Origin of the sequence: Streptomyces sp. NPDC006259 (genome assembly GCF_042870975.1) — a bacterium.
In the GTDB taxonomy this organism is placed as follows: Bacteria; Actinomycetota; Actinomycetes; order Streptomycetales; family Streptomycetaceae; genus Streptomyces.
In genome coordinates, this window is sequence record NZ_JBIAHY010000003.1 from 115,344 (window position 1) to 171,225 (window position 55,882).

The following is a 55,882-nucleotide window of genomic DNA, read 5'->3' on the forward strand; positions in this document are numbered from 1 at the left end:
CGGCGACCAGGCGCTGATCCTCGTCGCGGTGGCGACCGGCGCCCGCGCCACGCCGGGCGCGCACCGGGCGGCCGCCGAGGTGTGCCGCTGGATCGGGCGGGCCGTGGGCCGCAGTCACGTCTGGCTCGCGGAGGACATGAGGGCCGCCCGGAGGGGCGACCTCAAGTCGGGACTGCACCGTCTCACCGACCGTAGTCTCGGCCGGCTCCGCGCCGGCGCCGCCGAACAGGGCCTGGCCCCCGAGGAGTACGCGGCGGACCTGCGCTGCCTGCTGCTGCCCGCCGATCCGGCCTGCCGTGTCCGGGTCTTCTTCGGCGTCGGACCCGGTGGCCTCTTCCGCCTCAGGGACGGTGAGTGGCGGGACATCGAGCCGCCGGTCGGCGAGGTCGCCGGCGAGCCGGTCGTCGGCTTCGGCGCGCTGCCCGCCGAGACCCCCGAGGGCGACCGGCTCACCATGGACTTCGGCATTCCGACCCCGCCGAGCCCGTACGAGCCGGCCCCCGGACCGGCCCGCGCACCCTTCCGGTTCCGGGCCTCCGTCGCCCGCCCGGGTGACACGTTGCTGATGTGCTCCGACGGCCTCGCCGAACCGCTGCGCGGCGAGCCCGACCTCCTCGCCCACCTCTCCCGCCGGTGGTCCGCGCAGCCCCCGCCGGGTCTGGCCGCGTTCCTCGCCGACACCGGCACCAGGGTCAAGGGGTACGCGGACGACCGTACGGCCGCCGCCGTGTGGGAGGCGTGAGACGGTCCGCTGTGAATGGATGGGACCCGGAGGAATCCGAAGGATCAACGGAGACCGAAGGGGCAGATGAGCACCATGGCCAAACAGAACGTCGCCGAGCAGTTCGTCGACATCCTCGTCCGCGCCGGAGTCGAACGCCTCTACGGCGTCGTCGGCGACAGCCTCAACCCGGTGGTCGACGCCGTCCGTCGCAACCCCGCCATCGACTGGGTGCACGTCCGCCACGAGGAGACCGCCGCGTTCGCCGCGGGCGCCGAGGCGCAGGTCACCGGCAAGCTGGCGGCGTGCGCCGGGTCCTGCGGACCGGGCAACCTGCACCTCATCAACGGCTTGTACGACGCCCACCGCTCCATGGCACCGGTCCTCGCCCTCGCCTCCCAGATCCCCTCCAGCGAGATCGGCCTGAGCTACTTCCAGGAGACCCACCCCGACCGCCTCTTCCAGGAGTGCAGCCACTACAGCGAGCTGATCTCCAACCCGAAGCAGATGCCGAGGCTGCTCCAGACGGCCATCCAGCACGCCGTCGGCCGCAGCGGCGTCAGCGTCGTCTCCCTCCCCGGCGACATCGCCGCCGAGCCCGCGCCCGAGAAGGCGGCGGAGACCGCTCTCGTCACCTCCCGGCCCACGGTCCGCCCCGGAGACGCCGAGATCGACGAACTCGTCCGGCTGATCGACGCGGCCGACAAGGTCACCCTGTTCTGCGGCAGCGGCACGGCGGGCGCGCACGCCGAGGTGATGGAGTTCGCGGAGAGGATCAAGTCACCGATCGGCCACGCCCTGCGAGGAAAGGAATGGATCCAGTACGACAACAAGTTCGACGTCGGGATGAGCGGCCTCCTCGGTTACGGCGCCGCCTACGAGGCCACCCACGAGTGCGACCTGCTGATCCTGCTGGGAACGGACTTCCCCTATAACGCCTTCCTGCCCGACGACGTCAAGATCGCCCAGGTCGACGTGCGGCCCGAGCACCTGGGCCGGCGCTCCAAGCTCGACCTCGCCGTGTGGGGCGACGTCCGCGAGACCCTGCGCTGTCTGATCCCGCGGGTGCGGGAGAAGAAGAACCGGCGTTTCCTCGACAAGATGCTGAAGAAGCACGCCGACGCCCTCGAAGGAGTCGTCAAGGCGTACACCCGCAAGGTGGAGAAGCACGTCCCCATCCACCCCGAGTACGTGGCGTCCGTGCTCGACGAACTCGCCGACGAGGACGCCGTCTTCACGGTCGACACCGGCATGTGCAACGTCTGGGCCGCGCGGTACATCACGCCCAACGGCCGTCGCCGCGTGATCGGCTCGTTCTCCCACGGCTCGATGGCGAACGCCCTCCCCATGGCGATCGGCGCGCAGTTCACCGACCGGGAGCGGCAGGTCGTGTCGATGTCCGGGGACGGCGGATTCACCATGCTGATGGGCGACTTCCTCACCCTCGTCCAGTACGACCTACCGGTGAAGGTCGTCCTCTTCAACAACTCCTCGCTCGGCATGGTGGAGTTGGAGATGCTGGTCGCCGGGCTCCCCTCCCACGGCACCACCAACAAGAACCCGGACTTCGCCGCCGTCGCCCGTGCCTGCGGCGCGTACGGCGTGCGCGTGGAGAAACCGAAGGATCTCGCCGGTGCCCTCAAGAGTGCCTTCAAGCACAAGGGCCCGGCGCTCGTCGACATCGTCACCGATCCCAACGCCCTGTCCATCCCGCCGAAGATCAGCGCCGAGATGGTGACCGGGTTCGCCCTGTCCGCCTCGAAGATGGTGCTGGACGGCGGGGTCGGCCGCATGCTCCAGATGGCCCGTTCCAACCTCCGCAACGTCCCGCGTCCCTGACGCTCCTACCGGTAGGGCGTCCACCGGCGCGCGGAGGTGTCGTACACGTAGCGGGGCAGGCCCGCGATGCTCCTGGTGCGGAACGGGCGTCCGTGGTCGTCGACGCGGACCGTGCCGGTGCGGCTCCCTGAGGACCAGTCGAGTTCCAGGTACCAGGAGCAGTCGCAGCCCTCCGTGCGCGCGGTGACCAGGAGTACTTCCGGGTTCTCGGCGGACACCCGGTAGGGCATGCGGACCGCCGGGATCGTGGTGCCGGTGTCGTCGCCGGCGACCGGGCGGGCGATCGGGCGCTCCCGGTCGAGGTCGACGGCGAAGTACCGCGGGGTGATCGAGCCGCCGCATCCCCGGTCCATGGCGTACGCGTTGCCGGGGGTGAGGCCGGCGCGGCCGACGACGCGGACGCGCAGCGCCGTCAGGACGACGGCCGTGGAGCCGCGGCCCTGCACCGAGATCTCCACCTCGGTCTCACGCCCGTGCACGGCGCCCTGGGACGTGGCCCAGGGCGCGGCGTCCTGGGCGGCCGGGGGCGGCGCCACCCTGGCGGGCGGCTCGGCGATGACGTAGTCGTGACCGCAGCCGAGCGCCCAGGCCTGGGAGTCGGCGGTCCAGCTCAGGGGGACCGTCGTGTCCTGGGGCGCGGGGTCGGCGGGGGCCGCGGGGGCGGACCGGGACGGCTCCCGTGGGCCCGGCGCGGACGAGGCGCTGCCGGGCGCGGGGGAGGGGGAGCGGCTCGGGGACGCCCTCGGCGAAGGACGGGGGGCCGCCGGGGCGGTCGTCCGGGCCGGCGCGGAGACGGACGGAGCGGCGGAGGTCGTGGGCGAGGCCGACGGCCGGTCGGCGGGGAGCGCGGACAGGGTGCCGAGCGTCGTGACAAGCGTGCAGGCGACGGCGGCGAGCAGCGCGGTACGCCGACGCCGGTACCAGGGCCGGCGCGGCCCGCCGACCGAATCGGACCCGCCCCCGGTCTCGGTCTCGGTCGACCGGAGGGCCCCGTCGCCCCGGCCGGCGTCCGCCGTCGCGGTCCCCTCCCCGCCACCGGCCGGCTCCGCCTCCGCGAACGGGTCCTGCGCCGGGCCGGCCGCGACGAGCGCCCCCGCCCCAGCGCGCGGCTCGGGCTCCGCCGCCCCGGCTTCGGCCGCCGTCGCCGCCTCACCGGCCGCCGTCGCCGCCTCACCGGTCGGCTCGTGCCGCGCGGCCGCCGGACCCGTCTCCGCCGGACCTGTCTCCGCCGGACCCGTCTCCGGCACGGTCGCCGTCGCGGTCGGCGTCGTCGCTCCCGCCCGAGGTCGTCCCGCCTGGCGTACCGCCACCGTCCGCAGCCACCGGCGGTGCAGTTCGAGTCGTTCCTCCGGTGTCGCCCCGCTGAACTGCGCGAGCCGTTCGACGGGAGCGAAATCCTGCGGGACGGCCTCGCCGGCGCAGTAGCGGTGCAGCGTAGAGGTGTTCATGCCCAGGCGGCGCGCCAGGGAGCCGTAGCTCCGGCCCGTGCGTTCCTTCAGCTCCGTCAGAAGTGCCGCGAACTCCGCGACCTCGCCCGCGCCGTCACCGGTCGACACCGTTCCTCCGCCTTGGTCGTCGTGCTCGAAGTCGTACTCGAAGTCGTGCTCACAGTCGTACTCCCCGTGGCCCGTCCGGACCCGGTGCCATCCCAGGCACTCACATATCCGCACGTCGGACGGGGTGGGATGGTTCCAGGCCCGTCGGCCGGGCGTCGGCGCTTGCCCCGGGCCACGGAGGCCGCCGATGCTTGTGGTGTCGCCGTCGAACGGAGCCGGACCGACCATCCGGATCCCCGGCGGCCGTAGCGCACCACGCCACCATCCGCACCCATCCACGGGGGACACCCATGCCCGACCGCACTCGCACCGGAGCGCTCACCGTACTCGCCGCGGGCCTCGCCCTCGGCACCGTACTCGCCGCACCGGCCGGCGCCGCACCCGGTGCGCCGGGATTCCTCGCCGCGAAGGACCTGCCGCCGCACCCCTCCTCGTCCTGGACGGCCGACCGGGTGAAAGACGGTGTCCCGGACTCGCTGCTCGGCTGTGTGACGGACGCGCTGCCGGGCTACGACGCCCGACACCGGGAGTTCCGCACCGACCTGGACACCGGCGCCGTACAGGTCACGGTCGTCGTCGGCAGCGCGTCGAAGGCGAAGGCGCTGCAGAACCGTCTCAACGACGAGATGCGCACCTGCGCCACGGAGATCGAGCAGAACGACCCCGAGACGGAGGCCGCCGTGAAGGACTACGGCAGCATCGCGGTCGAGGAAGGGGCCCGCGTCCACGGCCTGCACACCGTGACCACCTGGGGCGCCACCGACATCCATCTGCTGTCCGTCGGCCGTGACGGCCGGACCGTGACCCTCGTGCAGTGGGGGCAGATGGGCGACTTCGGGGACGCGCCGGTGAAGGCCTTCAAGAAGACGACGACCACGGCGGTCGACAAGCTCCGCTGATCGTCCGACGGTTCGACGGTCCGACCACTCGACGTTCGGCGGTTCGACGGTTCGACCAAGGTGAAGACACGGAGCCGGGGGCCCTCCCGCCACGGGGGTCGGGAGGGCCCCCGGCCCCGCTTCGACGAGGGCGACGACCGCCGGAAGGAGTGCCGCGTGTGGCACGGGTCCACGGATCCGGCGTGCCGAGTAGAGCTGGTTTCGGCCAACTTCGCGCGCCGGTGCCGGGACCGCGCGGCGCCGTCACCCGCCGGGGGAGCCCTGGGGCCCGCCGGGACATGGCCGAACACCTGGTCGTCGACATTTCGACATGACTGGCCCGCCGCCCACGGGGGCAAGCATCCCGTGAACGTGTTCGAGCAGGAGGGGAACCGACATCGGCACGCGGGCGGGGGTCATGAAGAGGCAGGCACGAGGCAGCGGTTCGACCGTGATCGCGAACACCTCGGCGAGAAGGCGGACAGTGGCGGACTCGGCGGACGGCGGGGGCGAGCGCGGGCACACGTCCCAGCTTCGGCGCAGACTCGGGCGGGCGGACCTGAGGGCCGTGCCCGAGACGCGCCGGGCGCTGCGCGAACTGCTGCGGCACTGGGGCCGGCCCGGACAGTCGGAGACCGCCGAACTGCTCACGAGCGAACTCGTCACCAACGCGCTCGTCCACACCGATCAGGACGCGGTCCTGACGGCGACCGTCGGACCGGACGGTCTGCGGGTGGAGGTACGGGACTTCGTGCCCGGCCGGCCACGGCCGCGCAAGCCGGACGGCGACGAGGGCACGCACGGCCGGGGCCTGGTCCTGGTGCAGGCCTTCGCCGACGCGTGGGGCGTGCGGACGCACGGGATCGGAAAAGTGGTGTGGTTCGAACTGGGCGCCGAAATGGCGTGAGCGGCACACCGGGACGCTCGGACCCTGTGCGGGAGCGCGGATCGGTGGGACGGCGGCGGGGCGCCCGGACGCCGGGACCCTGCGCGGGAACGGCGGGACGACGGGACGGCGGGACAACGGGAAGGGGGCACGACCTCGCCGGTCGCGCCCCCTTCCCGTGACTGCTCGTCAGCCGAACTGCTGCTCCAGGTCCTTGAGCTTGCGCTCCAGGGAGTCCAGGCGCGGCAGGGCCATCGTGTCGTCCTCCGCGGTGAGGTCGACGGTGATCGGGTCAGTGCTCTGTCGGACCGGCTGGAGGGAGGGCCGCGTACGCACGGGCAGCTGTTCCGGCGAGTTCGCCGCTATGGCAGGCTCCGCGGGAACGCGCTCGGTGCCCCGCTCCAGGGAGGCCTGGGCCTCCAGCTGCCGGCCGCCGCGGCCGGGGAATCCACGGTGTCCGCGGCTGATCGCCTTGAGCTGGGCACGCTCGACGCGGTCCTGCTCCCGGCGGCGCAGTCGCGCCGTCTCCTTCTGCCGCTTGTCCTCGCGCACCTCGTCCACGGCCTCGTCCAGACTGCGCACGTTCTCGAGGAGCATCAGCGACCACGCCTTGTAGGTCTCACGAGGGGCCCGCAGCCAGCGCACCACCCGGATCTGCGGCAGCGGACGGGGCACCAGGCCCTGCTCGCGCAGTGCGGCCCGGCGGGTCTGCTTCAGGGCCCGGTCGAACAGGACGGCCGCGGACAGGGACATGCCGGAGAAGAACTGCGGCGCGCCGTCGTGACCGAGACCGCGGGGAGCGTGCACCCAGTTGAACCAGGCCGCGGCGCCCGCGAACGTCCATACGAGTATCCGCGAACCCAGGGCCGCGTCACCGTGGCTGGCCTCGCGCACGGCGAGCACGGAGCAGAACATCGCCGCCCCGTCCAGGCCGAACGGCACGAGGTACTCCCAGCCGCCGGTCAGGTTCAGGTTCTGCCGGCCGAAGCCGACCAGTCCGTGGAAGGAGAGCGCGGCGGCCACCGCCGCGCAGCAGAACAGCAGGACGTAGGAGGCGGTGCCGTACAGGGCCTCCTTGCGCCTGCGGCGCTCTTCGCTGCGCTCCCACGAGTCGTCGCTCGTGTTCTCCCCCGAGGAGCGCTTTCCGCGCGCGAGCACCGCCACCGCCGCCAGCATGCCCAGGAGCAGCACGGCGCCCGGAAGCAGCCAGTTCAGCGATATGTCGGTCAGTCTCATCTGGGGTCCCTTGCATTGGGATAGGGCGTAACGCCCGCCATAGTGGCCCAATCCCGACGTCCCTCAGGGGGTTTCGGGGCAAGAGGCCGCCAAGGAAGTGCAAGGGAATGCCCAGGGCGACGTTCTGCTCGAACTGCCGCTTGAGGGGCGGGAGTTGAGTTCGAATAAGACTACCCGTACGGGTGGTTCCACGGAAAGTTCCCGTGTCGGGTGAGGAAGTTGTGAAGCACCCGTGGGGGCGCGGGGAGTCTCGTTCGGGTGATCTTACGGGACGCGGCGGACCGGACCGGCCTGAGGGTGCATCAACTCGCGGCCGCGGCGGTGAGCTTGCCGACCCGGTCCGTGTCGCAGGTGCGCGGGCAGGTGACGCAGGTGTCCTCGGGGCGCACCGTGTAGAACATGCAGCAGCTCGCCCGGTCCCGGGTGGGCAGCGGCGCCCCGTCCGGCCCGGTCAGTTCCCGGAAGGCCGCCGAGCCGACGTACGGCCGGGTCGCGCCCGGCAGCAGCAGCTCCAGTTCGCGACGGCACCGCTTCTCCTCGCCCTCGCCGAGCAGGCCGGCGACGTACCACAGGCCTTCGACGATCTCGTCCGTGACCATGCCCCACAGGGCGCGCCCGCGTCGCCGTGCGCGCGGGCCGAAGCCGGCCAGCACGGGCTCGTGGTGCTCGGCGACGGCGGCCCGCACCTCGGCGCGCAGGGCCTCCTCGTCCGGGACCACCCGGGCGCCGGGCAGGGCCGCCGCCGGATCGCCCGGCAGACAGGCGAACGAGACCGGCGTGCGGACGGCCATCCGCATCCCGGCGCCGGCGCGGTCGTACGAGACGTGGGTGACCGGGAGGCGGGGGACCCTGCGGTGCAGGAACCAGGGGACGGTGATCAGCAGGCAGGCGGGCCAGGCGTACCGGTGCAGTCCGAAGCTCGCCACGACGTCCGGGCGGGCCCGCCGCCCGTAGTCCCGCATCACTTGGGCCTCGTCCCAGGCCAGGAAGGCGTCCAGGCCCGCGCCGCCCTCGGCGAGCGCGGCCGCCGACACCCAGCCGCCGCCGCGCGGGGCCGGCTCGCCGTGCCCCAGCTCCCTGACGGTCAGGGCCGGACAGACCTCGGTGAGACGGGCGTACGCGTCCGCCACGGCCGACGGGCGTGTGGGCATACCGGGACCACCGTTCCAGCAGTGTGTACGAGGTAAGCCTTACCTTACCCAAACTGGCCGGGATGTGAACTGACGGCCGGTGGGCCTAAGGTGCTTGACTGACGAGTAACAATTAGCCGTAATGACCCCAAGTACCGACACGTCCGGAGGAGGACCCGTGGAGCGGAGCGCGCAGGGCTTTGCCGGCACGGGCATCCCCGGCGCGGGGCGGCGGGTCCCCGCCCAGCCGCGCGCCACCGACCGCGACCGGGGTGCGACGCCCCCCGCCGTCCGCGGCCGGACGCCCGGCCCCGACGGCGGAGCCGGCGCCGTGCGCGGCGAGCACACCCACAGCGAGACGCCCCTCCCGCACCCCCGCCCCCTCGTCCAGCGGTCCTCCGTCCGCGGCCAGATCCTCGACGCCCTGCGCACCGCGCTCGTCGCCGGCGAGCTGACGCCCGGCGAGGTGTACTCGGCACCCGCCCTCGGCGAGCGCTTCGGCGTCTCCGCGACACCGGTCCGCGAGGCGATGCAGCAGCTGGCCCTGGAGGGCGCGGTCGAGGTCGTGCCGAACCGGGGGTTCCGGGTGATCGTGCGCGGCACACGCGAGCTGGCCGAGCTGGCCGAGGTACGGGCGCTGATCGAGATCCCCGTCATGCTGCGGCTGGCCCGCACCGTCCCCGCCGAACGCTGGACGGAGCTGCGCCCCGCCGCCGAGGCGACCGTCCGGGCCGCCTCCTCCGGCTGCCGCGCCACGTACGCCGAGTCCGACCGTGCCTTCCACCGCGCGGTCCTCGCCCTGTGCGGCAACGACCAGTTGGTCTCCATCGCGGACGACCTGCACCGCCGGTCCCAGTGGCCCCTGGTGGGCGGCCCCCTCTCGCGCGGCCGGGCGGACCTGGTGGCCGACGCGGCGGAACACCAGACGCTGCTGGAGGCGCTGGCGGCGGGGGACGTGGACCTGGTGCAGGCGCTGGTGCGGGACCACTTCACAGGACCGCGCTGAAGGGCACCGGAGCCTGCCGCGCCCTCCGCCCCTCACACCGCCTTGCTGCCCCGCGCCGATACCGGGCCGGGGCCACCCTCGCCGTGTTCGCGGGGGTGGCGCCGACCGCCGTGCGCCCCCGCGCGGATACGCCCTCCCGTGTGACCGGGCCGGTCCTCCCTGCCGTGGTCGCGGGTTGCGCCAACTCCCTCACGTCGGCGCCGATACGCCGCTGCCGCATCCGACCGGATCCACTCCGTCGTGGTCGCGGGGTCCCGCCAACTTCCGCACACACGACCCACGCCGATCGCCCTTGCCGTACCCGACCCAGGAGCCCCGCCCCGGCCCACCGGCGGCGCCGACCGGCGTGGCGCCCGCGCCGGTGGCTCCCCGTGGCGGTCCGGCGGGCCGACGGGCCGGTCTCCGGCCGGGTCGGTCCGCTACGCCGTGGCCGCCGGTGGGGTCAACTGGTGTGCCAGCCATGTCGGTACGCCGCCCAGGAGCCGGAACAGGCGCCGTGCCTCCTCGCGGAGCCGGGACGCCTCGGGCTCGGTCTCCGCGTCCGCCAGCGAGACCAGGGCCGGGGCCGTACCGACCAGGTATCCCAACTCCTCCCGGATGCGCAGGGATTCGGCGAACCCGTGGCGGGCCTCGGCCGTGTCGCCGTCGCGCAGGGCGAGGCCCGCGAGATGGCGCCAGGTGAAGGACAGCAGCAGGGCGTCGGAGCGGGCCGCGGCGGCCGCGTGCGCGCGCCGGTAGGCGGCGCGCGCGGACTGCGGGGAGCGGGTCAGGTTCTCCGCGAGCAGTCCGCGCCGGAAGTCCAGCAGGGGCCGCCCCGCCGCGTCCGGAGGGATCAGCGCGGCCGCCCGGCCGAGCGCGGCCCGCGCCTCGTCGGCCCGGTCGCGCACCCCGTGCACCGTCGCCGCGTACGCCAGGTGTCCGCGTTCACAAGCGGCGGCGCCCCGCTCCTCGTCCGTGTGGGCGAGGGCCTCCGCCGTCCGCAGGGCGTCCTCCGCGTCCTGCCAGCCCTGCTCGGTGTAGAGGCAGCGTTCCACGAGGAGAGCGGCCCGCTGGACGGTCCCCGCCGCGCTGTCCGGCGGGAGCAGCGCGGCGGCGTCGGCCCAGCAGGCCCGCGAGCGCAGCCGCCACACCGCGGTCTGGAGGGGATCGTCACCAGCGGTCGTTCCGTTGCCAGACATGGCGGAATGCGCCACGTTGCCCTCCCCGGGGGTCCGGTCCTTCGGATCAGCTCGGGTCGCGGGGCCCGGCACGCGCGTCCGCGGTGTCGTCGTCGGTCCGCGACGCTCCGCGTCGAGGACCTCCTGCGCCGTGCGGCCGCGCGCACCGAGCCCCGTTCACGGCGTGGCAGGGCACCGCCCCTCACTACCGACCTGATCCGAGGGACAGGCCCAGCACACCGTCGAGCTATGAGTGGTGGCCGCATCTCAACATGGATCGCGGGGCCGGGCCAAGGGGCCGGGTGAAGCTTTTCACAAAGTCGGGGGACTCCGGGGCCCCACAGGTTTCAGCTCATCCGCAGTGCCAGGAAGAAGTCCAGCTTGTCCTCGAGGCGCGAGAGGTCACGCCCCGTCAACTGCTCGATGCGGCCGACGCGGTAGCGCAGCGTGTTGACGTGCAGGTGCAGCCGGGACGCGCAGCGGGTCCAGGAGCCGTCGCAGTCCAGGAACGCCTCCAGCGTCGGGATCAGCTCGGCGCGGTGCCGGCGGTCGTAGTCGCGCAGGGGGTCCAGGAGGCGGGCGGTGAAGGCGCGGCGGACGTCGTCGGGAACGAACGGCAGCAGCAGGACGTGCGAGGCCAGCTCCTGGTGGCCCGCCGCGCACACCCGGTCCGGACGGGCCGCCGCCACCCGGCGGGCGTGCCGGGCCTCCTCCAGGGCGCCCCGCAGCCCCTCCGCCGAGTGCACCGCCGCGCTGACGCCCACCGTGACCCGGCCGTCGCCGTCCAGGCCCGCGCCCAGCGGCTCGCGCACGGAGGCCAGGAGGGCGTCGGCGAGGATGCCGGACTCCGATCCGTCGTGCTCGCTGGAGACCGCCGGGAGGGGCACGAGGGCGATGGCCTCCTCCCCGGTGTGGGCGACGGCGATGCGGTCGGAGGGCTCGGGGCCGGTGGCGTGCGGGTCGACCAGGATCTCCTCCAGGAGGGACTGGGTGATCGGGCCGCCCTCGATCGCGGCGCCCTCCCCGGCGTCCCACTCGACGCGCGCCACGACGACCTGCCAGTGCGGTGCGGCCCCCAGTCCGGGCAGCAGCACCGGCGCCGCCACCCGCAGCCGGGCCGCGATCTCGGCGGGCGCCGCGCCCGTCTGGACCAGTTCGAGGACCTCCTGGGCGAGGCGCCTGCGCACCGTGCGCGCCGCGTCCCTACGGTCCCGCTCGACCGAGATGAGCTGGGTGACGCCCTGGAGCAGGTCGAGCCGTTCCTCCGCCCAGTCCCCGGCGTCCGCCTCGACGGCCAGCAGCCAGTCCGACAGCACCGTCTCGCGCACGTCGCGCCCGGCGCGGGCGGCCTGGGGCGCGCGCCCGCTGCTGCGGACGGGGAACAGCGAGTACGTCGCACCGCCGAGGACCACCCGGTGCGGTCCCCGCCGGCCGGTGCGGACGGCGGCCAGGTGTTCGGCGGCCAGCTTCGCGCACACCTCGTCGGGCAGCGCCGGCCCCGCCGCCTTCGGGCCCGCGATGAGCCGGCCCGTGGAGGACAGCACCCAGGCGCGCAGGTCCAGGTCGGACCCGAGCAGGTCCAGGACCACGTCCGGGCCGCCGCCCGCCGGTCCCGAGGTCATCATCCGGCGGTGCCGGTCGACGACCGCCGCGAGGTCCCCGGCGCGCTCCCCGGACACCTGGCGCACGACGTGCTCGGTGATCGTGGCGAACGCCACCGACTCGTGCACCGCGAACAGCGGCAGCCGGTGCCGGGCGCAGGCCAGGACGAGATCGTCGGGCACGTCGCCCAGTTCGGCCTCACCGGCGGCGAGCGCGGCCACCCCGGCCTGCGCCAGGAGCCGGACGAACGGCTCGGAGTCCGCGGCGTCACGGCGCCAGGCCAGGCCCGTGAGGACCAGCTCGCCGCCGGAGAGGTAGCGGCTGGGGTCCCGCAGGTCGGTGGTCATGACACCGCGTACCGTGCGGTCCAGTTCGTCCTGGCCGCCGAGCAGCCGCAGGCCCAGCGCGTCGGTGTCCAGCAGTGCGCGCAGCCGCATTCTCGTCGCCGCCGTTCTTTGTCCGGAAATCTACGATGAAGGGTGAGGGGTCGCGGGGCGAGCGGACCCCGGCGACGGGCTCCCGGCCCCCTGAGCACCCTCATGAGCGGCATTCTCGGATTGCCGGGCTGTTTCCCGCGTTTCCCCGGGAGAACCGGGAGGTTACCGATGACTCCCGTTCATACGAATCTACAAGATGCCCGTCGGGACCAGCCAACTCCTTCATGGTTTCGGTGACTGACCCGGACGGAGCAGGGCGCTGTGTACTGGCCGGGATCAGCGTGAACAGCACATGAACGAGCCGCGACCGCCGCACCCGATCTGGCTCGATCCGAACGACTCACCAGACCAAGAAGAGAGCCGGTCATGGACTTCCTTCGCCCCGCCAGCTGGCAGGAGGCGCTCGCCGCGAAGGCCGAGCACCCCACCGCTGTGCCGATTGCGGGTGGCACCGATGTGATGGTCGAGATCAACTTCGATCACCGGCGGCCCGAGTACCTTCTCGACCTGGGCCGGGTCGGTGATCTGTACGAGTGGGAGACCGGCGAGGACTCCGTGCGGCTCGGTGCCTCCGTCCCCTACACGAAGATCATGGAGAACCTGCGGTCCGAGCTGCCGGGCCTGGCCCTCGCCTCGCACACCGTGGCCTCCCCGCAGATCCGCAACCGCGGCGGCGTCGGCGGCAACCTCGGCACCGCCTCCCCGGCCGGCGACGCCCACCCCGCCCTCCTCGCGGCCGGCGCCGAGGTCGAGGTCGAGTCGGTGCGCGGCTCCCGCCGCATCCCCATCGACGACTTCTACACCGGCGTGAAGCGCAACGCGCTCGCCGCCGACGAGCTGATCCGCGCCGTCCACGTCAAGAAGGCCGACGGCCCCCAGCAGTACTCCAAGGTCGGCACCCGCAACGCCATGGTGATCGCGGTGTGCGCCTTCGGACTGGCCCTGCACCCCGAGACCCGCACGGTCCGGACCGGCATCGGCTCGGCGGCGCCGACCCCCGTCCGGGCGAGGACCGCGGAGGAGTTCCTCGACGCCGCGCTCGAAGAAGGCGGGTTCTGGGACAACGGGAAGATCATCACCCCGTCGGTCGCCAAGCGGTTCGCCGACCTGTGCGCGGCCGCCTGCAACCCGATCGACGACGTCCGGGGCACCGCGAGCTACCGCCGCCACGCGGTCGGCGTCATGGCACGCCGGACCCTGACCTGGACCTGGGAGTCGTACCGCGGCGCCCGCCGCACCACCGAGGGAGCTGCGTGATGCGCGTCAACTTCACCGTCAACGGACGTCCGCAGGAGGCCGACGACGTGTGGGAGGGCGAGTCCCTGCTGTACGTGCTGCGCGAGCGGCTCGGCCTGCCCGGCTCCAAGAACGCCTGCGAGCAGGGCGAGTGCGGCTCCTGCACCGTCCGCCTCGACGGCGTGCCGGTCTGTTCCTGCCTGGTCGCCGCAGGCCAGGTCGAGGGCCGCGAGGTCGTCACCGTCGAAGGGCTCGCGGACTTCGCCGGGCAGCGCTCCCGCGGGAGCGGCGCCTGCGCCGGCCACGCGGACGCCGGCCCGGACAGCGCGCCGGAGGGCGTCTCCCTCGACGAGGCCCAGGCCTGGCGGGCCGGGGGCGCCGACTCCCACACCGGTGAGGGCGGCGAACTCGCCCCCATCCAGCAGGCGTTCATCGACGCCGGCGCCGTCCAGTGCGGCTTCTGCACCCCCGGACTGCTGGTCGCCGCCGACGAGATGCTGGAGCGCAACCCGAACCCGACCGACGCGGACATCCGCGAGGCGCTGTCGGGCAACCTGTGCCGCTGCACCGGTTACGAGAAGATCATGGACGCGGTTCGCCTGGCGGCCGCCCGGCAGGGAGAGGCGGTCTGACCGTGTCGGCACCCTCCAACAGCACGATGTCCTCGCCCAACGGCACCCCCACCAAGATCACCCAGGGCTCGCGGACCAGGGGCGGCGTCGGCGAGTCGACGCTCCGCCCGGACGGCACCCTCAAGGTCACCGGCGAGTTCGCGTACTCGTCCGACATGTGGCACGAGGACATGCTCTGGGGCCAGATCCTGCGCTCCACCGTCGCGCACGCCGAGATCGTCTCCATCGACACCGCCGAGGCCCTCGCGCTGCCGGGCGTGTACGCCGTGATGACGTACGACGACCTGCCGACGGAGGTGCGGAACTACGGCCTGGAGATCCAGGACACCCCCGTCCTCGCCCACGGCAAGGTCCGCCACCACGGCGAGCCCGTCGCGATCGTCGCGGCCGACCACCCCGAGACCGCCCGCCGCGCCGCCGCCAAGATCAAGGTCGAGTACCGGGAACTGCCCGTCATCACCGACGAGGCCTCCGCCACCGCCCCCGACGCGGTCCTCGTCCACGACGACCGCGACGACCACCACATCGGTCACGTCCCGCACCCGAACATCGTGCACCGACAGCCGATCGTCCGCGGCGACGTGGCCGCGGCCGCCCGTAGGGCCGATGTCGTCGTCACGGGCGAGTACTACTTCGGCATGCAGGACCAGGCGTTCCTCGGCCCCGAGTCCGGCCTCGCCGTGCCCGAGGAGGACGGTGGCGTCCACCTCTACATCGCCACCCAGTGGCTCCACTCCGACCTGCGCCAGATCGCGCCCGTGCTCGGACTGCCCGAGGACAAGGTCCGGATGACCCTGGCCGGCGTGGGCGGCGCGTTCGGCGGCCGCGAGGACCTGTCGATGCAGATCCACGCCTGCCTGCTGGCGCTGCGCACCGGGAAACCCGTCAAGATCGTCTACAACCGTTTCGAGTCCTTCTTCGGTCACGTCCACCGCCACCCGGCCCGCCTGTACTACGAGCACGGCGCGACCAAGGACGGCAGACTCACCCACGTGAGGTGCCGCATCGTCCTCGACGGCGGCGCGTACGCCTCCGCCTCCCCGGCCGTCGTCGGCAACGCGGCCTCCCTCGGCGTCGGCCCGTACGTCGTCGACGACGTGGAGGTCGAGGCCATCGCCCTCTACACCAACAACCCGCCCTGCGGCGCGATGCGTGGCTTCGGCGCGGTCCAGGCGTGCTTCGCGTACGAGGCGCAGATGGACAAGGTGGCGCACCGGCTGGGCCTGGACCCGGTGGAGTTCCGGCAGCGCAACGCCATGGAACAGGGCGCGATCATGCCGACCGGCCAGCCCGTCGACTCCCCGGCCCCGGTCGCCGAACTCCTGCGCCGCGTCAAGGCGATGCCGCTGCCGCCAGAGCGCCAGTGGGAGTCCAGCGAGGGCGCGGACGTACGGCAGCTGCCCGGCGGTCTGTCCAACACCACGCACGGCGAGGGCGTGGTCCGCGGGATCGGTTACGCGGTGGGCATCAAGAACGTCGGCTTCTCCGAGGGCTTCGACGACTACTCCACCGCCCGGGTCCGGATGGAGGTGGTCGGCGGCGAACCGGTGGCCACCGTGCACACCGCGATGGCGGAGGTCGGCCAGGGCGGTGTCACCGTGCACGCGCAGATCGCCCGCACCGAACTGGGCGTGGCCCGGGTGACCATCCACCCGGCCAACACGGAGGTGGGCAGCGCCGGCTCCACCTCGGCCTCCCGGCAGACGTACGTCACCGGCGGCGCCGTGAAGAACTCCTGCGAGCTGGTCCGCGACAAGGTGCTGGACATCGGGCGCCGCAGGTTCGGTTCCCACCACCCGGCCTGGGCCACCGCCGAACTCCTGCTGGAGGGCGGCAAGGTCGTCACCGACGGCGGCGAGGTGCTCGCCGACCTGGTGGACGTCCTCGGCGACGAGACCGTGGAGGTCGAGGCGGAGTGGCGGCACCGGCCCACCGAGCCCTTCGACCTGCGCACCGGCCAGGGCTTCGGCCATGTCCAGTACTCCTTCGCCGCGCACCGCGCGGTCGTCGAGGTCGACACCGAGCTGGGCATGGTGAAGGTCGTCGAGCTGGCCTGCGCCCAGGACGTCGGCAAGGCCCTCAACCCGCTGTCCGTCCTCGGCCAGATCCAGGGCGGCACCGTCCAGGGCCTGGGCATCGCGGTGATGGAGGAGATCATCGTCGACCCGAAGACCGCGAAGGTGCGCAACCCCTCCTTCACCGACTACCTGATCCCGACCATCCTCGACACGCCGACCATCCCGGTCGACGTCCTCGAACTCGCCGACGACCACGCCCCGTACGGGCTGCGCGGCATCGGCGAGGCCCCGACCCTGTCCTCGACCCCGGCGGTGCTCGCGGCGATCCGCGACGCCACCGGGCTGGAGCTGAACCGGACCCCGGTCCGCCCCGAACACCTCACCGGGACAGCCCCCTCGGGGGCCTGAACCGGTAGGTACGCCCAGGGGGTGCTCACGCTCCCCCCGGGTACCCAACTGTTCGTCCTGGGCCGTCCCCCGGGTCGTGCACATCCCAAATCCCGCCACCGCCGACGGCAACCGCGGGTGTCCCTGTGAACCTTGGGAGACGGCACCATGACCCAGCAGTCACTGGAGCCCGGGACCATGGCCGAAGACGCGGGCGAAGGAACCCGCGTCCCGGCCGGCAGGTCCTGGCTCGACCGGTACTTTCACATATCCCTCAGAGGATCCACCGTCACGCGTGAAGTGCGCGGCGGCGTCACCACCTTCATGGCGATGGCGTACATCCTCCTCCTCAACCCCCTGATCCTGTCCGGCAAGGACGCGTCGGGGGCCACCCTCGGCCAGCAGGCCCTCATCACCGCGACCGCGTTCGCGGCGGCCCTCAGCACCCTGCTGATGGGCTTCGCCGGCAAGGTGCCCCTCGCGCTCGCCGCCGGCCTCTCCGTCTCCGGGGTCCTCGCCTCCCAGGTCGCCCCGCGGATGACCTGGCCCCAGGCGATGGGCATGTGCGTGATCTACGGCGTGGTCATCATGCTGCTGGTCGTCACCGGCCTACGCGAGATGATCATGAACGCGATCCCGCTCGCCCTCAAGCACGCGATCACCATGGGCATCGGCCTGTTCGTCGCCCTGATCGGCTTCTACAAGGCCGGCTTCGTGCACCGGGGCGAGGCGACCCCCGTCTCCCTCGGCCCGGCCGGCGAACTGGCCGGCTGGCCGGTGCTCCTGTTCGCCGTCACCCTCCTCGCCATCTTCATGCTCCAGGCGCGCGGCGTCCCGGGCGCCATCCTCATCGGCATCGTGGGCGGCACCGTACTCGCCGTCGTCCTCAACGCCCTGGACGTCATCGACCCGAAGCAGTGGGCGAGCGGCGCCCCCGAACTGCACGGCGGCGCCGTCTCGATGCCCGATTTCTCGCTCCTCGGCCACGTCGAGTTCGGCGGCTGGGGCGAGGTCGGCGCGATGACCGTCGGCATGATCGTCTTCACGCTCGTGCTCGCCGGGTTCTTCGACGCGATGGCCACCATCATCGGCGTCGGCACCGAGGCGAAACTCGCGGACGAGAAGGGCCGGATGCCGGGCCTGTCCAAGGCCCTGTTCGTCGACGGAGCGGGCGGCGCGATCGGCGGTGTCGCGGGCGCCTCCGGTCAGACCGTGTTCGTCGAGTCGGCGACCGGTGTCGGCGAGGGCGCCCGGACCGGGCTCTCCTCCGTCGTCACCGGCCTGTTCTTCGCGGCCTGCCTGTTCTTCACACCGCTGACGGCGATCGTGCCGGGGGAGGTCGCCGCCGCGGCCCTGGTGGTCATCGGCGCCATGATGATGATGAACGCCCGTCACGTCGACTGGTCGGACCGGGCCACCGCCGTACCGGTCTTCCTCACGGTCGTCATCATGCCGTTCACCTACTCCATCACCGCGGGGGTCGCGGCCGGCGTCATCTCGTACGCGGCCGTCAAGGCCGCCCAGGGCAGGGCCAGGGAGATCGGCGCCTTCATGTGGGGCCTCACGGTGATCTTCCTGGTGTACTTCGCCCTCAACCCCATCGAGAGCTGGCTCGGCGTCCACTAGCCGCGCCCCGACCGCCCTCCGCACGACCGCAGTTAAGGAGACATAGACATGCTGGACATCGCCGAGGAGCTGAACCGGTGGGTCGAGCAGGGCCGTGACTTCGCCGTCGCCACCGTGGTGGCCGTCGGCGGCAGCGCGCCCCGCCGGCCGGGCGCCGCCCTGGCGGTGGACGCCGACGGCACGGCGGTCGGATCGGTCTCCGGCGGCTGTGTGGAGGGCGCGGTGTACGAGCTGTGCCGACAGGTCCTCGCCGACGGGCAGCCGGTCCTCGAACGGTTCGGCTACAGCGACGACGACGCCTTCGCCGTCGGCCTGACCTGCGGCGGTGTCATCGACATCCTCGTCACCGCGGTACGGTCCGGCGACCCGGTCCGCCCGGTCGTCACGGCCGGCCTGCGGGCCGCGGCGTCGGGTACGGCGGCGGCGCTGGCCCGCGTCGTGAGCGGACCGGCCGAACTCGTCGGCCGTGCCCTGCTCGTGGGCCCCGACGGCGCCTACGACGGTGGCTTCGGCGCCCACCCGGAACTGGACCGCGCGGTCGCCGCCGAGGCCGGTGCCTTCCTCGACGCGGGCCGCACCGGCACTCTGGAGATCGGGGAGCGGGGCTCCCGGTGCGGGGCCCCGCTCACCGTCCTCGTCGAGGCGTCGGTGCCGCCGCCGCGGATGATCGTCTTCGGCGCGATCGACTTCGCCTCGGCGCTGGTGCGGATGGGCAAGTTCCTCGGGCACCACGTCACGGTGTGCGACGCCCGCCCCGTGTTCGCCACCCGCGCCCGCTTCCCCGAGGCCGACGAGATCGTCGTCGACTGGCCCCACCGGTACCTGGAGCGCACGGAGGTGGACGCCCGCACGGTCCTGTGCGTCCTCACCCACGACGCCAAGTTCGACATTCCGCTGCTGCGGCTGGCCCTGCGGCTGCCGGTCGCCTACGTCGGCGCCATGGGCTCGCGCCGCACCCACCTGGACCGCCAGGAGCGGTTGCGCGAGGCCGGCGTCACCGAGCTGGAGCTGGCCCGGCTGCGGTCGCCCATCGGGCTCGACCTGGGTGCCCGTACGCCGGAGGAGACCGCCCTGTCCATCGCCGCGGAGATCGTCGCCGACCGGCGCGGCGGCGGCGGGGTCCCGCTGACCGGAGCGCACACCCCCATCCATCACGACACGGCGTCGGTGCCGGCCGGGAGGATCGGCTCGGTCGCCTGAGCCCGGGCCGTCGCCTGAGCCCGGGCCGTTGTCCGGGCCTCGGCCGTTGTCCGGGCCTCGGCCGTTGTCCGGGCCTCGGCCGTTGTCCGGGCCTCGGCCGTTGTCCGGGCCTCGGCCGTCGTCCGGCGGACCACCGGCTGGTCGGGCCAGGCGAACGCGTAGTGCGGGTCGCCCGACTCGCTCAGCCGGACGAAGCGCAGCAGCTCCCGCACGATCCCCGCGCCGCCCGCCCCCCAGCCGGTGCGCGGCTCCAGGAGGCTCGGGTCGGCGCGGTGCTCGATGTTCGACCAGCGGGCGCCGTCGGCGTCCCGGGTCGCCCGGGTCACCAGGTCGGCGACCAGGACGCGCGCGAACCGCGGCGGGTCGTCCTGCTCCGCGATCCGGTCGCAGGCCAGCGCCAGCACCCCCGCCGTGCCGCAGCAGCGGCCGTTGTTGTCCCAGAACCCGGGGCGCAGCCGGCTCGGCAGACCGGAGTGCGTGACGGTGCGCCAGCAGCGGTCTTCGAGATCCCGCCACACCGGATCGGCCAGCACCTCCCGCAGCAGCCGGAAGACCTGGGCGTCGCCGGTCGGGCCGTGGCACCAGCCGTAGCTGTGGCGCTCGACCAGATCCGGCCGGTGCTGCGGGTCGGAGTGCGGGACCAGGAAGCCGGTTCCGTCCGTCTCGTCGCGGGCCACGACGTCCGCGGCCCCGGCCCGCGCCAGCTCCACCAGGTCCGCGCGGCCGGTCGCTCCGCCGACGGCGGCCAGCCCGTACACGATCCCGAGCGTGCCGTGCGAGATGTGGTGCAGCCGCGCCTCGACGCCGGGTCGGTGCGCCCACCGCACGCCGGCCGGGGTCTCCTCGGCCGTCCGCAGATACGGCTCCAGCGCCCTGACGGCCAGTTCGGCGTCGCCCGCCGCGAGCGCCCCGAGGCCGATGCCCGCGTTGCCGCCCATCAGCTCGAACAGCTCGCCCCAGCGCGTCCCGTCGAACCGTGACCGCACCCGGGCCAGAGCCCGGTCCGCGGCGGCCCCGGCCGCGCGGTCGCCCAGCTCCCGGTGGACGGCGCGCAGGACCAGCGCGATCCCGGTGCGCCCGAAGTACAGCGAGTCGTCCTCGCCCGTCTCGGCGGCCACCGCGAGCGTGCGCGCCGCGCGCAGGGCGGCGTCGCCGTAGACGTCGTCCCCGAAGTGTCGCCGCGCCTCCAGCAGCGTCGGCACGATCCCCGCCGTCCCGGTGTACAGGTCCGTCTCGACCGCCTCGCCGGACGGCACGGCGGGCCACCCGAGCCCACCGCCCGCGGTCCGCCGGGCGACCCCGAGCAGCCACCGCAGCCCGTCCCCCGCCAGTGCCTCGACCTCTTCCACCCGCACGTCCACGCCCGTCATGGGGATCACCCTGCCATGAGCGCGGAGGGCTGCCCAGGGCGCCCCGGAGGCGCGGGCGGCGGCACGGAACGGCCGTTCGCACCTCGCGCGCTCCCCAGCGGGACGGGCGGGCCGGGGGTGGCGCCGGGGGCGGGGCGCGCGGGGTCAGGGCCGGCGCAGCAGGCGGTTGGCCGCGCGGCCGAACACCGTGCGGGCGAGGGGGCGTACCAGCGGATCCAGCGCGGACGGCACGGGGCGCGGCCGCAGTTCCTCGCGCCAGATGACCCGGGTCCGGCCGCCGGGGCCGGGGCGGACCTCGATCTCCGCCCAGCCCCGGACCACCCGGCCGCGCTTCTCCAGCCGGCACAGGCCCGGTTCGCCGTCCTGGGGAGGGCACCAGACGGTGACCTCCATGCGGTCGTCGAAGGCGAACGGCCCGATCCCGGTCCGGGCGACGAACACGGTGCCCTCCCGGTTCGGCCCGGGAGTGAGCACGGTGACGCGGGTCAACGGGACGACGTCACCGTGCCGCGTCCACTCGGTGAGCCGCCGCCAGGCCTCGTCGAGGGGGAGCGGTGCCGTGCGTTCGAACTGGAAGGTGGCCACGTGGTGATCGTAGGGAGTCCCCTCGGCCCGGCGGCGCGTTCGCCGGGGGCTCACACCGTTGGCTCAGTCAGGGACGGGCGTGCGAGCGTGCGCGGGGCCGCTCCCGCGGCGACCGCCGACGGTCATCGGTAGACCTCTCCGGCCTGCGCCCGGCCCGGCGCGAGGAGCTGGGGCACGGTCACGAAGACGTAGCCGCGTTCCTTCAGCGCGTCGATGATGCCGGGGACCGCGGGCACGGTCCCCGCGTAGATGTCGTGCAGCAGGATGATGCCGTCCCGCTCGGTCTGTTCGAGGACGCGGCGCCGGATCAGCGCGGAGTCCTCGGTCGTGTAGTCCTTGGCCGTCACGGTCCACAGCACCTCCGCGAGGCCCAGCTCACGGCAGATCTCGTGCACGGTGGAGTCCGTACGGCCCTGCGGCGGGCGCATCAGGGTGGGTCTGCGTCCCGTGAGGCGCTGTATCTCCCGGTTGGGGCGCTCCAGTTCCTCGTGTATCTCCCGCGGCGTCAGCTTCGTGAGGATCTTGTGGTCCCAGGTGTGGCTGGCCACCTCGTGACCCTCGTCGGCCATGCGCCGGACGAGCCGCGGGTACTTCTCGATGTGGTTCGCGCCGAGCAGGAAGAAGGTCGCCGGGACCTGTCTCTCCTTGAGGATGTCCAGCAGGCGGGCGGAGTTCTCGCTCGGGCCCGCGTCGAAGGTGAGCGCGACGCACCTGACCTCACGGCAGTCGACGGTGCCGAAGCGGACCGCCTGACCGGTGGACGCGGGCGCGGCGCGGACGGCGCTGGGTGCGGTGGGGTCGCCCCCGGCGCAGCCGGTCAGGGTCAGGGCCAGGCAGGCGGCGACAGCGCCGATTCCGGCCGTACGGAACGGGATCCCCGTTTTCTTCGTCTTCTTGGTCGGAGAAGGCATGCCGGGACTATACACAGGGCGTATAGCGGGTGACCTGGCCTTATTTCCTGGTGCGCGCGCCGATGGCGGCTGCCGCACGGACCGCCGCCACCCCTCCCGCTCGGCGCCCCCGAGGAAGACGTGCGCCCGGACGGCGAGGTGCCGTCCGGGCGCTGGCCGGTGGGGACGTGGGGTCAGGACGTGCGCTGCCTCACTGGGTGTAGAACGTCGCGTCCGCGCGGTCCGTCGCCGTGCTCGGCGCCTGTACGTTCAGCAGGTAGTCGTAGTGCCGCAGGTAGCGCCCCGGGTAGTTGTACGACTCGTACGACACTCCCGCCGCGTCGGACAGTCCCGCGCGCCGGTTGAAGGTGGCGTCGGCCGCGAACTGCGCGGTGCCGTCGTTCTTCTCCACCCATGCCTCGAAGTTCTTGTGCCGCAGGTAGTAGCCGGGGAAGTTGGCCGACTCCAGGGACACCGTGCCACTGCCGGCGAGGCCGGGCACGACCCGGAACTGCGAGTCCGCGAGCGGGCTGACGTTCGCCTCGACGCGGGCGCGGTACTCCCAGTGCCGGATGAAGCGGTCGGGGAGGTTGTAGGAGGAGAAGCGCTGCGGGGTGACCCCGTCGGCGACCGGGATGCCGAAGTCGGGGGTGCCGTCGGCCTTCCAGTACAGCTTCTGCACGCGGGTGCGGCGGTTGGGGTCGTTCAGCGGGTCGCCGGTGATGTCCTTGTAGCTGCGGTCGTGGTAGACGAGGACGTCGGACTTGCCGTCCTCGGACACGGTGAAGGAGTTGTGGCCGGGCCCGTACTGCGAGGTGGCGGCGTTGGTTTTGAACACCGGCTGCGAGCCCTTGGACCAGGACGCCGGGTTGGTGAGGTCGGCGGTCGCGGAGGCGGTCAGCAGGCCGAGGCAGTAGTTGGCGTCGGTCGCGCTCGCCGAGTAGCTCATGAAGACCTTGCCGCCGTGCTGGATCACGGCCGGGCCCTCGTTGACCTTGTAGCCGACGGTCTCCCAGGACAGGGTGGGCTGCGAGATCTCCGCCGGGGTGCCGGTGATCGTCCAGGGGTTCGCCATCTTCGCGACGAACAGGCTCGTGTTGTTCTCCTCGGCCGGGTTGCGCTGTGCCCAGGCGAGGTAGCGCACGCCGTTCACGACGAACGTGGTGGCGTCCAGGGAGAAGGTCTCCCAGGTGGTTTTGATCTGCCCCTTCTCGGCCCAGCTCGCGGTGAGCGGGTTGCTGCCGGTGCCCTCCAGCACGTACATGCGGATCGCCCACACGTCGTTGGTGGCGCCGGCCGCGAAGTAGACGTACCACTTGCCGTCGATGAAGTGGATCTCCGGTGCCCAGATGTGGGCGCCCATGCTGCCGCTGGCGTGCTGGGTCCAGATGGTGGTCTCGGGGGCCGTCGACAGGCCCTGGATGGTCGTCGCCCGGCGCAGCACGATGCGGTCGTACTCGGGGACCGTGGCGGTGAAGTAGTAGTAGCCGTCCGTGTGTTTGAAGATGTGCGGATCGGCGCGCTTCTCCACGAGCGGGTTGGTGTAGGTCACGCCGGGGGAGGCGGGCACGGCGGCCTGCGCGGTGCCGGCGGGTCCGGCGAAGCAGGTGGCGGCCAGGGCCACCAGCGCGGCCGTGATCAGGCGTAGGGCGTTGCGTCTCAAGGGGGTTCTCCGGATCGCGGGGGGGAGCGGGGGGAATCAGGTCGTGGGCACGAGCCGCCACTGCTGGCACGTGTTGTTCAGCCAGGTCCACTGCCGTACGTCGGTGCCGTTCGCGGTACCGCAGTCCGCCACGTCGGCGACTTTGCCGCTGTTCTCGTTGACGAGCCGCACGTAGTCGCCGCTCGCGGTGAACACGGCACGGAACCGCTGGCACTTGTTGTTCAGCCACGACCACTGACGCAGGTCGGCGCCGTCCGCGGTGGAGCACCCGGCGGTGTCGAGCACCCCGCCGGTCGCCACGTTGACCAACCGGCTGGTGTCGTCGCCGAGGTCCTCGATCCGCCACTTCTGGTTGGCCCCGCCGGTGCAGGTCCACTGCGCGACGTTCGTGCCGTCGGCGGCCGAACCGCCCGACACGTCGAGGCACTTGCCGCTGTTGCGGTTGACCAGGGTGTACGCGGTCGGGGTGGCCGCCGTCTCGCCGGACGGGCCGGGCAGCGTCGTGCCGAGCGCCACCGGAGTGCCGAGGTCGGGGGTGCCGTCGGCGTTCCAGGTGAACTTCTGCGCCCTGGTCGTGCGGGCGTTGCCGCAGCCGGCGCCGGCCGAGGAGTTGGCGTGGTAGACGATCCAGCTCTCCGTGCCGTCGGGGGAGGTGAAGAAGCCGTTGTGGCCGGGGCCGTAGACGCCGTTGGTGTCACTGCGCTGGAAGACGGGCGTCTGTCTCTTCGTCCAGGACGCCGGATTCAGCGGGTCGGATCCCGTCAGTTCCAGCCGGCCGAGCTTGTAGTCGGCGGTCTGGCAGGAGCTGGCGGAGTACGTGAGGAACGTGCGGCCGTCGTGGTAGAGCGGTTCCGGGCCCTCGTTCACGGGGGAGCCCACCCGTTCCCAGTCCAGGGTCGGGCTGGAGATGACCGTGAAGGCACTGCTGGAGAGCGTGTACGGGTTGCTCATCGGCGCGATGACCAGGCTCTGCGGGCCGCCGTTCACGAAGCCGCTTCCGACGAGGAAGAGTCTGCCGTTCGCCTCCAGCACGCTCGCGTCGATCAGCCAGCCGCCCGGGGTGAGGTTGGAGCCGGTGAGCGAGCCCTTGTAGGTGTAGGGGCCGAGCGGGTCGGTGCCGGCGCTCTCCAGGACGTGGGTGCGCTGGGAGTCGCAGCAGGCGACCCCGCCCTGTCCTGCCGAGTAGTACAGGTACCAGTGGCCGTCGAACTGGTGGATCTCGGGCGCCCAGATGTTGGTGTTGCGGGTCGACGTGGTGTCCGACCACACCTGCACGGTGGGCGCGGTGGTGAGTCCCGCCAGGGTGGGCGCCTTGCGCATGCCCAGGACACCGGTGAACGTCGTGGTGACCAGGTAGTAGTTGCCGTCGTGGTACTGAAGCCACGGGTCGGCGCCCTTCGCCGCCTTCAGCGGGTTGGTGTAGGGGCGGCCCGCCGCCGCGGACACCGGCTGCGTCGCCGCGACCAGGGCGACGAGCGCGACGAGGAGCGTGAGCACACAAGCCGGCAGGGAGCTGCGCGCGGTCAGCCCGCGGACACGCCGACGGAACATCCGAGGCATACAGACCGTCCCTTGTCCGTCATTTCGAACACAGTTCGTAACTTCGGCCAGAAGATAGGCGTCACGCAAGGCCTCGTCAATGGTTTCGGCAAGCGGCCGCCGAAGGGCGGTGGCGGTCGGCCGGCCCGCCGGCGTGCGCGGCGAGCGCGGTCGGCGTGGCGACCCGCGACGGACGGGGGCCGGCACCGCGAGGGCGAGGCGCCGGCGGCGAGCCTGGAGCGGCGCGCCGCGGCCCCATCCGCCGCGGCCCCAACCGCCCCGGCCCCAACCGCCCCGGCCCATTCGCCTCGGCCCGGCAGAACGCCGTCGGCCGGCCCTTGACGCGCGGAACGGCCCGGCTCGCGGGGTGGTCGGGCCCTTCCGTCCGATCCGGAAGGCGAGGGAGGGGCGCCCGCGGTACTCGGGCGGAGGGGCGGGGCGGCGCGACCGATCCCGCCTGCCCGCCCACCGGTCGAGCCTCCTCCTCGACGGGGCGAGCGCCCGTGCCGGCGTCCGGGCCGACGGCCTCGGCGGGCCGATCGTGGCGACGGTGGCCACGCTGCCGGACGCCGAGAGGTCCGAGCTGATCCGGGAAGGGTCTCCCCGGCATGCGTCACCGTTCTGACCGGTGACGGACTCGCGCGGGCCGGGTATCCTCGGTACCGAGTGGGTCGCGAACCGCAGTGCACGTCCGAACCCCGGAGGATGAGATGGCGCACGAAGAGAACGCCCCCGACGTCGCGGAGGCGGCCCGTCGCGCCCGGTTCGGTGCGCTGCCGGAGCGGATCACGCCGGCCGAGATGGTCGAGGAGAAGCCGGCCGGCGTCATCGATCCGGCCAGGAACAACTACAACGACGACGAGTGGCTCGTCCGTATGGGCGCCTTCTGAGACGACCGATGGCGCTCGCCGGGGCGGCCGGGTCCCGGGCGGAGCCGGGTGGAGTCCCGGGACGGCCGGCCCTGAGCGGGGCCGGTGCGGCAGCCGGTGCGGCCTCCAGTGCGGTAGGTCCTCGCGCGCCGCTGCGCCGGGCCCGTCCGAGGGGCCTTCAGCAGGCGGCGGTCGCCGGTGCCGCCTTCTTGCGGGCGCGGTAGGCGGCCGCCTTCACCCGGTTTCCGCACGGCTCCATGCCGCACCACTGACGGCGTGCCCCGCGGGACCGGTCCGGATAGACGCGGGTGCACTCCGGATTGCCGCACTCCTTCAGCAGCGCCGCCTCCGTCCCGCCGAGCAGCTCCACGGCAAGGCGGGCCACCGCGGCCAGCGCCTCGGCGGGCGTCGCCTCCGTCCACCGCCCGGAGGCGGTGAGCTGCGGCGAGGCGGAGGGCCTGGCGGCCGCGCCGTTCACGACGGCCAGCGCCTCGTCGTCGTACCGCTCGCCGCGCAGCCGGGCCGTGACCAGGGCGTACACGGCCTCCCGCACCCGGACCGCCTGCTCGACGTCGGTCTCGCGGCAGCCCGGCGACAGGCCGTCCACGATCCCCGCCCCGAGGTACCAGGCGTCCAGCCGCTCCGGCGACACGAGCGTCTCGCACCGCAGGGTGCGCCGGGCGCGGAGGGTGGCGGCGAGGTCGAGCGCGGGGTTGCCGCACACGAAGGCGTGGTCGGGACTCATCGTCACCATCCTGACGGGTGATGCCGAGGCCCGCAACGCGCTGCGAGAGCGTTCCCGCTCCCGGACCGTTCACCCGTACCCGCGATTCTTCGGCTGAACGTTCATATGCGGCAATCTTCCCGTTCCGGAAACGGCGGTCACGCTTCTCGCGGATCATGGACGGGCCGGAAGGGACGGGTTCGGCAACGGTTTCCGTCGGCCGCGCCGCCCGCTCCCCGCGACACCTGGAGTCCGCATGACCACACCGCGTATCGACCTCGTCCACCCCGGGGACCTGGCCCCCGCGGACCTCGCGTCCTGGAACGAGCTGCGCGTCACGACCGCGACCGCCGCGAACCCGTTCATGAGCGCGGAGTTCACCCAGGCGGTCGGCCGGGTCCGGCCCGACACCCGGGTGGCGGTCCTGCGCCGCGGCAGGCGGTCCGTCGGCTACTTCCCCCACCAGCGCGGACGTTGGGGCTACGGCCGCGCGGTCGGGCTGGGCGTCTCCGACTGCCAGGGCGCCGTGCTCGAACCCGGCGTCCACCTGGAGGCCCAGTACCTGATGCGGGCCTGCTCCCTCAACGCCTGGGAGTTCAACCACCTCGAAAGCGGACAGGACCTGTTCCTGCCGTACGCCACCGGGCAGTTCGCCTCGCCCGTCGTCGACCTCACCGCCGGCTTCCAGCGGTACGAGCGGCATCTGCGCGAGCACGCGCGCGGCTTCCTGAAGGCGGCCAGGGCACAGGAGCGCCGTATGGTCCGCAACCTCGGCCCGCTCCGCTACGTCCACGACGAACGCGACCCCGCGGCCCTGCGCGCGCTCATCTCCTGGAAGTCCGCCCACTACCGGCGCACCGGCCGCCGCGACCCCTTCGCGCAGCCGTGGATCACCCGGCTCGTCCACCTCCTCGCGGACACCGCCGCACCCGACTGCTCCGGCATCCTCTCGGTGCTCTACGCCGCCGACCGGCCCGTCGCCGCCCACTTCGGCCTGCGCTCCCGCACCGTCTTCTCCTGCTGGTTCCCCTCCTACGACCGCGCCCTCGCCACCTACTCGCCCGGCCGCGTCCTGTGTCTGCGCATGATCGAGGCCGCCGCCGCGTCCGGCATCCACCTGTTCGACTTCGGCCGGGGGGAGGCCGCGTACAAGAACTCCTTCAAGACGGGTGACCTCCTGGTCCACGAGGGGGCGCTGCGCACGTCCGGACCGGGAGCCGCCCTGCACTGGCTCCGCCGCGAACCCGTGGGCGCCGCGCACCGCCTGGTCCGCGACCACCCCGCCCTGAAGCGGGCGGCCCTGCGTGCCCTGAGCGCGGTGGGCACGGCGCGCGGGCGCTGACCTCCGGTCCTCGGTCCCGGTCCTGTTCCCGGAAGCGGGGCGTGGCGTGCCTGGCGGGGCGGCGTCGGCGGTGTTTTGCTGGCCGTCCGCCAGGTGATGTGGAGGCTGACATGACGGTGAGCCGGCTGGGACTCGTCGTGCACGGAGGGCGCCCGGAGGCCGCGGAGGCCGCCCGCGTCGTGCACGCCTGGTGCGCGGAGCACTCCGTGTCGTGCACGGACATCGACGTGTGGCGGGACGGCGGGCGGCACAGCGCGGGGGAGGAGGTCGAGGCCGCCGGGAACCCCGACCTCGTCGTCACCCTCGGCGGCGACGGCACGTTCCTGCGCGGCGCCCGGCTGGCTGCCGAGAACGACGCCCTGGTCCTCGGCGTCGACCTGGGCCGCGTGGGCTTCCTCACCGAGGTGCCCGTCGCCGAGGTGCGTACGGCCCTGGACGCCGTGCGGGAGGAACGGCTCACCGTGGAGAACCGGCTGCTGCTGACGATGCGCGCCTCGCGCCGGCTGGAGGTCCCCGAGGAGATGGAGGCGCTGCTGAAGTACGGCCGCGGACCGCTGCTGCCGCCGCCCCGGGTGCGCGAGGACTGCGAGGTCGACGACGAGTGGGGCATTCCCCTGCATGTGTTCGCGCTGAACGACATCGTGCTGGAGAAGCTGTCGCGGGACCGCCAGGTGTCCGTCGGCGTCTACGTCTCCGGACGGCTCCTGGCGTCCTACTCCGCCGACGCCCTGCTGGTGGCGACACCGACGGGCTCGACCGCCTACAGCTTCGCCGCCGGCGGCCCCGTCGTCTCGCCGCGCGCCGAGGCCCTCGTCTTCACGCCGGTCGCCCCGCACATGGCGTTCGACCGGTCGGTGGTGACGGCGCCGGACGAGCCCGTCGGGCTGCGCGTCCTCGAACGGTCGGGCCGGGCCGCCGTCAGCATCGACGGCCAGTTGCGCGGGGTCCTCGACCCGGGCGACTGGATCGGCGTCTACGCGGCGCCGCGCCGGCTGCGGGCGGTGCGGCTCGGGCCGACGGACTTCTACGGCCGGCTGCGGGAGCGGATGAACCTCACCGACGCCCCGGCCGCCGTCGCCGACGGGAACGCCTCCCGGCTGTGGTCGGTGACGACGCCCCCGCCCGGCGACATGGCCCACCTCGTGCTGCCCACGCCCTCGCTGGAGGCGAAGCCGGAACCGACGCAGGGGTCGGCTCCGGGGTCGGCGCCGGAGCCCACGCGGGGGTCCTAGCGGTTCGTGCGGTCCGGCCGTCGGGACCGGCTGGGAGGGCCCGGCCGCACCGGGTGTCTCGAAGTCGACGATCCTCCGGGACGACGGGAGTTTCCCGGCGGGAGCATTCGGCGGTGTGTGGAACCAGACGTCGTGAATACGCGTTGACGGGACAGTGGTTCGGTTCCCTCGACATTTTTTCTCTCTCGAAGGCCGGCTGAGAGGCGGCCACCCCCTTCCGTAAGCGGAGTTCGGTGGGTACTCCGTTGGTTTATAAGGGGTTTGGGTGGTTTGGGGCCGCCGTTTGGATATTCGGATGAGAGTATGGGGTGCGGGCGTCTTGGAGACGGTCGATGTGAGGGGTGCATGATAAAAATCCTGATCGCCGAGGACATGGTGATGCTCCGTCGGGCGCTCGCCGAACTCTTGGCGTTGGAAGAGGATTTCGAGGTGGTGGCCGAAATCGACCGAGGCGATGAGATCGTCGCGAAGGCGCGCGCACTGAAACCGGATGTGGCCGTACTCGACATCGGTCTCCCCGGCATGGACGGCATCACCGCGGCGGCCGAGCTGAGCGTCGAGGTGCCGGACTGCCGGATTCTCATGCTCACCGGCTTCGGCAATGCCAGTACGCTGCGCCGGGCACTGGCCACCCGCGCCATGGGTTTTCTGCGCAAGGACGCGGACCCCGCTCAACTCGTGAGCGCCATAAGGGCGGTCGCGGCCGGCAAGCGGGTGGTCGACCCCCAGCTGGCGGTCGCGGCGCTCGACGACGTGACCCAGCCGCTGGCTCCGCGCGAACTGGAAGTGCTCCGCCTCGCCGCCGGGGGCGAGGGCACCCCGGCGATCGCCCGCCGCCTGTTCCTCTCCCCGGGCACGGTGCGGAACTACCTCAGCAGCGCCGTGGTCAAGCTCGGTGCCCGCAATCGCATGGACGCGGTGCGGATCGCGCGCGAGAGTGGCTGGATCTGACGGGTACCCGATGGGGCCCGCCGCGGCCGGGCCGTCCGCGGCCGCTCAGGCCACTGTCGCCGAATCGTGCACGTCTGCGTCGGAGGGGTGCGCCGGCTCCCCGGAGGGCCACAGGAGGCGGCGCGCGGACGCCCGGGTCTCGGACGGGAGGGGGACGACCGCCGTCAGCGAGAACCAGTTCGTGTCCCTGATCTCCGTGCTGAGCCGGCCCTCGACCGCCTCGACGCGTGCGCGGAGGTTGTCGAGACCGCTTCCGGGCCGGGCGTTGCCGGGCGGAGAGGCCGGGCGGCCGGTCAGCCCGTCGTTGGCCACGGTCATCCTGACGGTGCCGTCCTCGGCATCGAGGTCGACGACGCAGGTGCCGACCTTGCTGTGGCGCAACATGTTGGTGGCCGCCTCCCGCAGCACCGTCGCCAGAATCGTCTCGATCTCGGGCGGCAGAGGCCCGGTGCCGCCTCGGAACGCGGCCTGGATGCCCATCGCCCTGAGGGTGCGGAAGACGGTGTCGACCTCGGTGGCCAGGGACATGGCGCGGTAGGTCTGCGAGACGGCCCGCACGTCGGCGAACGCCCGCTGGGTGGTGTCGAGGATCTCGGTCAGTTCCTGCTGGAGGCGGGCGTGCTTGGAGGGGGGCAGCCGCCGAGCCAGTTCGCACTTGAACGCGATGGTGGTCAGGCTCATGCCCAGCAGGTCGTGCAGATCGCGGGAGAAGCGCAGCCGTTCGGCCTCCAGCGCCATGCGGGTCAGCTCGGTGCGGGTGTGGTGGGCTTCCTGGACCAGGCGGGTCAGCTCCGAGAGCCCGAACACCACCAGGCCGGTCAGCGTGGTCGCGACCGTCCCGTACCAGAGTGATCCACGGCCCATTCCGCTCCCCAGCACCAGCAGGCTGGACGAGCCCACGATCGCCGCGAACGTCGGCCACGCCCAGCGGGGCGGCAGGACGAGCAGGGCGGAACCGGCGAGGAAGCCCGGTGTGGCGAGCCAGGACTCGGCGAAGGTGAGGAACGGCAGGTAGGTGAGGAGAACCTGGAAACCGAGGGTCCAGTACGGTCGTCGAGCCAGCCGGGGCCACAACCGGGGGAAGGAATGCACCAGTTGGACGGCGTAGACGAGAAGGAGGGTCAGGATGCCCGCGGCGAACCTGACCGGTGAGAGCCGGTCCTCCAGCAGATAGCCCAAGGCGATCCCGAAGAAGGCCACCAGCACGGCGAGGGTGATGGCTGTGGAGGTGCCGAGAGCCAGGTCCCTGCTTCTCGCGCCCTCCCGCTCGACGCGCGCGTGCTGGTGCAGGGCAGAACCTTGCATCTCTTCCTCCCCCGGACGAACCGAACGAATGAGTGAGTCAGGTTGTGCCTCTCCCCACCCTCTCACAGCGAACGAGGAGGATGGGAACGCGTAATCGATTCTAAGCGATGGGTGCCGTTCCGCTACGGCGTTCCGTGAGTGGCGGACATTTCTCATGGCCTCGCCGCGGAAATCCGCTCCTCACCCAAAGGCCGGAACCGGCGGACAGAAAGGGGAATGTTTCATTCCGTCATAGGTGCAGCGGCAGCGGATTGAGCTGAGCGAAATCTTTCGGCCGGGTGAGGCGGCCGAGTGCGACGGGCACGTCGAACAGCCGGCCGGGGCCCCATCCCGCCCAGTGCGGACGCAGACCGGGGATCAGCACCTTGGCGACGGGCAGTTCCACATCGGGTCGGGTCTGGTCGAGGACCATGACGTCGAGGCGGTGCCGGCGCAACAGGGCGACCAGGGACTCGACCTGCGCCGCGGCGTCGGCGGGGGGCCGCAGCGACGCGCGGGGCCGGGTGGACCGGCGGGCGGCCGGCAGGAGGTAGGGCTGGTTGGCCGTGGTGGCGTGCCCGAACCAGCGCAGCGCCTCCGGGTCGGTGCCGGTGTACGCGGAGGCGCCCCCGACCGGTTCGCCCGCCAACGGCGGCAGCATCTGGGTGAGTTCGGTGAGCGCCCGGCGCAGGGCGACGCGCGGATCGAAGTGCGCGCCGAAACCCAGCGCGAGATCCTCGGCGGGCCCGCCCGTCCGCGCCGACACGGCGGCCACCACGGGAATCCCGAGGTCGGACGTCAGATCGAGGGCCCACACCGTCCTGCCCATGTCCCTCAGGACGGCCCGGAGCCGCGTGATCCACGGGTCGCCCGCGTCCAGCGCCACCCCGGGTTGCCGGGTGCGGTTGTACCACCACAGGGCGATCGCGTCGCGCTCCACGAGTTCCAGGCAGCCGTGGACGATCGCGTCCTCCAGGCTCGTCCCGGCGGCGGCTCCGTTGGAGGTGGCCCGGCAGAAGCCGGCGTCCGCGTCCGGGGCGTTGTAGTAGAGCAGACTCGTGGGCGCCAGCCGCTGCCGCCCCTCGGTCAGCGACCAGACGGGGGTCCAGTCGAGCGGGGCGTCCTCGTCGAAGGGTTCGGGCACCTGGTGGAACGGACCGTGCGCGCGGTTCCACGCCTCACGGTCCTCGAACTGCCGCCGGTGGAAGAGCTGGACGCTGTCCGGATGGACGGCGAGGGGGCCCAGTCGCCGGTAGCTGGCGCGCCGGCGCGGCTCGTCGCCCTGGAAGTAGCCGCTGCACCGCTCCAGTGCCTCGGCCAAGGCGCTGACCCTGGCGTGCAGTTCGGTGACGCCCTTGCCGGAGCCCGGGCTCCGCAGCGGGGAGTGGAGTGCGGGTGGCGGCAGGGCCGGGTCCCAGGGCGGCAGCGCGAGCGCGTGGAAGCAGTTGAGGAACTCCGGTCCGCGCGGATCCCGGCGGATCTCGCCGACGAGACCGGTGACGGGGTCCACGAGGTGGTCGTACCGCTCCAGCGTCTCCCGCGGACCGCGCGTCCGGTGCCCGCCGCCGCTCGTGTCCCGGACCGGCTGGGGGGACAGCAGCACCGGGGCCGAGACCCGGTCGCGTACGAGCAGCGGATCGCCGCAGCCGGAGCACTGCGGTCGGCGCCGTACGGGATGGCGGCTGCTCTCCAGGGTGCGGGTGTCCAGTCGCCACAGGCTGTCCTGCGCGGTGTCGCGGTGACCGGCGAGCCACTTCCCCGCCTCCAGCAGGGCCAGTTGGAGGGCCGCGCCGCGCCCGGACGGCAGGTACGCCCGCCGGTGCGCGGCGGGACCGCTGTGCCCCAGCAGGTGCTGCACATACGCCTCGCCGCGCCGGCGCAGCCGGAGCCGGTCCGCCAGGCAACTCCAGCAGGGGCCGTCGCCGGGGGAGAAGAAGGGGCCGATCCACAGATGGGTGCCGTTGGCCCGCACGGGCAGCCAACTACGGCCCGCCGTACGGTGCTCCGCGTCCAGGGCGCTCAACCGCGGGTCGAGATAGTCGTGACACAGGGCCAGGGTCAGGGCGGCGGGCTCGCCCGGCGCCGCGAGGCGCAGCCCCGCCGCGGACACGGCCTCGTGCAGCGGCGCGTCCCCGTCCCCGGTGAGGTCGACCGCCGCCAGGACCCCGTCCCGTCCGTCGGCGGGCCGTACGTCCAGGCCCGTGAGGGACCAGTAGGCCCGCTCGGCGCCGTCGGCCCCGTCCTGCGGATAGGCGCACAGCAGGCCCGCGTCCAGCAGTCGGGTCACGAGCCGTTCGGCGAGTTCGGCCGGCAGCCGGGGCGAGGCGTCGGCGACGATGCCGGGCAGATCGCGGCTGCCGTCGAGCAGCGGGGCCAGCAGGGCGACCTGCTCCCCGCCGAGCGTCGTCACCCGGTCCTCCGTCATCAGGAAGACGGGCTCCCCCGGCCGCGATTCGACCCGCAGATGCGGGGCGAACCCGAGCCGGGGGAGCCCGTCGCCCGGGACCGTACGGTTCATCGAGACGTGGAGCCGCCGACCGTGGCCGACGGGGCGCCGAGCGCGGCAACCCAACAGATGCACATGTGGCTGTCCGCGTGTTCCCCGGGACCGTGGCCGAACTCCGTGATCACGAGATCGTCGGCGAACTCGGCGGCTGCCGTGTCACCTTCCAGGAGGGGCGTGATCCGTGACATATATGCTCCTTGTCGCTGTCGGCCGACTGCTGTGTGTCGCGCCGGCCCCCCCGGGGCCCGTGCACTGCCGCCATCCTTTCGGCCCCGCGGAGTGGTTACCAGTGCGTCCCGCACATGCGGCATATGAGATTTGCATATCTTGCGCATAGGTTCCTCATGTGTCTGTTCGGGTCGATGGCACTGGTTGAGTGCCGAAGCGGCCAGCGAGACTCCCTGGGCAAGGAGCCTTTCACGGTGCTCCGTCGACCACCTGGGGGAGACAAACGTGGACATATGGTTGCTGGGTCCGCTGACGGCCGAAGTGCGGGGCCGGTCGATCGTGCCGACCGCCGCCAAACCCCGGCAGATCCTCGCCCTGCTCGCCATCCACGCCAACCGGGTCCTGCCCGTCGGGACCCTGATGGAGGAGATCTGGGGCACCGAACCGCCCCAGAGCGCACTCGCCACCCTGCACACCTACATCCTTCAACTGCGCCGCCAGCTCACCGCGGCCTACGGTGCCGACGGCGGGGTGTCCGCCAAGGACGTCCTCGTCACCCAGTACGGCGGCTACTGCTGGCAGGCGCCCGTGGACTCCGTGGACGTGCCGCGGTACGAACGGCTGGTCGCCGCCGGGCGGATCGCCACCGCCGAGGACCGGCAGGAGAAGGCCTCGGCCCACTTCCGCGAGGCACTCGCGCTGTGGCGGGGGTCCGCGCTGGTGGACGTGCGGATAGGTCCCGTCCTGAGCATCGAGGTGGCGCGTCTGGAGGAGAGCCGGCTCGGCGTGCTGGAGCGGTGCCTCGAGGCGGATCTGAGGCTGGGACGCCACGCGGAGCTGCTGGCCGAACTGACCGAACTCACGGGGCGCCATCCGCTGCACGAGGGCCTGCACGCCCAGTGCATGACGGCGCTGTACCGGGCCGGCCGCTCCTGGCAGGCGTTGGACGTCTACCAGAGGCTGCGCCGTCGGCTGGCGGAGGAACTGGGGCTCTCGCCGTCGCCGCGTCTCCAGCGTCTGCAGCAGGCGGTGCTCGCCGCGGAGCCCTGGCTGGACGTGCCCGAGTACGGAGGGGACCCCGTGCTCGACCGGATGATCAGCTGACCCTCCCCCGGCCGACCGGCCGGACGGCTCAGCCGTTCTTGGTGACGAACTCGACGATGGACTCCCGCATGTAGTCGGTCATCTCCTCGGTGATGCCCGGGTACACCCCGATCCAGAAGCTCTGCTCCGTGATGATGTCGGAGTTGCGCAGATCCCCGGCCACCCGGTGCGCGGTGCCGAGATACGCCGGATGACGGGTGAGGTTGCCACCGAACAGCCGTCGCGTGCCGATGCGCCGTTCCTCCAGGAAGGCGATCAGGTCGCGGCGGGTGTAGGTGGCGTCCGGCAGCACCGTGATCACGAAACCGAACCAGCTCGGGTCGCTGCCGGGCGTGGCGGAGGGCAGCAGCAGACCGGGAACGTCCGCCAGCCCGTCCCGCAGCCGCTGCCAGTTGCGCCGCCGGGCCGCGCCGAACTCCGGCAGCTTCTTCAACTGGCTGAGTGCCAGGGCTCCTTGGAGATCGGTTGCCTTCATGTTGTAACCGATGTGGGAGAAGATGTACTTGTGGTCGTAGCCCTTGGGGAGGTCGCCCAGCTGGTAGTCGAACCGCTTGAGGCAGGTGTTGTCCTCGCCCGGCTCGCACCAGCAGTCCCGCCCCCAGTCGCGGAACGACTCGACGATACGGGCCAGTTCGAGATTGCGGGTCAGTACGCAGCCGCCCTCGCCCGTCGTGATGTGGTGGGCGGGGTAGAAGCTGACGGTGGCCAGATCGCCGAAGGTGCCCGTCATGCGGCCCTGGTACGTCGAGCCCACGGCGTCGCAGTTGTCCTCGATCAGGAACAGCTCGTGCTCCGTGGCGAGCTGCTGGATCTCCGCCACCTCGTAGGGGTTGCCGAGGGTGTGCGCGATCATGATGGCCCGGGTCCGGTCCGATATCGCCGCCCGGACACGCTCCGCCGTCGTGTTGTAGGTGCCGAGTTCGATGTCCACGAACACGGGCGTCAGACCGTTCTGGAAGATCGGGTTCACCGTGGTGGGGAAACCGCCGGCCACCGTGATCACCTCGTCGCCCGGGCGCAACCGCTGCTCGCCGAGCCGGGGGGAGGTCAGCGCCGAGAGCGCCAGCAGATTCGCCGACGACCCCGAGTTCACCAGGTGGGCCTTGCGCACGCCGATGTGGCGGGCGAACTGGCTCTCGAAGCGCCGGGAGTGGGCCCCGGCCGCGATCCGCAGATCCAGGGCGGCCTCCACCAGGGCGACCCGGTCCTCCCCGTCCAGGACGGCCCCCGAGGAGAGGATGGGCGTCACTCCCGGCTGGAAATTCCCTGGCTGCTGCTGCCGGTGATACTCGCGAACCTGCTCCAGGACCAGAGCCTTGGTGTCCGACGTCATAGCCGTCCCTCCCGTAAGGATTGCCTCGGGACCATGCTGGCGCGGATCGGTCGAGGAGCCGTGGAGTCCCCGCCGAAGCGCCTGCTCCAGCGGGCTTCCAGACGCCTTCGACCTGCCGTGACTAGCGTGTCCGGCGACGTAGCCGACTGGTGAGGTGGCAGATGCCGAAGGACACTCCACGGCCCGTGCTCCGCATGGGCGTTCTGGGCTGTGCCGATATCGCGGTGCGCCGGATCCTGCCCGCGCTCGTGGAGCATCCGTCGGTGCGGCTGGTGGCGCTGGCGAGCCGGGACGGGGCACGCGCCGAACGGCTCGCGGCCCGCTTCGGCTGCGCGGCGGTGACCGGTTACCAGGCGCTGCTGGACCGCGACGACATCAACGCCGTCTATGTGCCGCTGCCGCCCGGCATGCACCACGAATGGGTCACCAAGGCGCTGACGGCGGGCAAGCACGTCCTGGTGGAGAAGCCGCTCAGCACGACGTACGCCCAGAGCGTGGAACTGGTGTCGATGGCCGCCCGGCTCGACCTGGCGCTCACCGAGAACTTCATGTTCCTGCACCACTCGCAGCACGAGGCGGTACGGGCCATGGTCGGCGAGATCGGTGAACTGCGGGTCTTCTCCAGCTCCTTCGGCGTGCCGCCGCCCGACCCCTCGTCCTTCCGGCACGACGCCCGGCTCGGCGGTGGCGCGCTGCTGGACGTCGGTGTCTATCCGCTCCGCGCGGCCCAGCTCCACCTGGCCGGGGAACTCGACGTGCTGGGCGCCTGTCTGCGCGTGGACGAGGCCACGGGGGTCGACGTGGCGGGAAGCGCGCTGCTCTCCACGGCGACGGGGGTGACCGCGCAGCTCGACTTCGGCTTCCAGCACTCCTACCGGTCCGTCTACGCGCTGTGGGGCAGCCGCGGCAGGCTGAGCGTGCCGCGGGCCTTCACCCCGCCGCGTGAGCACCGCCCCGTGGTCCGGCTCGAACAGCAGGACCGGCTCACCGACGTGACGCTGCCCGCCGACCACCAAGTGAGCAACGCGCTCGACGCCTTCGCCTCCGCGGTGTCCTCGGACACCGTACGGGCCTCGCTGGGGGAAGCACTGCTGCGGCAGGCGCTCCTGGTGGAGCAGGTGCGCAAGGCCGCACGGGTGGTGAGCGGCTGATCCGCCGGGGCGACCCGCCGACCGCCCCCGCCCGCACGACGAGAGCCGGCGCCGAAAGGCGCCGGCTCTCGTCGTGTCCGCTCGCCGCCCGGGGTCTTCCCGGAGCGGAGAGGAGGGGAGAGGAGGGGAGAGGAGGGGAGGGGAGCGGCCCGGAACCGCTCAGCCCCGCTCAGACCCGCTCGGCCGGTTCCGGTCGGCGGGCCGAACGGTCGCGGTACCAGTCGACGACCTCGCGCAGACCGTCGTCCAGCGACCGGAGCGGCCGGTAGCCGAGTTCCTCGCGGATCTTCGTGTCGTCCACCGCGTACCGCAGGTCGTGGCCCTTGCGGTCGGGAACCTGACGGACCCTGGACCAGTCCGTGCCGCACAGCGCGAGCAGTTTGGCCGTCATCTCACGGTTGGTCAGGTGCGTACCGCCGCCGATGTTGTAGATCTCGCCGGGCCGGCCGCCGGTCAGCACCGCGTGGACGGCACGGCAGTGGTCGTCCACGTGCAGCCATTCCCTGACGTTGCCGCCGTCGCCGTACAACGGCACCGACCGGCCGGCCAGCAGTTCGGTGACGAACAGCGGGATCAGCTTCTCCGGGTGCTGCCGGGGGCCGTAGTTGTTGGCGCAGCGCGTGGTGCGCACGTCGAGCCCGTGGGTGCGCCAGTAGGACCGCGCGACGAGGTCGCTGCCCGCCTTCGACGCGGCGTAGGGGGAGTTGGGGAGCAGCGGGGCCTCCTCGGTCCAGGTGCCCTCGGCGATCGATCCGTAGACCTCGTCCGTCGAGACGTGCACGAACGTGCCGACGTCGCAGCGCAGGCTCGCCTCCAGCAGCGACTGGGTGCCCAGCACGTTGGTGGTGACGAACTCGGCGGGCTCGGTCAGCGAACGGTCGACGTGGGTCTCGGCCGCGAAGTGCACGACCGCGTCGTGGCCGGGGACCACCGCCAGCAGCGCGTTCAGGTCGCGGATGTCGAGCCGGTGGAAGTCCAGCCGGGGATCGGACAGGGGCAGGTTGCCGGTGCTCCCCGCGTAGGTGAGCAGGTCGACGACCGTGACCCGGCTCGGCCGGGGACCGGGCAGGGTGCCGGCCAGCAGCGAACGGACGTAGTGGGACCCGATGAAACCGGCGCCGCCGGTGATCAGGACACGCATGGCGACGTACCTCCGGGGCGTCGGGGGCCATGGGCGCGGTGCTGGGCGGTCAGCCGTTCCAGTACGGGGACGACCTGCGCCGGGGTCGGTTCCGACTCCGCCTCGGCACGCAGTCGGGCGGCCGCCGAGGTGAACGAGGGGTCCTCCAGGATCCGGACGAGCCTGCCGCGCAGCCCCTCCACCGTCACCTCGTGGGAGGGCAGGTGCAGGCCCGCGCCCAGTGCCTGCTGGCGCTGCGCGCGGTCGATCGCGTCCCAGATCCAGCCCATGGCGATCTGCGGAACACCCTCGACGAGCGCCGTCGACCAGGTTCCGGCGCCGCCGTGGTGGACGATGGCCGCGCAGGTCGGCAGCAGGGCGTGCAGCGCCACGTGGTCCACCAGGCGCACGTTGTCCGGGACATGGGTCAGCAGCGCCCGCTCCTCGGCGTCGAGGGTGGCGACCACCTCGATGTCCAGCCCCTCGATCGCCTTCAGGACGAGGTCGACCGGCACCGCGTTGGGGAACTCCGAGGTGCGGGCCGTCAGGCCCAGGGTGACGCAGACGCGGGGGCGCGTCGGCGGGACGCGCAGCCAGTCGGGCACGACGGCGGGCCCCGGCCCGTTGTAGGGGACGTAGCGCATGCCCACGGTCGGGCCGTCCGAGGGCGGGCGGAAGCTGCGCGGCACCTGGTCCACCGACCACTGTCCCGTCACCGCCTCCTCGTCGAAGGGCACGCCGTAGCGGCCGAGCGTCCACTCCAGCCACTGGCCGAGGGAGTCCTCGGGGTGCGCCGTCCCGCTGCCCCCGGCCCGGTCCGCCGGGGCGGCGCCGATCTGCGCGAGGAAGGCCCGCCGCATGGACATGAACAGGTCGGGGAAGGACAGCAGCCGGGCGTGGGCCGCGCCGGTCACCTTCGCGGCGACCGCGCCGGCGAAGGTGAACGGCTCCCACAGGACGAGGTCCGGTGCCCAGCCCCGGGCGAAGTCGACGAGGTCGTCCACCATCGGATCATCGTTGATCAGGGTGTAGAAGGTGGCGGTCATCATCGTGTCCCAGCCCTTGAGGAAGGCCGGGGTGAGCTGTCCGGGGGCGTCGGCGTCCAGCGACTGGTTGGCGTGGTGGGACAGCACGGAGTCGCCCACGCCCTTGACCATCTCGTCCAGCCGGTGATCCACCCCCACCGGGACGGCGGTCAGGCCGGCCGCCGTGATGCTCCCGGTCAGGGCGGGCTGGCTCGCCACCCGCACCTCGTGCCCGGCGGCCCGCAGCGCCCAGGCCAGCGGCACGGACCCGTTGAAGTGAGCGTCCATCGCGAAGGACGTCAGGAGAACCCGCATGGTCGGTCCTTTCTCTGCGGCTCGGCTTTCCGCGGCTCGGCTTTGCGCGGCTCCGCGGCACCCCGGCCGCGGTGCACCGCGCCCCGGTGTGGCGTCACGCGGAGGTGGTCAGGGGGAACCGCAGGACTCCGCCCAGCACGGGGGAGCGCATCCGCCGCAGGACGCCGTCGGCCTGCGTCAGCCGGGGGTGGCGCTCCCGCAGGGTGCGCACCGCGGTCTCCGCCTGGAGCCGGGCGAACGCCCCGAAGAGCGCGGTGTGCGGGCCCGAGAGCGACAAGTGACCCTGCCCCACGGGCCGTTCGAGGTCGAAGTGGTCCGGCGCCAGGAACGCCTCGGGGTCCCGGTTCGCCGCACCGACGTGGACGACGACCTGGGCACCCGCCGGGACGTCCTGGCCGCCGAGCGTGAGGTCCTCGGCGGCGATACGGCTCTCCAGCCGCACCGGCGGCGCGAAGCGCAGGGTCTCCTCCACGGCGCCGGCCGCCCGCTGCGGGTCGTCGCCGAGCAGCGCCCACTGCACGGGACGGGCGAGCAGCGACTCCAGGGTGTTGTTGATGAGCCCGGCGGTGAACTCGACGCCCACCACGGCGGTGAGCACGCCCACGGCGAGCGCGTCCCGAGCGGGCGAGGCCGCGGCGGAGTCGGCGCGCAGCACGGTGCCGAGCAGGTCGTCGCCCGGATCGGTCCGCCGCGCCTCGACGAGGTCGCCGATCAGGGCGCGGAGGTCCTCGACGGCCTCGTTCAGCCGACGGGTCACGGCGAGCGGCTGGGGGCAGAGCGCGGCGTCGAGGGCGACGCCGGCGGCGAGACACCCCTGGGCGAAGCGGTCGCGCAGCGCACCGGGGACGCCGAGCAGCGCGGCGGCGGCCTCGACGGCCACCGGGCGGGAGTAGTCCGCCATGAGGTCGAAGGCGTCACCCGCGCGGTCGGCGGTCTCCTGGTGCACGCCCTCGGCGTGCTTGCGCCGGCCCTCCAGCGCGGCCCCGCTCAGGACCGGGGCGGCCGACCGCTCCCAGCGGGCGTGGTCGACGCCCGACGCGTGCAGGAAGGCCCGGTCCAGCGGGACGATGTGGCACAGCTGCGGATTGCTCCAGGCGTCGGAGAAGACGTGCCGCTGCGGTCCCGGCAGATCGGCGTGGCGCAGGCCGAGCCGGGGGTCCGACAGGGCCTGGAGGGCGACGCCGTGCCGGCCGGTGACCCAGGCTCCGGTGGCGCTCTGCCACAGCGGTGCGTCCGACTCCCGTATCCGGCGGGCCAGCAGCGTGGGGTCGTCGCTCTCCGCGCGCAGTGTCAGGGCGTACGGGTCGCCGCTGGTGCCGTAGATCCAGTGGAAGCCGCGGGCGGTCAGGAGATGACGGCCCAGTTCGCTGTCGGTCTGCTCGTTCTCCGCGGTGTCGGGCGAGTTCTCTGTCTGCACGGCAGTCTCCTTCGGGAGGTGGTTCAGGTGAGGGACAGACCGCCGTCGACCGCGAGCACCACTCCGGTCGCGTAGGCGGCGCGCGGGTCGGTGAGCTGGACGGCCCACCAGGCGATGTCCTCGGGCCGGCCGACCCGGCCGGCCGGGACGCGGGTGGCGATCTGTGCGAGGAAGTCCGCGTAGGCCTCGGGGGACATCCCGGAGCGTTCGCCGATGCCCGTGTCGATCACGCCCGGGGCCAGGCCGAGGACGCGGATGGAGCGGGGGGCCAGTTCCACGGCCCAGGTGCGGGTGAGGAAGTCGAGCCCGGCCTTGGCGGCGCCGTAGACACCGTTCTCCGGCCAGGCGCGGCGGCCCAGCGCTCCCGCCGAGCCGATGTTCAGCACGGTTCCGCCGCCGTCGGCCGCCAGGGCGTCCAGCGTCTGCCGGGTGAGCAGCAGGGGGGCCAGGAGGTTGCCGTCGAGCTGTTCACGGGCGGCCTCCCGCTTGGTCTGGGCGAGACCGGCGAATCCGCCGGTGGCCGCGTTGTTCACGAGGACGTCGATACGGCCGCACGCCTCGAGCGCCGCGTCGGTGACGGCTCGCGGGCTGTCCGGATCGGTGAGGTCGGCGGTCAGGACACTGATGCCGGGGTGGCCCTCGGCGGTCCCGGCCAGGGTCGCGGGGGTGCGGCCCACGACGAGTACACGGTCGCCGCGGTCGGCGAAGGCGCGGGCCGTGGCCCGCCCGATCCCGGTCCCGCCGCCGGTGACGATCACACCCCGGGGCGTTGTCGGTTCCTTGGTCGCGCTCATGCCCCGGACCGTAGGCCGCGCCGCTCGATTCGCGGTCGAGCCCTGCTCGGCGGAGTCTCAGGGCCGGTCGTCACGGGTCACCACCCTCTCCCGGACGAGGAGCCGGCCGCCCTCGCGGACCAGGACGTCCCGGCAGGTGCACACCAGGTGCAGCCGGGCGGGGCCGCCCTGGGCGACGGCGATGATCGAGACCTGGCTCTCGGCCGTCAGCGAGCCGTCGTCCGCGGGGGTGACGGTGAGCATGCCGACCCAGTGGCGGTGGGTCTCCCGGGCGGCGGCGAGACCGGCCGCGGCCTTGCGGGCGCCCTCGGCGAGCATCGGGCGTCCGCGTACCGGCTCCGGGAGCGAGGGCGGCGCGAAGGAGCCGTCCTCGGTGAAGGTGCCGGCCCAGGTCTCGGCCTCGCCCGTGTCCAGGTACCGCATCTGCCGTGCGTAGAAGTGCTGAACCTCGGCGTAGACGTCCGCCGGGGCCGTCGGGGCCTGTACCGCCATGCCATGTCCCTTCCGCCGTTGTCACGTCGCGGGGCGGTGTTGCGGGGCCCCGGGTGAGGGTCACGACGGTCGCAGCGGTGCCTCCAGGATCGGTCGAGCGCGGGGCGGGCGGACGCGCTGGCGGCTGTTCAGTCAGCCTCCAACGCTTCTCGAGCCGCGCTGGTGAGCATGGGCTGGCTCGCAGGAAACCCATCGCCGGGAGGCGCGTGTGCGCATCATCGACCTGTCCTCACCCGTGGACGCGGCGGGTTTCGAACCTGATCCCGTGGTGCACGACGTTCTCGGCCCGAAAGAGGCCGCCACGCACATGAGCGAGGAGATGCGTGAGCACTTCGGGATCGAGTTCGACCCGGCGGAGCTGCCGGAGGGCGAGTTCCTCTCGCTCGACCGCCTCCAGCTGACGACCCACACCGGAACCCATGTCGACGCGCCCTCGCACTACGGCACGCGCGCCTCGTACCGGGACGGTCCGCCGCGGCACATCGACGAGATGCCGCTCGACTGGTTCTTCCGGCCCGCGGTCGTGCTCGACCTGAGCGACCAGGGCACCGGCGCGGTCGGCGCCGCCGTACTGCGACGGGAGTTCGACCGCATCGGCCACACCCCCGACCCCATGGACATCGTCCTGCTCAGGACCGGCGCCGACGCCTGGGCGGGGACGCCGAAGTACTTCACGGACTTCACGGGGCTCGACGGGTCCGCCGTGCACCTGCTGCTGGACCTGGGCGTGCGCGTGATCGGCACGGACGCGTTCAGCCTGGACGCGCCGTTCGGCGACATCATCACCCGCTACCGGGCCACGGGTGACCGGTCGGTGCTGTGGCCCGCCCACTTCATCGGGCGGGACCGGGAGTACTGCCAGGTCGAACGGCTCGCCGGGCTCGACCGGCTGCCCGCCGTGCGCGGCTTCCGGGTCGCCTGCTTCCCGGTGCGGATCGCCGGCGCGGGCGCCGGCTGGACGAGGGCGGTGGCGCTGATCGACGAGTGAGTGGGGAACGGCGGCCGAACGGACGACGCGCCCACCGGGGCGCCGACGGAGGGAACAGACATGTACGGCCGGGAACTCGCGGACGTGTACGAGGCCATCTACCGCAGCCGGGGCAAGGACTGGGGGGAGGAGGCGGCGGACGTCTCCCGGATCATCGCCGAACGGCGTCCGGGAGCCGACTCGCTGCTCGACGTGGCCTGCGGCACCGGTGCCCATCTCAGCGTGTTCAGCACCCTGTTCGAGGTCGCCGAGGGCCTGGAGATCGCGGAGCCGATGCGGCGGCTCGCCGAGCAGCGGCTGCCCGGCACCACCGTGCACGCCGGCGACATGCGCGACTTCCGGCTGGACCGCACGTACGCGGCGGTGAGCTGCATGTTCTGCGCCATCGGCTATCTGGAGACGGTGGCCGACATGCGGGCCGCCGTCCGGGCGATGGCCGGCCATCTGGAGCCCGGCGGCGTGCTGGTCGTCGAACCCTGGTGGTTCCCCGAGAACTTCATCGAGGGCTATGTCGCCGGCGACCTGGCCCGCGAGGAGCACCGGACCATCGCCCGGATCTCGCACACCACCCGCAAGGGCCGCGCCACCCGCATGGAGGTCCGCTTCACCGTGGGGGACGCCGCCGGCATCCAGCAGTTCACGGAGATCGACGTGCTGACGCTGTTCACCAGGGACGAGTACACCTCCGCGTTCACCGACGCGGGCTGCTCCGTGGAGTTCCTGGAGGACGGCCCCACCGGTCGCGGTCTCTTCGTCGGTGTGCGAGAGAGGTCCTGACGACGCGGACGGTCAGCCCGACACCTCGCGGGCGACCGACATCACGTACCGGCCGTAACCGGACTGCGCCATCTGTTCGCCGAGCCGGTAGCAGCTCTCCGCGTCGATGAACCCCATGCGCAGCGCGACCTCTTCGACGCAGGCGATGCGCACGCCCTGCCGTTCTTCGAGCGTGCGCACGTACTGGGCGGCCTGGAGCAGGGATTCCGGAGTTCCGGCGTCGAGCCAGGCGAAACCGCGGCCGAGGTCGACCAGACGGGCTCGGCCGCGCGCCAGATAATTCCGGTTGACGTCGGTGATCTCCAGTTCCCCGCGTGCCGAGGGGCGGAGGTTCTTCGCGATGTCCACCACTTCGTTGTCGTACAGGTAAAGCCCGGTGATGGCGAGGTCGGAGCGCGGCCGGAGCGGTTTCTCCTCCAGGGAGACGAGGCGTCCCGACGCGTCGGTCTCGCCCACCCCGTAGCGTTCCGGGTCCTCCACGGGATAGCCGAACAGCACACAGCCCTCGACGTTTCGGACATTGCTCTGGAGCAGGTCGTAGAAGTGGTATCCGTGGAAGATGTTGTCTCCCAGGACCAGTGCCACGTCGTCGTCGCCCACGTGTTCGGCGCCGATGATGAAGGCCTCGGCCAGGCCGGCCGGCCGGTTCTGCACCGCGTAGTCGATCCGGACCCCGAGCTGGGAGCCGTCGCCCAGCAGCCTGCGGAACTGCTCCAGGTCGCGCTCGGTGCAGATGAGTAGGATCTCCCTGATGTCCGCCAGCATCAGTACCGAAAGCGGATAGTAGATCATCGGCTTGTCGCCGACCGGAAGCAGCTGTTTCGATACGGAGACGGTTATCGGATGGAGCCTTGTTCCCGAACCGCCGGCGAGAATAATCCCCTTCATGGGTATGCCCCTGTCCTCGATTTCTGCTCATGCTAACGACCCGATTCGGTCGACGGCAAGAAGAGAAAGTCCCGGTCCAGGGAAAATCGAGCGGTAATAAAGGGAATTCAGGGGTTGTGGGTCCGTGCGGGAATGTGATGTGCTGCGAGGGGATGGTGACGCCCTGTGGCACGGCATCAGTAATGGGAGGGAAAAGAATTAATGACGACTCTCGTATGGGACTACCTACAGGAATACGAGAACGAACGCGACGACATCCTGGACGCCGTGGACACGGTCTTCAGGTCGGGTCGGCTCGTCCTCGGTGACAGCGTCCGCGGCTTCGAGGAGGAGTTCGCCGCCTACCACGGCCGCGCCCACTGCGTCGGCGTGGACAACGGCACCAACGCGATCAAGCTGGCCCTCCAGGCGCTCGGCGTCGGCCCCGGGGACGAGGTCGTCACCGTGTCCAACACCGCGGCCCCCACGGTGGTCGCCATCGACTCGGTGGGCGCCACCCCGGTGTTCGTCGACGTACACGCCGACAGCTACCTCATGGACACCGAGCAGGTGGAGGCCGCCCTCACGCCCCGGACCCGATGCCTGCTCCCCGTCCACCTCTACGGGCAGTGCGTCGACCTGGCTCCGCTGGAGCGGCTCGCCGCGGAGCACGACCTGACCCTCGTCGAGGACTGCGCGCAGGCCCACGGGGCCCGCCGCGACGGCCGCCTCGCCGGCACGACGGGCGACGCCGCCGCCTTCTCCTTCTACCCCACGAAGGTGCTCGGCGCGTACGGCGACGGAGGCGCCGTACTCACCTCCCGGGACGACTCCCACCGCGCGCTGCGCCGCCTGCGCTACTACGGCATGGAGGAGCGGTACTACGTCGTCGGCACCCCGGGCCACAACGCCCGGCTCGACGAGGTGCAGGCCGAGATCCTGCGGCGCAAGCTGCGCCGGCTCGACACCTACGTCCAGGGGCGGCAGGCCGTCGCCCGGCGCTACGAGGAAGGACTCGGCGACACCGACCTGGTGCTCCCGCACACCGTCCCCGGCAACGAGCACGTGTACTACGTCTACACGGTCCGCCACCCCCGGCGCGACGACATCATCAAGGCCCTCAAGACGTACGACATCGAGCTGAACATCAGCTACCCCTGGCCGGTGCACACCATGTCCGGCTTCGCCCACCTCGGATACGGCGCGGGTTCGCTGCCCGTCACCGAGGAACTGGCCGGCCAGATCTTCTCGCTCCCGATGTACCCGACGCTCCCGCCGGACGCCCAGGACAAGGTGATCAGCGCGGTCCGTGACGTGCTGGACAGCCTCTGAGCCCGTGCGGCGGGCCACGGGGACGGACGAGAGCCCGGCGGGAGGACACCGCCGGGCTCTCGTCCGTCCCCGTCCCCGTCAGCCGGCGGACCGCGCCGCCTCCAGGCCGCGCAGACACGCCACCAGACTCCGGGCCTGCACGTTGAGGTAGTGGCTGTGCCCGAGCAACCGCGTCAGCTGGTCCATGGACAGCCAGCGGTAGTCGGGGTGGCCGGGGTCCTCGGGAACGTCGCTGTCCACGATCAGATAGCGGTTGCGGGCGTGGAAGAAGCGGCCGCCCTCCTCGGAGAGCACCGCCTCGAACCGGATGCGGTCGGGCCCGGCGGCCAGCACCTCGTCGAGATGGCGCGGCCGGGCGGCGGCCGGCAGCCACCGGTAGCTCTCCGGGACGCACTGCACGGTCGGCGCCAGTTCGACGACATCCGCGTAGCCCGGCTCGGTGCGGGCGTGCATCAGCACGTGCTCCACCCCGCCGATCCGCCGGACCAGGAAGGCGATGACGCCTGTGCCGTGCGGCTCGATCATCGGCTGACGCCAGCCGCCGACCTCACGCCCGGCGGCCGTGACGGAGACCCCGATGACGTCGAAGAAGCCGCCGCTCTCGTGCGAGTAGCCCATCTCGGTGTGCTCCCACTCGTCCAGCGAGGAGAGCGCGACCCGCTGGGTGCTGACGCCTGCCAGCGAGCGGGCACCGGTGATCCAGCTCAGCACGTCGGTCATCCGGTGCAGCGAACCCTGCGGCCGGGAGGCGTGCGGCAGACACGCCATCACGGTCCGCGCGTCCATGTTGATGATGTCGTCGCGCGCCAGCAGCAGGTACAGCTGCCCGAGCGTGAACCAGCGGAAGCCCTCGAGGACCTCCACCTCGGCGGTCGTCTCCACGACCATGTTGCGGTTGCGCTTGCGGTAGAACCAGGCGCCCTGTTCGGACTGCCGGACGTCCGCGATCACCCGGTGCCGTGAGGTGTCGCGGAAGTAGTCCAGATACGGCACCGGCCTGCCCTTGTGGACACCGGTGTAGTTGCTGCGGGTCGCCTGCACGGTGGGGGAGAGCTGTAGCCCTCCGGGGTTGCCCGGTTCGGCCTTGGCCTGCATCAGGCAGTGCGGCACCCCGTCGAACTCCTTGACCAGGATGCCCAGGATGCCGACCTCGGGCTGGTCGATGATGGGCTGGTCCCACCAGTTCACCGCGCCGGTCGGGTCGTGCACCCGCAGACCGTGGACCGTGAAGAACTTGCCGGTGCGGTGGCGCAGATCCCCGGTCACCGGCGTCTCGTACCACTGGTCCAGGGCGGCCAGCGGTACCCGCTCGGCCGTCGTGTAGATCTTCTGCCCGTACTCGGCGAACCAGTCGTCGAAGCCGGCCAGATCGGTCAGCGGGCTCTCCACAGCCGCGGCCGACCTGGCGATACGGGCCGTGACATCGGCCATCGGAACTCCTCTTCGTGGATGGGGCGTGCGGGCGGTCTCAGCCGGCGGGTTCCTCCCAGGTCGCCCGCATCGCCTCGGCCAGCGGGATCCGCGGCTTCCAGCCGAGCAGCCGGCCGGCCAGCCGGATGTCGGCCCGGGTCCAGTTGCCGCCCTTGCTGTCGATGGGCCCGTCCTCGATCCGCAGGCTTCCCGGCGGCAGCTCCGCTGCGGCGGCCAGCAGCTCCACCAGCTCGCGCATCGCGGTGGCCTCGCCGCGGCCGATGTTGACGACCCGTCCGGTGGCGGGGGAGGCCACCGCGAGAACCACGGCCTCGGCCAGATCCCGTACGTCGACGAAGTCCCGCCGGGCGTCGGCGACGCGCAGCGTCACCGGGTTCGCCGGGTCGGCGGCCCGCAGTCTGCCGACGACCGCCCCGAGGAAACTGGCCGGGGTGGTGCGGGGCCCGCACACGTTCACGGGGCGGAGCACCAGCCCGTCCACCCGGCCGGAGCGGGTGCTGTCCAGGACCAGCTCGGAGCCGGCCAGCTTGGTCCTGGCGTACATCGTCGTCGGCCGGGGCACGTGGTCCTCGTCGACGGAGAGGGGTTCGGGCACCGGCCCGTACTCGTGGACGGAGCCCAGGTGGACCAGCCGCGGCCGGTCCTCCATCAGCGTCAGGGCCTGGAGCAGCCGGTCGACCAGGGTGATGTGCGCGTACCGCATCTCCTCCTCGGTCGTGCCCCAGCCGCCCGTCGCGTTGACCACGGCCCGTACCCGGTGCCGGGCGAACAGCCGCGCGAGTTCGGCGGGCGGGACCGCCGCCACGTCCAGCCCGGCGAAGACGTGGTCCGCCACCGCGGGCCCGCCGCGCCGGGCGACCGCGAGCACCTCGTGCCCCTCGCGTGTCAGCGCGGCGCTGACACAGCGGCCGACACAGCCGCTCGCCCCCAGCACCGCGATCCGGGGCCCGCCCGCACCGCTCAGGGCCGCCACAGGCCGGCCTCGATCCGACGGCACTTGTCGTACTCCGGCAGGCCGCCCTCCGCCCGCACCTGCGCGAGCCGGGGCGCCGCCCGGTCCCGCACCGACAGCAGGGGCTCCAGGTCCTCGGGGATCGGCAGGCCCAACTCGGGATCCAGCGCGGACAGCGCCAGCTCGTGCTCGGCCTCGTAGCTCCCCGAGAGCATGTACGACATCACCGTGTCGTCCTCCAGGGCGACGAAGGCGTGCCCGACGCCGACCGGGAAGTACATGGCGCTGAACCCCTCGGGGTCCAGCACGGAGGAGTCCCAGCGGCCGAAGGTGGGGGAGCCGACGCGGATGTCCACCACGATGTCGATGGCCCTGCCACGGGCGCAGTACACGTACTTCGCCACGCCCGGCGGCGTGACCGTGTAGTGGATGCCCCGCACGGTGCCGCGCCGTGACCTGCTGTGGTTGGACTGCGCGACGCGGAACAGCGGGTGCCCCAGCGCCGCCACGAAGGCCGGTTCCTGGAACGGCGAGGTGAACAGGCCTCGGTCGTCCTCGAACACGGGCGGGGTGAACACGAACGCGCCGGAGACGGCGAGTTCCCGGAACTGCACGGCGGAATCCATCTACTGCTCCCCTCGGACGGTGCTGCCGGACTCCCGGACACGGCGGTGTTCGGCGGTGAGCTTCTCCAGCAGCGGGACGATGTCGTTGGGGCTCGGCGTGCCCACCATCTCCCGGCGGATCCGCGCGCAGTTCTCCGCGAACGACGGCTCCTCCAGCAGCCGCAGCACCTGGTCGCGCACGTCCTGCGCCGTGTAGTGGTCGACGTCGCGCAGGTACAGCCCCGCCCCGAACCGCTCCAGCTGCTTGGCCTTGTGGATGGTGTCCCACACCATGTCGGGCACGATGAGCTGCGGGACACCGTGGGCCAGCGCGGTCTGGAAGGTGCCCGAGCCGCCGTGGTGGATGACCGCGGAGCAGGTCGGCAGCAGCGCGTTGAGCGGTACGAAGTCGACGGCCCTGACGTTGTCCGGCAGCCGCGGCAGACCGGAGAGCTGCTTGGCGTTGAGCGTCGCGACCACCTCGACGTCCAGTTCCGCCAGTGCCTCCACCAGTTCACCGACGGACGCGCGGTCGCCGTCCAGCACCTCGCGGTGGGCCACCCCGAGGGTCAGGCAGACCCGGCGCTTCTTCGGCGGCTCGTGCAGCCAGTCCGGGATGACGGCCTGCCCGTTGTACGGGATGTAGCGCAGCGGGACGAACGGCTGCGCCACCGGGAACCGCATCGACGGGGGCACCGGGTCGATGGTCCACTGACCGACCGCGACCTCCTCCTCGAACTCCGCGCCGTAGCGGCCCAGCGTCCAGGTCAGCCACTCGCGCAGCGGGTCGTCCCGCAGCTCCGGCAGCCGTTCCGCCTGGAGGTCGAGGAAGGTCTCGCGCATCCGCCCCAGCAGATCGAGCCCGAACAGCAGCCGGGCGTGGGCGGCGCCGGTGACCTGCGCGGCCACCGGACCCGCGAACGACAGCGTGTCCCAGACGACCAGGTCGGGCTGCCACTCGCGGCTGAACGCGACCAGGTCGTCGATCATGCGTTCCGGGCAGGAGTTCTGGAACGCCATCGCGGTCATCGAGGTGAAGACCCCCAGGACGTGGTCCCAGGTCAGCATCTCGGGACGGGTCTCGGTCATGTCCATCCCGGCTTCCGCCTGGCTCTCCATGATCTCGGCGTCGTCGCCCAGGCCCTCGTTGACCCGCTGCATCTGCGCTTCCAGCTCCAGCGGCTCACCCACACAGACGGCGGTCAGACCGGTACGGGTGATGTCCTCCGCCAGATCCGGCTGGCTGGCGATCCGGACCTCGTGGCCGGCGGTCTGCAGGGCCCAGGCCAGCGGGACCTGGGCGTGCATATGGGACTTGGCGGCGAACGTGGTGAACAGAACCTTCATCGATCTCCCTTTTCGCGAGTGGTGATGCCGCGGCCCGCGCGGACCGGGCCGTTCCCCTGGAGCCGGCCCGGTCCGCGCGGCGGGCTCAACTGCCGTCGTGGCCGACGTACCGGTGGCGCACCAGCCAGCCGTCCCCGTCGGCGACCAGGACGTCCTGGCAGGACGTGCTGAGCCGGATCGCGGGAGCCGAGCCCGCGGCGGTCGAGACGACCAGGGCGTCGTAACCGGTGCGCACGGAACCGTCCGGGAAACGCCAGGCGGCCGGCAGCCCCAGCCAGTGCCGGCGCACTGTTCCGGGCGGCGCCGCGGGCCGTGCGCCGACGGCCTTCGCGATCGCCGTCCGGCCGCGCAGCGGCTCGGCGAACGTGCTCTGGTCGAAGGCCCCGTCCTCGGTGAAGGTGTCCGCCCAGGCCTGCGCCTCGCCCTCGTCGAGAAGCCGCATCTGCCGGGCGTAGAACTGCTGGATGGAGCCGTACGCGGCCGGCTCCACCGGCTCGGTGCGGGCCCGCCCCTCCGCGTACTCCTTGGCGTGGCGCATGGTGATCGTGCTGTTGCCGCCCAGCGCGTCCCGGATGAAGGCACGGGCGTCGGCGGTGGTCGAGGAGGGGCCGAGGACCTTGGGGACGGCCGCGGCGTTGACGACGACGGTGTGCCGGGAGACGGCCACGCAGCCGGACGGGATCTCCCGTACCGTCCACTCCCCGGTGTGCACGGACATCAGCGCGGGGGTCTGCGACTGCTTGTAGGTGATCCGGCCGTCCGGCAGACAGATCCGCACGGAGGCCGTGGTGTGCGTGGAACCGTCGGGAGCGCGGGTGTCCATCTCCAGGTGCTGCACGTCGGGGGTGTCCTCCTTCAGCAGCACCCGGGCGACGTGGGGCAGTCGCTCCTGCCACCGCCCGGCGTGGTGCAGGAAGTCCCGCACGTCCTGGGCCGGGGCGTCGATCCGCACCGAGTCCTCGAAGGTGTACGGCTCCTCGTCGGTCCCGGCGCGTGCCGCGGCGGACTCCAGCGCGGCCAGCTCCTTCCCGCTGTTGCGCTCGATCGCCGCCAGGATCCAGGCGACGTTGTGCTCCAGGTCGCCCACGGCGCTGAAGTCGTGCAGCAGCCGCACCCTGCTGCCGCCGTCCGGCAGCCCCTCGACGATCCACTCCCCGCCCATCGCGGCGACCGGGTCCTGCGACACCTCCTGGCGGAACCGGATCCGCAGACCCGCGCGGTCCAGGGTGCGCCGTGAGGTCCAGGACTTGACCTCGCCGTTGGCGGTCGCCCAGATCCGCAGGCGCTCCTCGTCCCCGGAGCGCTCCAGGTACTCCACGTGCAGGGTCGGGGGGAAGACGTGCGGCCAGTCCTGCGCCCGTTCCACCAGGCCGAAGACGGCTTCCGGGGCGGCCGCCACCGTGATCGTGTGCTCGGTCGTGTGCACCTCGTGCGCCATGCTGGTCCCCTCTGTCGGTCCACGGCCGTGAGCGGCCGGACCCCGCTGTCAGTAGTTGCCGAGTCCGCCGCAGACGTTCATCGCCTGGGCGGTGATCGACGCGGCGGTCGGGGAGAGCAGATAGCCGACGAGCCCGGCGACCTCGTCCGGCGTGGAGTAGCGGCCGAGGGGGATCTTCGCCTGGAACCGTTCCAGAACCTCGTCCTCGGTGATGTCCCAGGCACCGGCGTACCCCTGGCGCACCCGCTCGGCCATCGGCGTCTCCACATAGCCGGGGCAGACGGCGTTGACGGTGATGCCGGTCTTCGCCAGCTCCAGGCCGAGGGCCTTGGTGAAGCCGACCACGCCGTGCTTCGACGCCGAGTAGGGCGCCCCCAGTGCCACGCCCTGCTTGCCGCCGGTGGAGGCGATGTTGACGATCCGTCCGGCTCCGCGCTCCAGCATTCCGCCGGTCGTCAGCACCTCGCGGGTCATGCGGAAGACGCTGTTGAGGTTGGTCTCGATCACGTCGAGCCAGAGTTCGTCGGTGATCTGCGCGGTGTGGCCGCCGCCGCTGCGGCCGGCGTTGTTCACCAGCGCGTCGACGGGGCCGAACCGCTCGGTGGCCGCCCGGACGAAGGCGCGCACCTGCCCGGTGTCGCGCACGTCGCAGGCGGTGCCGTCGACCTCGTGACCGGCCTCGCGCAACGTCTTGACGGTGAGGGCGACCCGATCGCCGTCGCGGGCGCAGATGAAGACCCGCGCCCCCTGTTCGGCCAGGCCGCGGGCCACGGCGAGACCGATCCCGCTGGTGGCACCGGTGACGATGGCGACGCGTTCTGCTGCTGGCGGCATGACGGCTCCTCAGCGGTCCCTGCGATGCGGTGTCGGACGACTGCGAGGGTGTCAGCGGCCGCTTGAGGCGCGCTCGAACCCCGGCCCGGCCCGGGCTCCATCGGCCTTCCACCCGCCTCCGAGACCAGGCCCGCAGCTTGGTACGACACGAACGAACGTGCGGTGTCAAGCGACGCCGGGTCACACCGACCGGCCAACGAGGAGGCCATCGATGACGGATCATGAGCCAGGCACCGAGGGGGCCGACGCCGTCACCTTCGTGAACACCTTCACCGTGCACGCCGAACCCGAGGTGTTCGAGAAGGAGTTCGCGCGGACGTCGGAGTTCATGGCACGGCAGCCGGGCTTCGTCCGGCACACGCTCAGCCGGCACGCGGAGCGGCCCGGTCAGTACGTCAACGTCGCCGAGTGGCGGGACGTCGCCGCCTTCCGCGCGGCCGTCTCGCACCCCGACTTCCGGCCGCACGCCGGTGCGCTGCGCGCCCTGAGCGAGAGCCGGCCCGAACTGTATCTGGTGCGACTGCACCGCGGAAGCGGCCCGGATCCGGTGGATTCGGCGACCTCTCCGGTCCCCCGTCCGGCTTTCGCAGGGGAGGACATATGACGGCCCGCCGAGTCGTGATCACCGGGCTGGGAGTGATCGCCCCGGGTGGCATCGGCACCAAGGCGTTCTGGGAGCGCATCGTCTCCGGTGTCTCCGCGACCAGGACCATCACGGCCTTCGACCCGACCGGGTTCCGCTCCCGGATGGCCGCGGAGTGCGACTTCGACGGGGCCCGCGCGGGCCTGACCGCCCGTGACACCGCACGGCTGGACCGCGCCACCCAGTTCGCGGTGGTCGCCGCCCGCGAGGCGCTCGCCGACAGCGGCGTCGAGATCGACGAGAGCAACGCGCACCGGACCGGCGTCAGCCTCGGATCCGCCGTGGGGTGCACCCAGAAGCTGGAGGAGGAGTACGTCGCGCGCAGCGGCGGCGGGCAGCGCTGGCTGGTCGACCACGCCGCGGGCACACCGTACCTGTACGACTACTTCGTGCCCAGTTCGATGGCGGCCGAGGTGGCGTGGGAGGCCGGCGCCGAAGGCCCCGCCGCGCTCGTCTCGGCGGGCTGCACCTCCGGTCTCGACTCCCTCGGGCACGCGCTGGAACTCATCAGGGAGGGCACCACCGACATCATGATCGCGGGCGGCAGCGACGCGCCCATCGCGCCCATCACCGTGGCGTGCTTCGACGCCATCAAGGCGACCTCACCGCGCAACGACACCCCGGAGCACGCCTCACGGCCCTTCGACAGGACCCGCAGCGGCTTCGTGCTCGGCGAGGGCGCGGCCGTACTCGTCCTGGAGGAACGCGAGTCCGCCCTGCGGCGCGGAGCGCAGATCTACGCCGAGGTCGCCGGTTTCGCCGGGCGCGCCAACGCCCACCACATGACCGGACTGCGCCCCGACGGGCTGGAGATGTCCGCCGCCATCACCGGCGCGCTCGACGACGCCCGCCTCGCCCCCGACGCCGTCGGCTACGTCAACGCGCACGGCACGGCCACCCGGCAGAACGACGTCCACGAGACGGCCGCGATCAAGCACAGCCTGGGCGAGCACGCCCACCGGGTCCCGGTCAGCTCCATCAAGGCGGTCATCGGCCACTCGCTCGGTGCCGTCGGTTCCATCGAGGCCGCCGCCTCCGCCCTGGTGATCCGGCACGGAGTGGTGCCGCCCACGGCGGGACTGCACGAGCCCGATCCCCAACTCGACCTCGACTACGTACCGTTGACCGCCCGCGATCAGGTCACCGACACCGTGCTGACGGTGGGCAGCGGCTTCGGCGGGTTCCAGAGCGCGATGGTGCTCACCAGCGCCGAGGGGAGGCGCCCATGAGCGCCGCGACCGTGGTCA

General features: G+C 72.5%; 49 protein-coding genes (2 of these 49 only partly in view). 22 read left to right on the top strand and 27 right to left on the bottom strand.

The genetic code is table 11. The features are described 5' to 3' along the window. Nucleotides 1-742 carry the 3' end of a protein phosphatase 2C domain-containing protein gene (locus ACFYO5_RS11965; RefSeq protein WP_388707414.1) on the top strand. It extends 983 nt beyond the left edge of the window, so the window shows 742 of its 1,725 coding nt (coding positions 984-1,725); its start codon lies off the left edge, out of view; the stop codon is at nt 740-742. Nucleotides 743-817: 75 nt separating this feature from the next. Then, nucleotides 818-2,560: a pyruvate dehydrogenase gene (locus ACFYO5_RS11970; protein WP_388709189.1), complete on the top strand. Its 1,743-nt coding sequence runs from the start codon at nt 818-820 to the stop codon at nt 2,558-2,560. A gap of 5 nt (nt 2,561-2,565) precedes the next feature. Here ACFYO5_RS11970 and ACFYO5_RS11975 read toward each other — a convergent pair whose 3' ends face one another. After that, a complete protein-coding gene (locus ACFYO5_RS11975; protein WP_388707417.1) occupies nt 2,566-4,230 on the bottom strand; it encodes a helix-turn-helix domain-containing protein in 1,665 nt (554 codons plus the stop codon). 176 nt (nt 4,231-4,406) lie between these two features. On the opposite strand from ACFYO5_RS11975, the gene ACFYO5_RS11980 reads away from it, so the two are divergent. Further along, complete coding sequence (locus ACFYO5_RS11980) at nt 4,407-5,015, top strand: hypothetical protein (RefSeq protein WP_356562555.1); 609 nt, start codon at nt 4,407-4,409, stop codon at nt 5,013-5,015. A gap of 397 nt (nt 5,016-5,412) precedes the next feature. After that, complete coding sequence (locus tag ACFYO5_RS11985; RefSeq protein WP_388707420.1) at nt 5,413-5,901, top strand: ATP-binding protein; 489 nt, start codon at nt 5,413-5,415, stop codon at nt 5,899-5,901. A 168-nt stretch (nt 5,902-6,069) separates the two neighbouring features. Here ACFYO5_RS11985 and ACFYO5_RS11990 read toward each other — a convergent pair whose 3' ends face one another. Both ACFYO5_RS11990 and ACFYO5_RS11995 read right to left on the bottom strand, forming a co-directional pair. Continuing rightward, nucleotides 6,070-7,116, bottom strand: coding sequence for a DUF2637 domain-containing protein (locus tag ACFYO5_RS11990; RefSeq protein WP_356562559.1), 1,047 nt, complete (start codon nt 7,114-7,116; stop codon nt 6,070-6,072). 302 nt (nt 7,117-7,418) lie between these two features. Beyond that, nucleotides 7,419-8,267, bottom strand: a complete 849-nt coding sequence (locus tag ACFYO5_RS11995; protein ID WP_388707423.1) for a (2Fe-2S)-binding protein — start codon at nt 8,265-8,267, stop codon at nt 7,419-7,421. Between the two features lie 157 nt (nt 8,268-8,424). Here ACFYO5_RS11995 and ACFYO5_RS12000 point away from each other — a divergent pair, with 157 nt between their 5' ends. Next, the gene (locus ACFYO5_RS12000) at nt 8,425-9,252 is read left to right on the top strand and encodes a GntR family transcriptional regulator (RefSeq protein WP_388707425.1); all 828 of its coding nucleotides are present in this window, start codon (nt 8,425-8,427) and stop codon (nt 9,250-9,252) included. A 419-nt stretch (nt 9,253-9,671) separates the two neighbouring features. Here the strand turns inward: ACFYO5_RS12000 and ACFYO5_RS12005 are convergent, their stop codons facing one another. Both ACFYO5_RS12005 and ACFYO5_RS12010 read right to left on the bottom strand, forming a co-directional pair. Next, entirely contained in the window at nt 9,672-10,445 is a 774-nt protein-coding gene (locus ACFYO5_RS12005; protein WP_356562565.1) for a hypothetical protein, read from the bottom strand. A 311-nt stretch (nt 10,446-10,756) separates the two neighbouring features. After that, nucleotides 10,757-12,448 (bottom strand): PucR family transcriptional regulator, encoded by a 1,692-nt coding sequence (locus ACFYO5_RS12010; RefSeq protein ID WP_388707428.1) that lies wholly within the window; start codon nt 12,446-12,448, stop codon nt 10,757-10,759. A gap of 366 nt (nt 12,449-12,814) precedes the next feature. On the opposite strand from ACFYO5_RS12010, the gene ACFYO5_RS12015 reads away from it, so the two are divergent. The 5 genes from ACFYO5_RS12015 to ACFYO5_RS12035 all read left to right on the top strand — a co-directional run bounded on the left by ACFYO5_RS12015 (nt 12,815) and on the right by ACFYO5_RS12035 (nt 19,547). Next, a complete protein-coding gene (locus ACFYO5_RS12015; protein WP_388707431.1) occupies nt 12,815-13,705 on the top strand; it encodes an FAD binding domain-containing protein in 891 nt (296 codons plus the stop codon). After that, a complete protein-coding gene (locus ACFYO5_RS12020) occupies nt 13,705-14,316 on the top strand; it encodes a (2Fe-2S)-binding protein (protein WP_388707434.1) in 612 nt (203 codons plus the stop codon). The genes ACFYO5_RS12015 and ACFYO5_RS12020 overlap by 1 nt, the downstream gene beginning before the upstream one ends. Before the next feature lie 26 nt (nt 14,317-14,342). Beyond that, the gene (locus tag ACFYO5_RS12025; RefSeq protein WP_388709191.1) at nt 14,343-16,742 is read left to right on the top strand and encodes a xanthine dehydrogenase family protein molybdopterin-binding subunit; all 2,400 of its coding nucleotides are present in this window, start codon (nt 14,343-14,345) and stop codon (nt 16,740-16,742) included. A 147-nt stretch (nt 16,743-16,889) separates the two neighbouring features. Beyond that, nucleotides 16,890-18,347, top strand: coding sequence for an NCS2 family permease (locus ACFYO5_RS12030; RefSeq protein WP_388707437.1), 1,458 nt, complete (start codon nt 16,890-16,892; stop codon nt 18,345-18,347). A gap of 48 nt (nt 18,348-18,395) precedes the next feature. Beyond that, nucleotides 18,396-19,547: an XdhC/CoxI family protein gene (locus tag ACFYO5_RS12035; protein WP_356562575.1), complete on the top strand. Its 1,152-nt coding sequence runs from the start codon at nt 18,396-18,398 to the stop codon at nt 19,545-19,547. Here ACFYO5_RS12035 and ACFYO5_RS12040 read toward each other — a convergent pair. The 5 genes from ACFYO5_RS12040 to ACFYO5_RS12060 all read right to left on the bottom strand — a co-directional run bounded on the left by ACFYO5_RS12040 (nt 19,499) and on the right by ACFYO5_RS12060 (nt 25,606). Further along, nucleotides 19,499-20,917 (bottom strand): lanthionine synthetase LanC family protein, encoded by a 1,419-nt coding sequence (locus tag ACFYO5_RS12040; RefSeq protein ID WP_388707440.1) that lies wholly within the window; start codon nt 20,915-20,917, stop codon nt 19,499-19,501. The two genes, ACFYO5_RS12035 and ACFYO5_RS12040, sit on opposite strands and share 49 nt — an antisense overlap. A gap of 144 nt (nt 20,918-21,061) precedes the next feature. Beyond that, complete coding sequence (locus tag ACFYO5_RS12045; RefSeq protein ID WP_388707442.1) at nt 21,062-21,502, bottom strand: SRPBCC family protein; 441 nt, start codon at nt 21,500-21,502, stop codon at nt 21,062-21,064. 122 nt (nt 21,503-21,624) lie between these two features. After that, complete coding sequence (locus tag ACFYO5_RS12050) at nt 21,625-22,413, bottom strand: polysaccharide deacetylase family protein (protein ID WP_388707445.1); 789 nt, start codon at nt 22,411-22,413, stop codon at nt 21,625-21,627. A gap of 190 nt (nt 22,414-22,603) precedes the next feature. After that, the gene (locus tag ACFYO5_RS12055; protein ID WP_388707448.1) at nt 22,604-24,055 is read right to left on the bottom strand and encodes a family 43 glycosylhydrolase; all 1,452 of its coding nucleotides are present in this window, start codon (nt 24,053-24,055) and stop codon (nt 22,604-22,606) included. 36 nt (nt 24,056-24,091) lie between these two features. After that, nucleotides 24,092-25,606, bottom strand: coding sequence for a family 43 glycosylhydrolase (locus tag ACFYO5_RS12060; protein WP_388707451.1), 1,515 nt, complete (start codon nt 25,604-25,606; stop codon nt 24,092-24,094). A gap of 698 nt (nt 25,607-26,304) precedes the next feature. On the opposite strand from ACFYO5_RS12060, the gene ACFYO5_RS12065 reads away from it, so the two are divergent. Next, complete coding sequence (locus ACFYO5_RS12065; RefSeq protein WP_356562585.1) at nt 26,305-26,484, top strand: hypothetical protein; 180 nt, start codon at nt 26,305-26,307, stop codon at nt 26,482-26,484. A gap of 157 nt (nt 26,485-26,641) precedes the next feature. Here the strand turns inward: ACFYO5_RS12065 and ACFYO5_RS12070 are convergent, their stop codons facing one another. Beyond that, nucleotides 26,642-27,208, bottom strand: a complete 567-nt coding sequence (locus ACFYO5_RS12070; RefSeq protein ID WP_388707454.1) for a CGNR zinc finger domain-containing protein — start codon at nt 27,206-27,208, stop codon at nt 26,642-26,644. A gap of 235 nt (nt 27,209-27,443) precedes the next feature. On the opposite strand from ACFYO5_RS12070, the gene ACFYO5_RS12075 reads away from it, so the two are divergent. The 3 genes from ACFYO5_RS12075 (at nt 27,444) to ACFYO5_RS12085 (ending at nt 30,712) form a co-directional block, all read left to right on the top strand. Then, nucleotides 27,444-28,529, top strand: coding sequence for a GNAT family N-acetyltransferase (locus ACFYO5_RS12075; RefSeq protein WP_388707457.1), 1,086 nt, complete (start codon nt 27,444-27,446; stop codon nt 28,527-28,529). A 110-nt stretch (nt 28,530-28,639) separates the two neighbouring features. Then, nucleotides 28,640-29,761 (top strand): NAD(+)/NADH kinase, encoded by a 1,122-nt coding sequence (locus ACFYO5_RS12080; RefSeq protein ID WP_388707459.1) that lies wholly within the window; start codon nt 28,640-28,642, stop codon nt 29,759-29,761. Between the two features lie 345 nt (nt 29,762-30,106). Next, complete coding sequence (locus tag ACFYO5_RS12085) at nt 30,107-30,712, top strand: response regulator transcription factor (protein WP_356562592.1); 606 nt, start codon at nt 30,107-30,109, stop codon at nt 30,710-30,712. Between the two features lie 45 nt (nt 30,713-30,757). Here ACFYO5_RS12085 and ACFYO5_RS12090 read toward each other — a convergent pair whose 3' ends face one another. The 3 genes from ACFYO5_RS12090 to ACFYO5_RS12100 form a co-directional block, all read right to left on the bottom strand. Further along, a complete protein-coding gene (locus ACFYO5_RS12090) occupies nt 30,758-32,017 on the bottom strand; it encodes a histidine kinase (protein ID WP_356562594.1) in 1,260 nt (419 codons plus the stop codon). 229 nt (nt 32,018-32,246) lie between these two features. Beyond that, nucleotides 32,247-34,514, bottom strand: coding sequence for a TOMM precursor leader peptide-binding protein (locus tag ACFYO5_RS12095; RefSeq protein WP_388707462.1), 2,268 nt, complete (start codon nt 34,512-34,514; stop codon nt 32,247-32,249). After that, on the bottom strand, nt 34,511-34,690 hold the full coding sequence (locus tag ACFYO5_RS12100; protein WP_388707465.1) for a hypothetical protein: 180 nt from the start codon (nt 34,688-34,690) through the stop codon (nt 34,511-34,513). The genes ACFYO5_RS12095 and ACFYO5_RS12100 overlap by 4 nt, the downstream gene beginning before the upstream one ends. Nucleotides 34,691-34,955: 265 nt before the next feature. On the opposite strand from ACFYO5_RS12100, the gene ACFYO5_RS12105 reads away from it, so the two are divergent. Further along, nucleotides 34,956-35,774 (top strand): AfsR/SARP family transcriptional regulator, encoded by an 819-nt coding sequence (locus tag ACFYO5_RS12105; RefSeq protein ID WP_356562600.1) that lies wholly within the window; start codon nt 34,956-34,958, stop codon nt 35,772-35,774. A 28-nt stretch (nt 35,775-35,802) separates the two neighbouring features. Here the strand turns inward: ACFYO5_RS12105 and rfbH are convergent, their stop codons facing one another. After that, nucleotides 35,803-37,107 carry a lipopolysaccharide biosynthesis protein RfbH gene (rfbH, locus tag ACFYO5_RS12110; RefSeq protein WP_388707468.1) on the bottom strand — a complete coding sequence of 435 codons (1,305 nt, stop codon included), beginning with the start codon at nt 37,105-37,107 and terminating at the stop codon, nt 35,803-35,805. Between the two features lie 161 nt (nt 37,108-37,268). On the opposite strand from rfbH, the gene ACFYO5_RS12115 reads away from it, so the two are divergent. Beyond that, a complete protein-coding gene (locus tag ACFYO5_RS12115) occupies nt 37,269-38,258 on the top strand; it encodes a Gfo/Idh/MocA family protein (RefSeq protein WP_388707470.1) in 990 nt (329 codons plus the stop codon). Between the two features lie 169 nt (nt 38,259-38,427). Here the strand turns inward: ACFYO5_RS12115 and rfbB are convergent, their stop codons facing one another. From rfbB to ACFYO5_RS12140, 5 genes are all read right to left on the bottom strand, one after another. After that, complete coding sequence (gene rfbB, locus ACFYO5_RS12120) at nt 38,428-39,399, bottom strand: dTDP-glucose 4,6-dehydratase (protein WP_388707473.1); 972 nt, start codon at nt 39,397-39,399, stop codon at nt 38,428-38,430. Continuing rightward, nucleotides 39,387-40,718 (bottom strand): activator-dependent family glycosyltransferase, encoded by a 1,332-nt coding sequence (locus ACFYO5_RS12125; RefSeq protein ID WP_388707475.1) that lies wholly within the window; start codon nt 40,716-40,718, stop codon nt 39,387-39,389. The genes rfbB and ACFYO5_RS12125 overlap by 13 nt, the downstream gene beginning before the upstream one ends. 94 nt (nt 40,719-40,812) lie before the next feature. Beyond that, nucleotides 40,813-42,135 carry a P450-derived glycosyltransferase activator gene (locus tag ACFYO5_RS12130; protein ID WP_388707478.1) on the bottom strand — a complete coding sequence of 441 codons (1,323 nt, stop codon included), beginning with the start codon at nt 42,133-42,135 and terminating at the stop codon, nt 40,813-40,815. 23 nt (nt 42,136-42,158) lie between these two features. Beyond that, nucleotides 42,159-42,929 carry an SDR family oxidoreductase gene (locus ACFYO5_RS12135; protein ID WP_356562610.1) on the bottom strand — a complete coding sequence of 257 codons (771 nt, stop codon included), beginning with the start codon at nt 42,927-42,929 and terminating at the stop codon, nt 42,159-42,161. A gap of 57 nt (nt 42,930-42,986) precedes the next feature. Continuing rightward, the gene (locus tag ACFYO5_RS12140; RefSeq protein ID WP_356562611.1) at nt 42,987-43,421 is read right to left on the bottom strand and encodes a nuclear transport factor 2 family protein; all 435 of its coding nucleotides are present in this window, start codon (nt 43,419-43,421) and stop codon (nt 42,987-42,989) included. Nucleotides 43,422-43,629: 208 nt separating this feature from the next. Here ACFYO5_RS12140 and ACFYO5_RS12145 point away from each other — a divergent pair, with 208 nt between their 5' ends. Next, nucleotides 43,630-44,409, top strand: a complete 780-nt coding sequence (locus tag ACFYO5_RS12145) for a cyclase family protein (RefSeq protein ID WP_388707482.1) — start codon at nt 43,630-43,632, stop codon at nt 44,407-44,409. A 60-nt stretch (nt 44,410-44,469) separates the two neighbouring features. Then, nucleotides 44,470-45,186: a class I SAM-dependent methyltransferase gene (locus ACFYO5_RS12150; protein ID WP_356562615.1), complete on the top strand. Its 717-nt coding sequence runs from the start codon at nt 44,470-44,472 to the stop codon at nt 45,184-45,186. A 12-nt stretch (nt 45,187-45,198) separates the two neighbouring features. Here the strand turns inward: ACFYO5_RS12150 and rfbA are convergent, their stop codons facing one another. Continuing rightward, nucleotides 45,199-46,074 carry a glucose-1-phosphate thymidylyltransferase RfbA gene (gene rfbA / locus ACFYO5_RS12155; RefSeq protein ID WP_356562617.1) on the bottom strand — a complete coding sequence of 292 codons (876 nt, stop codon included), beginning with the start codon at nt 46,072-46,074 and terminating at the stop codon, nt 45,199-45,201. 201 nt (nt 46,075-46,275) lie between these two features. Between rfbA and ACFYO5_RS12160 the strand changes: the two genes are divergently transcribed. Next, nucleotides 46,276-47,385, top strand: coding sequence for a DegT/DnrJ/EryC1/StrS family aminotransferase (locus ACFYO5_RS12160; protein WP_356562619.1), 1,110 nt, complete (start codon nt 46,276-46,278; stop codon nt 47,383-47,385). Between the two features lie 78 nt (nt 47,386-47,463). Here the strand turns inward: ACFYO5_RS12160 and ACFYO5_RS12165 are convergent, their stop codons facing one another. The 6 genes from ACFYO5_RS12165 to ACFYO5_RS12190 all read right to left on the bottom strand — a co-directional run bounded on the left by ACFYO5_RS12165 (nt 47,464) and on the right by ACFYO5_RS12190 (nt 53,992). Beyond that, on the bottom strand, nt 47,464-48,816 hold the full coding sequence (locus tag ACFYO5_RS12165; protein WP_388707486.1) for an NDP-hexose 2,3-dehydratase family protein: 1,353 nt from the start codon (nt 48,814-48,816) through the stop codon (nt 47,464-47,466). Nucleotides 48,817-48,853: 37 nt separating this feature from the next. Beyond that, the gene (locus ACFYO5_RS12170) at nt 48,854-49,789 is read right to left on the bottom strand and encodes an NAD-dependent epimerase/dehydratase family protein (protein ID WP_388707489.1); all 936 of its coding nucleotides are present in this window, start codon (nt 49,787-49,789) and stop codon (nt 48,854-48,856) included. Then, nucleotides 49,777-50,394 carry a dTDP-4-dehydrorhamnose 3,5-epimerase family protein gene (locus tag ACFYO5_RS12175; protein ID WP_388707492.1) on the bottom strand — a complete coding sequence of 206 codons (618 nt, stop codon included), beginning with the start codon at nt 50,392-50,394 and terminating at the stop codon, nt 49,777-49,779. Before ACFYO5_RS12175 ends, ACFYO5_RS12170 begins: the two co-directional genes overlap by 13 nt. After that, complete coding sequence (locus ACFYO5_RS12180; protein ID WP_356562625.1) at nt 50,395-51,720, bottom strand: activator-dependent family glycosyltransferase; 1,326 nt, start codon at nt 51,718-51,720, stop codon at nt 50,395-50,397. An 85-nt stretch (nt 51,721-51,805) separates the two neighbouring features. Continuing rightward, nucleotides 51,806-53,158 carry an SRPBCC family protein gene (locus ACFYO5_RS12185; RefSeq protein ID WP_388707495.1) on the bottom strand — a complete coding sequence of 451 codons (1,353 nt, stop codon included), beginning with the start codon at nt 53,156-53,158 and terminating at the stop codon, nt 51,806-51,808. A gap of 48 nt (nt 53,159-53,206) precedes the next feature. After that, on the bottom strand, nt 53,207-53,992 hold the full coding sequence (locus tag ACFYO5_RS12190; RefSeq protein ID WP_388707498.1) for an SDR family NAD(P)-dependent oxidoreductase: 786 nt from the start codon (nt 53,990-53,992) through the stop codon (nt 53,207-53,209). Between the two features lie 211 nt (nt 53,993-54,203). On the opposite strand from ACFYO5_RS12190, the gene ACFYO5_RS12195 reads away from it, so the two are divergent. The 3 genes in view from ACFYO5_RS12195 to ACFYO5_RS12205 are tightly spaced (each overlapping or abutting the next) and all read left to right on the top strand, a layout consistent with a single transcriptional unit that may run on beyond the window. Next, nucleotides 54,204-54,596 (top strand): antibiotic biosynthesis monooxygenase family protein, encoded by a 393-nt coding sequence (locus tag ACFYO5_RS12195; RefSeq protein WP_388707501.1) that lies wholly within the window; start codon nt 54,204-54,206, stop codon nt 54,594-54,596. Beyond that, the gene (locus ACFYO5_RS12200) at nt 54,593-55,864 is read left to right on the top strand and encodes a beta-ketoacyl-[acyl-carrier-protein] synthase family protein (RefSeq protein ID WP_388707503.1); all 1,272 of its coding nucleotides are present in this window, start codon (nt 54,593-54,595) and stop codon (nt 55,862-55,864) included. Before ACFYO5_RS12195 ends, ACFYO5_RS12200 begins: the two co-directional genes overlap by 4 nt. Next, a protein-coding gene (locus ACFYO5_RS12205) for a ketosynthase chain-length factor (protein WP_388707506.1) crosses the window boundary here: on the top strand, nt 55,861-55,882 show its 5' end (the start). Its footprint extends 1,202 nt past the window's final position; the window shows 22 of its 1,224 coding nt (coding positions 1-22); the start codon lies at nt 55,861-55,863; its stop codon lies off the right edge, out of view. Before ACFYO5_RS12200 ends, ACFYO5_RS12205 begins: the two co-directional genes overlap by 4 nt.

Excerpts from the sequence above, each read along its gene's own strand:
- ACFYO5_RS12100 (WP_388707465.1), bottom strand. The coding sequence starts at position 34,690 with ATGTCACGGATCACGCCCCTCCTGGAAGGTGACACGGCAGCCGCCGAG.
- rfbB (WP_388707473.1), bottom strand. The coding sequence starts at position 39,399 with ATGCGTGTCCTGATCACCGGCGGCGCCGGTTTCATCGGGTCCCACTAC.
- ACFYO5_RS12165 (WP_388707486.1), bottom strand. The coding sequence starts at position 48,816 with ATGGCCGATGTCACGGCCCGTATCGCCAGGTCGGCCGCGGCTGTGGAG.
- ACFYO5_RS12070 (WP_388707454.1), bottom strand. The coding sequence starts at position 27,208 with ATGAGTCCCGACCACGCCTTCGTGTGCGGCAACCCCGCGCTCGACCTC.
- ACFYO5_RS11985 (WP_388707420.1), top strand. The coding sequence starts at position 5,413 with ATGAAGAGGCAGGCACGAGGCAGCGGTTCGACCGTGATCGCGAACACC.
- ACFYO5_RS12050 (WP_388707445.1), bottom strand. The coding sequence starts at position 22,413 with ATGCCTTCTCCGACCAAGAAGACGAAGAAAACGGGGATCCCGTTCCGT.
- ACFYO5_RS12140 (WP_356562611.1), bottom strand. The coding sequence starts at position 43,421 with ATGGCGGTACAGGCCCCGACGGCCCCGGCGGACGTCTACGCCGAGGTT.
- ACFYO5_RS12200 (WP_388707503.1), top strand. The coding sequence starts at position 54,593 with ATGACGGCCCGCCGAGTCGTGATCACCGGGCTGGGAGTGATCGCCCCG.
- ACFYO5_RS11980 (WP_356562555.1), top strand. The coding sequence starts at position 4,407 with ATGCCCGACCGCACTCGCACCGGAGCGCTCACCGTACTCGCCGCGGGC.
- ACFYO5_RS11990 (WP_356562559.1), bottom strand. The coding sequence starts at position 7,116 with ATGAGACTGACCGACATATCGCTGAACTGGCTGCTTCCGGGCGCCGTG.
- ACFYO5_RS12065 (WP_356562585.1), top strand. The coding sequence starts at position 26,305 with ATGGCGCACGAAGAGAACGCCCCCGACGTCGCGGAGGCGGCCCGTCGC.
- ACFYO5_RS12095 (WP_388707462.1), bottom strand. The coding sequence starts at position 34,514 with ATGAACCGTACGGTCCCGGGCGACGGGCTCCCCCGGCTCGGGTTCGCC.
- rfbA (WP_356562617.1), bottom strand. The coding sequence starts at position 46,074 with ATGAAGGGGATTATTCTCGCCGGCGGTTCGGGAACAAGGCTCCATCCG.
- ACFYO5_RS12040 (WP_388707440.1), bottom strand. The coding sequence starts at position 20,917 with ATGACGGGCGTGGACGTGCGGGTGGAAGAGGTCGAGGCACTGGCGGGG.
- ACFYO5_RS12150 (WP_356562615.1), top strand. The coding sequence starts at position 44,470 with ATGTACGGCCGGGAACTCGCGGACGTGTACGAGGCCATCTACCGCAGC.
- ACFYO5_RS12025 (WP_388709191.1), top strand. The coding sequence starts at position 14,343 with ATGTCCTCGCCCAACGGCACCCCCACCAAGATCACCCAGGGCTCGCGG.
- ACFYO5_RS12010 (WP_388707428.1), bottom strand. The coding sequence starts at position 12,448 with ATGCGGCTGCGCGCACTGCTGGACACCGACGCGCTGGGCCTGCGGCTG.
- ACFYO5_RS11970 (WP_388709189.1), top strand. The coding sequence starts at position 818 with ATGGCCAAACAGAACGTCGCCGAGCAGTTCGTCGACATCCTCGTCCGC.
- ACFYO5_RS12075 (WP_388707457.1), top strand. The coding sequence starts at position 27,444 with ATGACCACACCGCGTATCGACCTCGTCCACCCCGGGGACCTGGCCCCC.
- ACFYO5_RS12125 (WP_388707475.1), bottom strand. The coding sequence starts at position 40,718 with ATGCGGGTTCTCCTGACGTCCTTCGCGATGGACGCTCACTTCAACGGG.
- ACFYO5_RS12180 (WP_356562625.1), bottom strand. The coding sequence starts at position 51,720 with ATGAAGGTTCTGTTCACCACGTTCGCCGCCAAGTCCCATATGCACGCC.
- ACFYO5_RS12085 (WP_356562592.1), top strand. The coding sequence starts at position 30,107 with ATGATAAAAATCCTGATCGCCGAGGACATGGTGATGCTCCGTCGGGCG.
- ACFYO5_RS12195 (WP_388707501.1), top strand. The coding sequence starts at position 54,204 with ATGACGGATCATGAGCCAGGCACCGAGGGGGCCGACGCCGTCACCTTC.
- ACFYO5_RS12015 (WP_388707431.1), top strand. The coding sequence starts at position 12,815 with ATGGACTTCCTTCGCCCCGCCAGCTGGCAGGAGGCGCTCGCCGCGAAG.
- ACFYO5_RS12090 (WP_356562594.1), bottom strand. The coding sequence starts at position 32,017 with ATGCAAGGTTCTGCCCTGCACCAGCACGCGCGCGTCGAGCGGGAGGGC.
- ACFYO5_RS12030 (WP_388707437.1), top strand. The coding sequence starts at position 16,890 with ATGACCCAGCAGTCACTGGAGCCCGGGACCATGGCCGAAGACGCGGGC.
- ACFYO5_RS12185 (WP_388707495.1), bottom strand. The coding sequence starts at position 53,158 with ATGGCGCACGAGGTGCACACGACCGAGCACACGATCACGGTGGCGGCC.
- ACFYO5_RS12175 (WP_388707492.1), bottom strand. The coding sequence starts at position 50,394 with ATGGATTCCGCCGTGCAGTTCCGGGAACTCGCCGTCTCCGGCGCGTTC.
- ACFYO5_RS12160 (WP_356562619.1), top strand. The coding sequence starts at position 46,276 with ATGACGACTCTCGTATGGGACTACCTACAGGAATACGAGAACGAACGC.
- ACFYO5_RS12190 (WP_388707498.1), bottom strand. The coding sequence starts at position 53,992 with ATGCCGCCAGCAGCAGAACGCGTCGCCATCGTCACCGGTGCCACCAGC.
- ACFYO5_RS12115 (WP_388707470.1), top strand. The coding sequence starts at position 37,269 with ATGCCGAAGGACACTCCACGGCCCGTGCTCCGCATGGGCGTTCTGGGC.
- ACFYO5_RS12020 (WP_388707434.1), top strand. The coding sequence starts at position 13,705 with ATGCGCGTCAACTTCACCGTCAACGGACGTCCGCAGGAGGCCGACGAC.
- ACFYO5_RS12135 (WP_356562610.1), bottom strand. The coding sequence starts at position 42,929 with ATGAGCGCGACCAAGGAACCGACAACGCCCCGGGGTGTGATCGTCACC.
- ACFYO5_RS11995 (WP_388707423.1), bottom strand. The coding sequence starts at position 8,267 with ATGCCCACACGCCCGTCGGCCGTGGCGGACGCGTACGCCCGTCTCACC.
- rfbH (WP_388707468.1), bottom strand. The coding sequence starts at position 37,107 with ATGACGTCGGACACCAAGGCTCTGGTCCTGGAGCAGGTTCGCGAGTAT.
- ACFYO5_RS12035 (WP_356562575.1), top strand. The coding sequence starts at position 18,396 with ATGCTGGACATCGCCGAGGAGCTGAACCGGTGGGTCGAGCAGGGCCGT.
- ACFYO5_RS12080 (WP_388707459.1), top strand. The coding sequence starts at position 28,640 with ATGACGGTGAGCCGGCTGGGACTCGTCGTGCACGGAGGGCGCCCGGAG.
- ACFYO5_RS12060 (WP_388707451.1), bottom strand. The coding sequence starts at position 25,606 with ATGTTCCGTCGGCGTGTCCGCGGGCTGACCGCGCGCAGCTCCCTGCCG.